This window comes from Enterobacter sp. 296B2, assembly GCF_034106185.1.
Lineage (GTDB): Bacteria > Pseudomonadota > Gammaproteobacteria > Enterobacterales > Enterobacteriaceae > Enterobacter > Enterobacter cloacae_N.
Genome location: NZ_JAWNCA010000010.1, coordinates 1 through 57671 on the forward strand (window position 1 = coordinate 1; position 57671 = coordinate 57671).

Annotated in this window: 52 protein-coding genes, 5 tRNA genes and 1 pseudogene (1 of these 58 running past the window's edge); 14 read left to right on the forward strand and 44 right to left on the reverse strand. The window is 55.7% G+C overall.

Annotated elements, in window-relative coordinates:
- Positions 1-104 precede the first annotated feature (104 nt).
- The 5 genes from hutH to hutI all read right to left on the reverse strand — a co-directional run bounded on the left by hutH (position 105) and on the right by hutI (position 6380).
- A complete protein-coding gene (hutH, locus tag URZ40_RS09565) occupies positions 105-1625 on the reverse strand; it encodes a histidine ammonia-lyase (protein WP_320720448.1) in 1521 nt (506 codons plus the stop codon).
- Complete coding sequence (gene hutU / locus URZ40_RS09570; RefSeq protein ID WP_320720450.1) at positions 1622-3310, reverse strand: urocanate hydratase; 1689 nt, start codon at positions 3308-3310, stop codon at positions 1622-1624. Before hutU ends, hutH begins: the two co-directional genes overlap by 4 nt.
- Before the next feature lie 127 nt (positions 3311-3437).
- Positions 3438-4172: a histidine utilization repressor gene (locus tag URZ40_RS09575; RefSeq protein WP_320720504.1), complete on the reverse strand. Its 735-nt coding sequence runs from the start codon at positions 4170-4172 to the stop codon at positions 3438-3440.
- 19 nt (positions 4173-4191) lie between these two features.
- Entirely contained in the window at positions 4192-5130 is a 939-nt protein-coding gene (gene hutG / locus URZ40_RS09580; protein WP_320720452.1) for a formimidoylglutamase, read from the reverse strand.
- Complete coding sequence (gene hutI, locus URZ40_RS09585; RefSeq protein ID WP_320720453.1) at positions 5127-6380, reverse strand: imidazolonepropionase; 1254 nt, start codon at positions 6378-6380, stop codon at positions 5127-5129. Before hutI ends, hutG begins: the two co-directional genes overlap by 4 nt.
- A 191-nt stretch (positions 6381-6571) precedes the next feature.
- Here hutI and URZ40_RS09590 point away from each other — a divergent pair, with 191 nt between their 5' ends.
- A complete protein-coding gene (locus URZ40_RS09590) occupies positions 6572-7855 on the forward strand; it encodes a putative acyl-CoA thioester hydrolase (protein WP_316380469.1) in 1284 nt (427 codons plus the stop codon).
- A 52-nt stretch (positions 7856-7907) separates the two neighbouring features.
- Here URZ40_RS09590 and tisB read toward each other — a convergent pair whose 3' ends face one another.
- A complete protein-coding gene (gene tisB, locus URZ40_RS23180; RefSeq protein ID WP_023332440.1) occupies positions 7908-7997 on the reverse strand; it encodes a type I toxin-antitoxin system toxin TisB in 90 nt (29 codons plus the stop codon).
- Positions 7998-8439: 442 nt separating this feature from the next.
- Positions 8440-9435 carry a 6-phosphogluconolactonase gene (gene pgl, locus URZ40_RS09595; RefSeq protein ID WP_116343354.1) on the reverse strand — a complete coding sequence of 332 codons (996 nt, stop codon included), beginning with the start codon at positions 9433-9435 and terminating at the stop codon, positions 8440-8442.
- A 140-nt stretch (positions 9436-9575) separates the two neighbouring features.
- On the opposite strand from pgl, the gene URZ40_RS09600 reads away from it, so the two are divergent.
- The gene (locus URZ40_RS09600) at positions 9576-10394 is read left to right on the forward strand and encodes a pyridoxal phosphatase (RefSeq protein WP_232935967.1); all 819 of its coding nucleotides are present in this window, start codon (positions 9576-9578) and stop codon (positions 10392-10394) included.
- Here URZ40_RS09600 and modC read toward each other — a convergent pair whose 3' ends face one another.
- From modC to URZ40_RS09620, 4 genes are all read right to left on the reverse strand, one after another.
- The gene (modC, locus tag URZ40_RS09605) at positions 10395-11453 is read right to left on the reverse strand and encodes a molybdenum ABC transporter ATP-binding protein ModC (RefSeq protein WP_116343352.1); all 1059 of its coding nucleotides are present in this window, start codon (positions 11451-11453) and stop codon (positions 10395-10397) included.
- 2 nt (positions 11454-11455) lie between these two features.
- On the reverse strand, positions 11456-12145 hold the full coding sequence (modB, locus tag URZ40_RS09610) for a molybdate ABC transporter permease subunit (protein ID WP_116343351.1): 690 nt from the start codon (positions 12143-12145) through the stop codon (positions 11456-11458).
- Positions 12145-12918, reverse strand: a complete 774-nt coding sequence (gene modA / locus URZ40_RS09615; protein WP_116343350.1) for a molybdate ABC transporter substrate-binding protein — start codon at positions 12916-12918, stop codon at positions 12145-12147. Before modA ends, modB begins: the two co-directional genes overlap by 1 nt.
- A 177-nt stretch (positions 12919-13095) precedes the next feature.
- Positions 13096-13245 carry an AcrZ family multidrug efflux pump-associated protein gene (locus URZ40_RS09620; RefSeq protein WP_013097516.1) on the reverse strand — a complete coding sequence of 50 codons (150 nt, stop codon included), beginning with the start codon at positions 13243-13245 and terminating at the stop codon, positions 13096-13098.
- A 127-nt stretch (positions 13246-13372) separates the two neighbouring features.
- Between URZ40_RS09620 and modE the strand changes: the two genes are divergently transcribed.
- From modE to gpmA, 7 genes are all read left to right on the forward strand, one after another.
- Positions 13373-14161, forward strand: a complete 789-nt coding sequence (gene modE, locus URZ40_RS09625; protein WP_320720459.1) for a molybdenum-dependent transcriptional regulator — start codon at positions 13373-13375, stop codon at positions 14159-14161.
- A gap of 67 nt (positions 14162-14228) precedes the next feature.
- On the forward strand, positions 14229-15701 hold the full coding sequence (modF, locus tag URZ40_RS09630) for a molybdate ABC transporter ATP-binding protein ModF (RefSeq protein ID WP_320720460.1): 1473 nt from the start codon (positions 14229-14231) through the stop codon (positions 15699-15701).
- 200 nt (positions 15702-15901) lie between these two features.
- Positions 15902-16918, forward strand: coding sequence for a UDP-glucose 4-epimerase GalE (gene galE / locus URZ40_RS09635; RefSeq protein WP_041910754.1), 1017 nt, complete (start codon positions 15902-15904; stop codon positions 16916-16918).
- 9 nt (positions 16919-16927) lie between these two features.
- Entirely contained in the window at positions 16928-17974 is a 1047-nt protein-coding gene (gene galT, locus URZ40_RS09640) for a galactose-1-phosphate uridylyltransferase (protein ID WP_320720462.1), read from the forward strand.
- A 3-nt stretch (positions 17975-17977) separates the two neighbouring features.
- A complete protein-coding gene (galK, locus tag URZ40_RS09645; protein WP_116343346.1) occupies positions 17978-19126 on the forward strand; it encodes a galactokinase in 1149 nt (382 codons plus the stop codon).
- Complete coding sequence (galM, locus tag URZ40_RS09650; protein WP_320720463.1) at positions 19120-20160, forward strand: galactose-1-epimerase; 1041 nt, start codon at positions 19120-19122, stop codon at positions 20158-20160. Before galK ends, galM begins: the two co-directional genes overlap by 7 nt.
- Positions 20161-20366: 206 nt before the next feature.
- The gene (gene gpmA / locus URZ40_RS09655; RefSeq protein ID WP_008501111.1) at positions 20367-21119 is read left to right on the forward strand and encodes a 2,3-diphosphoglycerate-dependent phosphoglycerate mutase; all 753 of its coding nucleotides are present in this window, start codon (positions 20367-20369) and stop codon (positions 21117-21119) included.
- Between the two features lie 61 nt (positions 21120-21180).
- Here gpmA and aroG read toward each other — a convergent pair whose 3' ends face one another.
- The gene (gene aroG, locus URZ40_RS09660) at positions 21181-22233 is read right to left on the reverse strand and encodes a 3-deoxy-7-phosphoheptulonate synthase AroG (protein ID WP_316380474.1); all 1053 of its coding nucleotides are present in this window, start codon (positions 22231-22233) and stop codon (positions 21181-21183) included.
- Positions 22234-22536: 303 nt separating this feature from the next.
- Here aroG and URZ40_RS09665 point away from each other — a divergent pair, with 303 nt between their 5' ends.
- Entirely contained in the window at positions 22537-22917 is a 381-nt protein-coding gene (locus URZ40_RS09665; protein ID WP_116343343.1) for a protein YbgS, read from the forward strand.
- A gap of 105 nt (positions 22918-23022) precedes the next feature.
- Positions 23023-23961 (forward strand): CDF family zinc transporter ZitB, encoded by a 939-nt coding sequence (gene zitB, locus URZ40_RS09670; RefSeq protein ID WP_320720465.1) that lies wholly within the window; start codon positions 23023-23025, stop codon positions 23959-23961.
- Here the strand turns inward: zitB and pnuC are convergent.
- The 18 genes from pnuC to cydA form a co-directional block, all read right to left on the reverse strand.
- A complete protein-coding gene (gene pnuC, locus URZ40_RS09675) occupies positions 23958-24677 on the reverse strand; it encodes a nicotinamide riboside transporter PnuC (RefSeq protein ID WP_163330749.1) in 720 nt (239 codons plus the stop codon). The genes zitB and pnuC overlap by 4 nt on opposite strands.
- Positions 24678-24700: 23 nt before the next feature.
- Entirely contained in the window at positions 24701-25744 is a 1044-nt protein-coding gene (nadA, locus tag URZ40_RS09680; protein ID WP_232935961.1) for a quinolinate synthase NadA, read from the reverse strand.
- A 191-nt stretch (positions 25745-25935) separates the two neighbouring features.
- A tRNA-Lys gene (locus URZ40_RS09685) sits at positions 25936-26011 on the reverse strand.
- 31 nt (positions 26012-26042) lie between these two features.
- Positions 26043-26118: transfer RNA gene (locus tag URZ40_RS09690), tRNA-Lys, on the reverse strand.
- A 41-nt stretch (positions 26119-26159) separates the two neighbouring features.
- Positions 26160-26235, reverse strand: a tRNA-Lys gene (locus tag URZ40_RS09695).
- 3 nt (positions 26236-26238) lie between these two features.
- A tRNA-Val gene (locus URZ40_RS09700) sits at positions 26239-26314 on the reverse strand.
- A gap of 27 nt (positions 26315-26341) precedes the next feature.
- Positions 26342-26417: transfer RNA gene (locus tag URZ40_RS09705), tRNA-Lys, on the reverse strand.
- Positions 26418-26578: 161 nt separating this feature from the next.
- On the reverse strand, positions 26579-27373 hold the full coding sequence (gene cpoB, locus URZ40_RS09710) for a cell division protein CpoB (RefSeq protein ID WP_116343917.1): 795 nt from the start codon (positions 27371-27373) through the stop codon (positions 26579-26581).
- A 9-nt stretch (positions 27374-27382) separates the two neighbouring features.
- The gene (gene pal, locus URZ40_RS09715; protein ID WP_003858578.1) at positions 27383-27904 is read right to left on the reverse strand and encodes a peptidoglycan-associated lipoprotein Pal; all 522 of its coding nucleotides are present in this window, start codon (positions 27902-27904) and stop codon (positions 27383-27385) included.
- Between the two features lie 35 nt (positions 27905-27939).
- Positions 27940-29232: a Tol-Pal system beta propeller repeat protein TolB gene (gene tolB / locus URZ40_RS09720; RefSeq protein ID WP_116343916.1), complete on the reverse strand. Its 1293-nt coding sequence runs from the start codon at positions 29230-29232 to the stop codon at positions 27940-27942.
- A 134-nt stretch (positions 29233-29366) separates the two neighbouring features.
- Positions 29367-30620, reverse strand: a complete 1254-nt coding sequence (tolA, locus tag URZ40_RS09725) for a cell envelope integrity protein TolA (protein ID WP_116343915.1) — start codon at positions 30618-30620, stop codon at positions 29367-29369.
- Positions 30621-30648: 28 nt separating this feature from the next.
- Positions 30649-31077: a colicin uptake protein TolR gene (gene tolR, locus URZ40_RS09730; RefSeq protein WP_003858589.1), complete on the reverse strand. Its 429-nt coding sequence runs from the start codon at positions 31075-31077 to the stop codon at positions 30649-30651.
- A 3-nt stretch (positions 31078-31080) separates the two neighbouring features.
- Entirely contained in the window at positions 31081-31773 is a 693-nt protein-coding gene (gene tolQ / locus URZ40_RS09735; RefSeq protein ID WP_008501101.1) for a Tol-Pal system protein TolQ, read from the reverse strand.
- A complete protein-coding gene (gene ybgC / locus URZ40_RS09740; RefSeq protein WP_003858593.1) occupies positions 31770-32174 on the reverse strand; it encodes a tol-pal system-associated acyl-CoA thioesterase in 405 nt (134 codons plus the stop codon). Before ybgC ends, tolQ begins: the two co-directional genes overlap by 4 nt.
- A 148-nt stretch (positions 32175-32322) precedes the next feature.
- A complete protein-coding gene (gene ybgE, locus URZ40_RS09745) occupies positions 32323-32613 on the reverse strand; it encodes a cyd operon protein YbgE (protein WP_008501100.1) in 291 nt (96 codons plus the stop codon).
- Positions 32613-32726 carry a cytochrome bd-I oxidase subunit CydX gene (cydX, locus tag URZ40_RS09750; RefSeq protein WP_003858598.1) on the reverse strand — a complete coding sequence of 38 codons (114 nt, stop codon included), beginning with the start codon at positions 32724-32726 and terminating at the stop codon, positions 32613-32615. The genes ybgE and cydX overlap by 1 nt, the downstream gene beginning before the upstream one ends.
- 14 nt (positions 32727-32740) lie before the next feature.
- Positions 32741-33880 carry a cytochrome d ubiquinol oxidase subunit II gene (cydB, locus tag URZ40_RS09755; RefSeq protein ID WP_028012386.1) on the reverse strand — a complete coding sequence of 380 codons (1140 nt, stop codon included), beginning with the start codon at positions 33878-33880 and terminating at the stop codon, positions 32741-32743.
- 15 nt (positions 33881-33895) lie between these two features.
- Positions 33896-35464 carry a cytochrome ubiquinol oxidase subunit I gene (cydA, locus tag URZ40_RS09760; protein WP_116343914.1) on the reverse strand — a complete coding sequence of 523 codons (1569 nt, stop codon included), beginning with the start codon at positions 35462-35464 and terminating at the stop codon, positions 33896-33898.
- 980 nt (positions 35465-36444) lie between these two features.
- Here cydA and URZ40_RS09765 point away from each other — a divergent pair.
- A complete protein-coding gene (locus URZ40_RS09765) occupies positions 36445-37461 on the forward strand; it encodes a phosphatidylinositol-specific phospholipase C (RefSeq protein WP_320720468.1) in 1017 nt (338 codons plus the stop codon).
- Between the two features lie 43 nt (positions 37462-37504).
- Here the strand turns inward: URZ40_RS09765 and URZ40_RS09770 are convergent.
- The 3 genes and pseudogenes from URZ40_RS09770 to mngA all read right to left on the reverse strand — a co-directional run.
- Positions 37505-37697, reverse strand: a pseudogene (locus URZ40_RS09770) (succinate--CoA ligase subunit alpha); the annotation flags it as partial.
- Positions 37698-37949: 252 nt separating this feature from the next.
- Positions 37950-40580 (reverse strand): mannosylglycerate hydrolase, encoded by a 2631-nt coding sequence (gene mngB / locus URZ40_RS09775; RefSeq protein WP_320720470.1) that lies wholly within the window; start codon positions 40578-40580, stop codon positions 37950-37952.
- 24 nt (positions 40581-40604) lie between these two features.
- Positions 40605-42521 carry a PTS 2-O-a-mannosyl-D-glycerate transporter subunit IIABC gene (mngA, locus tag URZ40_RS09780; RefSeq protein ID WP_320720472.1) on the reverse strand — a complete coding sequence of 639 codons (1917 nt, stop codon included), beginning with the start codon at positions 42519-42521 and terminating at the stop codon, positions 40605-40607.
- Between the two features lie 171 nt (positions 42522-42692).
- Between mngA and URZ40_RS09785 the strand changes: the two genes are divergently transcribed.
- Positions 42693-43409, forward strand: coding sequence for a GntR family transcriptional regulator (locus URZ40_RS09785; RefSeq protein WP_320720474.1), 717 nt, complete (start codon positions 42693-42695; stop codon positions 43407-43409).
- Positions 43410-43492: 83 nt separating this feature from the next.
- Here the strand turns inward: URZ40_RS09785 and sucD are convergent, their stop codons facing one another.
- From sucD to sdhC, 8 genes are all read right to left on the reverse strand, one after another.
- The gene (sucD, locus tag URZ40_RS09790; protein WP_008501094.1) at positions 43493-44362 is read right to left on the reverse strand and encodes a succinate--CoA ligase subunit alpha; all 870 of its coding nucleotides are present in this window, start codon (positions 44360-44362) and stop codon (positions 43493-43495) included.
- Positions 44362-45528 (reverse strand): ADP-forming succinate--CoA ligase subunit beta, encoded by a 1167-nt coding sequence (gene sucC / locus URZ40_RS09795; RefSeq protein WP_006809579.1) that lies wholly within the window; start codon positions 45526-45528, stop codon positions 44362-44364. Before sucC ends, sucD begins: the two co-directional genes overlap by 1 nt.
- An 83-nt stretch (positions 45529-45611) precedes the next feature.
- Positions 45612-46832, reverse strand: a complete 1221-nt coding sequence (gene odhB, locus URZ40_RS09800; protein ID WP_008501093.1) for a 2-oxoglutarate dehydrogenase complex dihydrolipoyllysine-residue succinyltransferase — start codon at positions 46830-46832, stop codon at positions 45612-45614.
- A gap of 14 nt (positions 46833-46846) precedes the next feature.
- Complete coding sequence (gene sucA, locus URZ40_RS09805) at positions 46847-49654, reverse strand: 2-oxoglutarate dehydrogenase E1 component (protein ID WP_116343910.1); 2808 nt, start codon at positions 49652-49654, stop codon at positions 46847-46849.
- A 344-nt stretch (positions 49655-49998) separates the two neighbouring features.
- Positions 49999-50715, reverse strand: coding sequence for a succinate dehydrogenase iron-sulfur subunit SdhB (gene sdhB / locus URZ40_RS09810; RefSeq protein WP_008501090.1), 717 nt, complete (start codon positions 50713-50715; stop codon positions 49999-50001).
- A 15-nt stretch (positions 50716-50730) separates the two neighbouring features.
- A complete protein-coding gene (sdhA, locus tag URZ40_RS09815; protein ID WP_320720476.1) occupies positions 50731-52497 on the reverse strand; it encodes a succinate dehydrogenase flavoprotein subunit in 1767 nt (588 codons plus the stop codon).
- Positions 52497-52844 (reverse strand): succinate dehydrogenase membrane anchor subunit, encoded by a 348-nt coding sequence (sdhD, locus tag URZ40_RS09820; protein WP_296269967.1) that lies wholly within the window; start codon positions 52842-52844, stop codon positions 52497-52499. The genes sdhA and sdhD overlap by 1 nt, the downstream gene beginning before the upstream one ends.
- Entirely contained in the window at positions 52838-53242 is a 405-nt protein-coding gene (gene sdhC / locus URZ40_RS09825; protein ID WP_020684965.1) for a succinate dehydrogenase cytochrome b556 subunit, read from the reverse strand. Before sdhC ends, sdhD begins: the two co-directional genes overlap by 7 nt.
- Positions 53243-53880: 638 nt before the next feature.
- On the opposite strand from sdhC, the gene URZ40_RS09830 reads away from it, so the two are divergent.
- Positions 53881-55164 (forward strand): citrate synthase, encoded by a 1284-nt coding sequence (locus tag URZ40_RS09830; RefSeq protein ID WP_047347070.1) that lies wholly within the window; start codon positions 53881-53883, stop codon positions 55162-55164.
- 84 nt (positions 55165-55248) lie between these two features.
- On the opposite strand, the gene nei is transcribed toward URZ40_RS09830, so the two are convergent.
- The 3 genes in view from nei to pxpC are tightly spaced (at most 19 nt apart) and all read right to left on the reverse strand, a layout consistent with a single transcriptional unit that may run on beyond the window.
- On the reverse strand, positions 55249-56040 hold the full coding sequence (gene nei / locus URZ40_RS09835) for an endonuclease VIII (RefSeq protein ID WP_320720478.1): 792 nt from the start codon (positions 56038-56040) through the stop codon (positions 55249-55251).
- Between the two features lie 19 nt (positions 56041-56059).
- Positions 56060-56800 carry a 5-oxoprolinase subunit PxpA gene (gene pxpA / locus URZ40_RS09840; RefSeq protein ID WP_116343908.1) on the reverse strand — a complete coding sequence of 247 codons (741 nt, stop codon included), beginning with the start codon at positions 56798-56800 and terminating at the stop codon, positions 56060-56062.
- Positions 56787-57671, reverse strand: the 3' portion of a protein-coding gene (gene pxpC, locus URZ40_RS09845; protein WP_316380481.1) for a 5-oxoprolinase subunit PxpC. Its footprint extends 48 nt past the window's final position; 885 of the gene's 933 nt are visible here — the last part of the coding sequence; the start codon falls outside the window, past its right edge; it ends in the stop codon at positions 56787-56789. The genes pxpA and pxpC overlap by 14 nt, the downstream gene beginning before the upstream one ends.

Here is a 57671-nt window from a genome sequence, read left to right on the forward strand (position 1 = left end):
CCCTTCTTTTTCATCGCCCCCCCCACCCCCCCCCCCCCTATTGGGGGTGTGCACAATACCCCCCCCCCCCCCTTTGGGGGGGGGGGCCGGGGTGAGGGGAAACATCACAGTACGGAAGGCAACAACCCCACCAGACGCCCTTCTTCCAGAAGCTGCATCGCCTTATCAATATCCGGCGCAAAGAAGCGATCATCATCGTAGTGCGTAACGTGCTCGCGCAGTTCCTGACGCGCCTGCTCCAGCAGCGGGCTGGATTTAAGCCCATCACGTAGATCGATACCCTGACACGCCGCCAGCCACTCCACCGCCAGCACGCCGCGGGTGTTGGAGGCCATTTCCCACAGACGACGTCCGGCAGCCGGCGCCATCGAAACGTGATCTTCCTGGTTTGCAGACGTCGGCAGGCTGTCCACGCTGTGCGGGTGCGACAGGGCTTTGTTCTCGCTTGCCAGCGCGGCTGCGGTCACCTGGGCAATCATAAATCCCGAGTTGACCCCGCCATTACGCACCAGGAACGGCGGCAACTGGGACATATGTTTATCCATCATCAGCGCAATGCGGCGCTCGGACAACGCGCCGACTTCGGCAATCGCCAGCGCGATGTTATCCGCCGCCATCGCCACCGGCTCGGCGTGGAAGTTGCCTCCGGAGACCACCTCGTTTTCCTGGGCGAACACCAGCGGGTTATCGGACACCGCGTTGGCCTCCACCAGCAGCACCTCTGCCGCCTGGCGCAGCTGCGTCAGGCACGCGCCCATCACCTGCGGCTGGCAGCGCAGGGAATACGGATCCTGAACCTTCTCGCAGTTATGGTGTGAATCGGCAATTTCGCTGGTGTCGGTAAGCACGTGGCGGTACATCGCGGCGGCATCAATCTGCCCGCGCTGGCCGCGCACCGCGTGGATGCGGGCGTCGAACGGACGACGCGAGCCCAGCACGGCTTCGGTGGTCAGCGCACCGCACACTACCGCCGAGGCAAACAGATCTTCCGCTTCAAACAGACCGCGCAGCGCGAAGGCCGTCGATGCCTGAGTGCCGTTCAGCAGTGCCAGCCCCTCTTTCGCCGCCAGCGTAATTGGCGTTAATCCGGCTTTTTTAAGTGCCTCCTTCGCAGGCAGCCACTCGCCCTGCCAGCGCGCTTTGCCTTCGCCCAGCAGCAGCAGCGACATGTGCGCCAGCGGCGCGAGGTCGCCGGATGCGCCTACGGAACCTTTGGCCGGGATCCACGGGTAGACCTCTGCATTCACCAGCGCCATCAGCGCCTGGATGACGCTCAGGCGAATGCCCGAGAAACCGCGCGCCAGGCTGTTGATTTTGAGCACCATCATCAGGCGGACAATCTCATCATCCAGCGGCTGACCCACGCCCGCCGCGTGCGACAGCACCAGCGAACGCTGTAAGTTTTCCAGATCGTGCGTGGCGATGCGGGTCTGCGCCAGCAGGCCAAAGCCGGTGTTAATCCCGTAGGCGGTGCGCCCCTCAGCCACGATGGCTTCAACGCAGGCGACGCTGTCATTAATGGCGGCGTGAGCGCTTTCATCCAGCGAAAGGGTGACCGGTTTACGCCAGACGTTACGCAGCTGTTTGAGCGTCAGCGAGCCGGGAGTGAGTGTTAAGGCGTTCATTCATGCTTTCCTTGTGTGGCAGGGATCATCGGCAGGTTCAGCCCCTGCTCTTTGGCACAGTCAATGGCAATTTCGTAACCCGCATCCGCGTGACGCATCACGCCGGTTGCCGGGTCGTTGTGCAGCACGCGAGCGATACGCGCGGCGGCTTCATCGGTACCGTCACAGACGATGACCATCCCGGAATGCTGGGAGAAGCCCATCCCCACGCCGCCGCCGTGGTGCAGCGAGACCCAGGTCGCGCCGCTGGCGGTGTTCAGAAGGGCGTTGAGCAGCGGCCAGTCGGAGACCGCATCCGAGCCGTCGCGCATGGCTTCGGTTTCGCGGTTCGGGCTGGCAACGGAGCCGGAGTCCAGGTGGTCGCGGCCAATGACGATCGGCGCGGAGACTTCACCGCTGCGCACCATTTCGTTGAAGGCGAGGCCCAGCTTTTGCCGCCACTCCAGCCCAACCCAGCAGATGCGCGCCGGCAGGCCCTGGAAGCTGACGCGCTCGCGGGCCATGTCCAGCCAGTGGTGCAGATGTTTGTCATCCGCAACGATCTCCTTCACTTTGGCATCAGTTTTGTAGATATCCTGCGGATCGCCGGACAGGGCAACCCAGCGGAACGGGCCGATGCCGCGGCAGAACAGCGGGCGAATATAGGCAGGCACGAAGCCGGGGAAGTCGAAAGCGTTATTCACGCCCATCTCTTTCGCCATCTGGCGGATGTTGTTGCCGTAGTCAAAGGTCGGAATCCCCATCTGGCTGAAGGCCAGCATGGCAGAAACGTGTTCGGCCATAGAGCGTTTCGCGGCAAGCACGGTGCCTTCCGGGTCGGTCTCCGCTTTTTGCTGGTATTCTTCCCACGCCCACCCTTTTGGCAGGTAGCCGTGCAGCGGATCGTGGGCGCTGGTCTGGTCGGTGACGAGATCCGGGCGCACGCCGCGGGCAACCAGCTCCGGCAGAATATCCGCCGCGTTGCCGCACAGGGCAATCGACACGGCTTTGCCTTCGGCGGTGTATTTTTTAATGCGCGCCAGCGCATCGTCCAAATCGTTTGCCTGTTCATCGACGTAGCGGGTGCGCAGACGGAAATCAATGCGGCTCTGCTGGCACTCAATGTTCAGCGAGCAGGCGCCGGCAAGCGTGGCGGCCAGCGGCTGTGCGCCGCCCATGCCGCCGAGACCCGCGGTCAATACCCAGCGGCCTTTGAGCGAGCCGTTATAGTGCTGGCGACCGGCCTCCACGAAGGTTTCGTAGGTTCCCTGAACAATCCCCTGGCTGCCGATGTAGATCCAGCTACCTGCGGTCATCTGGCCATACATCGCCAGCCCTTTCGCATCCAGCTCGTTGAAGTGTTCCCAGGTGGCCCAGTGCGGCACCAGGTTAGAGTTGGCGATCAGCACACGCGGCGCGTTTTTATGGGTTTTGAACACGCCAACCGGCTTGCCGGACTGCACCAGCAGGGTTTCGTCGTGTTCGAGTTCGGTCAGGGATTTTACAATGGCGTCATAGCATTCCCAGTTGCGCGCGGCGCGCCCTATGCCGCCGTAGACCACCAGCTCGTGGGGATTTTCCGCCACCTCGGGATCGAGGTTGTTCATCAACATGCGCAGCGGGGCTTCGGTGAGCCAGCTTTTGGCGGTAAGCGTGGTGCCGCGCGCGGCGCGGACGTCCTGCTGACGGTATTTACCTGACGACATTGTGTGCTCCTCATAAGGGACAGATGATGCATTTAGATATACTTGTATAGACAAGCACACACAAGGTCGTATTTAACAAAAAAGATACAATTTTGTTATATTGCGTTAGCGATCACGCTTATAAAACTTATGACATAAAGTGGCCCTGTAGCCGGTAACGGTTACCCGGGAAGAGCAGCCGGGCATGCGACACGATGTGCGATGACGACCAGGTACGACGGCGGATCAGCAGGCACGGATCGTACTCTTTAATGCGCAGCCGTTCGCACTCCTGCGGCGTGGCGCGCACGGCCTCCACAATGTGCTCCCCTTCCGTCAGCGGTGCGACGAGCGAGAGATAGGCATGTGGCGTAGTTTGGGTGTAATCCTGGTTGAGATAGTCCGGTATCCGCTCGGCGTTGACGCAGCGATCTTCAATCTGCACCGGAATGTCGTTTTCAAAATGCACCATCACGGAGTGGAAGATGCGGCTGCCCTCTTTGACGTTCAGCTCTGCGGCCTGCTCGACACTGGCCTGGGTCTCTTCCAGCACCAGCACTTCGCACCGGTGATGATGATTACGTGCGGCAATTTCGTCCGCGATGCTGCGGATTTCAAACAGGGCTGATTGCCCTTTCGGTTCCGCCACAAACGTCCCCACTCCCTGCAGGCGCACCAGAAGCCCTTCGTCGGTCAGCTCTCTCAGCGCCCGGTTGACAGTCATCCGGCTAAAACCGAACTGGGCCACCAGCTCGGCCTCCGACGGAATGCGGTCGTGCGGGCGCCAGACGCCGGTTGCGATTTTTTCGCTGATCGCCTGCTTCACCTTTTCATAGAAAGGCGCGGGAGGGCTCGGCTGTGGCAGGGGCGAGCGTGAAAACATCATGACTCCTTAAATAGTGTTATGCCCACCAGTGAGCAATTTGCCAGGCCAGACGGGCGGCGAGCTTTGCGCCCTGTCCGTCCCGATCGTACTGCGGGTTAAACTCTACCAGATCGGCGGCCTGCAGCTTACCGCTGCGGCAGATTTGTTCGATAACCGACAGCAGATCCAGCGCCGGGACTCCTAACGCGGCCGGGGCGGAAACGGCAGGCATTTCGCTTGCGGGCAGAACGTCCAGATCGATCGTCAGGTAGACGCGATCGGCCTGCGCCAGCACCTTTTCCAGCGCCGGTAGGGCCTCGCGCCTGAAATGGAGATCTTCCACCAGCGTGACGTTCAGGCGTTCGGCCTCATCCCACAGTGCCTGGGTGTTCGCCGCGCGGCTGACGCCAAAGCAGGCGTAGCGAAACTCGCGCCCGCGTTCATCGCAGTAGTTAGCCAACTGACGAAACGGCGTACCGGACGTCGCCCGGTCGGCCTTGCGCAGGTCAAGATGCGCATCCAGATTTATCACCGTCACACGCTCTCCAGGGAACGCATCCAGAATCCCCCGACCGTGCGCCCAGGCGGTTTCGTGCCCGCCGCCAAACACCAGCGTGCGCATCCCGGACTGCTGGCAGGCCGTGACGGCATCGCTTAACGCCTGCTGTGCCGCTTCCAGCTCATCGCCCTCAACGTACACCGAGCCCATATCCGCCAGCCGTTCGCGCCCCTGATGGCTTGCCATATTTGCCAGCGCTTTGCGCAGGATATCAGGAGCCTGAACGGCACCGGGCCTGCCCTGATTGCGTTTAACCCCTGCATCACATTCAAAGCCTATCAGCGCAATGCCGGATGAAAGCGGCGTAAACTGCGCCTGATGGTGTATCGTCTGGAAAATGCGCGTTGCATTGCTGGCCTCGGCGCTGTCGTCGCGCCCCTGCCAGACGGTTTCGGCTACGGGCCGCCATAACCTCATACTGCCTCCCCACGGAAAACGCGTTGATAAAGCGGGTTGCGCCCCGGCTCGTAGACCATCTCCACCGGGTGGCGAGCATCCCAGACGATAAAATCAGCGACAAACCCCGCCCGCAGCTGCCCGTGGGTAGCACCGCGCCCCAGCGCCTGCGCCGCATGCCGCGTGACGCCAGCCCAGGCCTCTTCCGGTGTGAGGCCAAACTGGACGCAGGCCATATTCATCGCCAGGTGCAGGCTGGCAAACGGGCTGGTGCCGGGGTTATAGTCGGTGGCGACGGCCATCGGGACCCCCTGTTTTCTGAGCCGTTCAACCGGCGGACGCTGGCGCTCCTGAAGAAAATAGAACGCGCCGGGAAGCAATACCGCAACCGTGCCGCTTTCCGCCATCGCCTGAACGCCTGCGTCATCGAGATATTCGATATGATCGGCCGACAGCCCGTTATATTGGCTCACCAGCGCCGCGCCGCCCTGATTCGACAGCTGCTCGACATGCCCTTTCACCGGGATACCGAGCGCAGTCGCCGCCTGGAAGAGGCGCTCGGTTTGCGACGGGGTGAAGCCGACGTTTTCACAAAACACGTCGACTGCTTCATATAACTCTTTTTGCCACAGCGTGGGCAGGATCTGCTCACAGACCAGCGTGAGGTACGCATCCGGATCCTGCCGGTATTCCGCTGGTATGGCGTGTGCGGCCAGCAGCGTTGCGCTGATATCGATCGGATTATTGAGGCTCAGCTGGCGGGCAACCTGCAGCATCTTCTCTTCGGCCTCGGCGTTGAGTCCGTATCCCGATTTGATTTCAACGGTCGTCACACCTTCATTCATCAGACGCTGGAGCCGTTGCTGCGCCAGTGTCAGCAGGGTTTCCGGGGAACTGCCGCGCGTTGCCGTCACGGTGGCGTTAATCCCGCCCCCCTGGGCGCTGATGGTTTGATAAGAGACGCCGTTCAGACGCTGCTCCCACTCCGCCGCGCGGTCGCCGCCGAACACCAGGTGGGTATGGCAGTCAATCAGGCCTGGCGTGACCAGACGTCCCTCAAGATCGACGACGTGACGGTGTCCGGCAGGAATGTCAGATTCAGGGATCACGGCAAGGATAGTTTGACCGCGCACGACCAGGGCGTGCTGCTCTTTCAGGCCATAGGGCGCGGATGTGTCGGGAACCATTGTTGCCAGTCGCGCATTTCGCCATATTACATCGTCAGGATGAAGCTGCATGGGCATTCCACTTGTCATGGGTTGTATAGACATTTATTTGCATCCATCGTCTGCTGTCAACCGCCTTGAGGGAAAATGTTATTTATTTGTGATGACTTTCCCGTCACCTCATGGCAAAAAATGCAACTTTTACCCTTTTTATCTTCCCGTTTCGCTCAACTTAGTATAAAAAAGCAGGCTATTTCGTCTATCCCGTAAAGACTTGCATACCCAGGAGCTTCACCTTGAACATTTCCAGGATTTCCCGTCTGGCGTTAGCGCTCGCCTTTGGCGTGACATTATCCGCATGCAGTTCAACACCACCGGATCAGCGACCTTCTGAGCAGGTAGCGCCCGGTACTGCTTCCCGCCCGATTTTGTCCGCAGATGAAGCGAAGAACTTCGACCGTGCCCACTACTTCTCGGCAATGGATCCTAACGCCGCGCCGTGGACACCGTCTTCAATTAACCTGCCCAAACAGCCTGACTTCGTGGTTGGCCCGGCGGGTGCGCAGGGCGTTACGCACACCTCCATTCAGGCTGCGGTTGACGCGGCCATTACTAAACACAGCGCGTCTCGCCAGTACATCGCGATCCTGCCGGGTGAATATGAAGGCACCGTGTATGTTCCGGCGGCCCCGGGCAGCATTACGATTTACGGTCTGGGCGAAAAAGCGATCGACGTAAAAATTGGCCTGGCGATTGATTCCGAAATTGACAACAACACCTGGCGTCACCTGGTGAACCCGGCCGGCAAATATATGCCGGGCAAACCGGCGTGGTATATGTTTGATAACTGCCAGAGCAAGCGTTCCGCCACCGTTGGCGTGATGTGCTCGGCGGTATTCTGGTCTCAAAATAACGGCCTGCAGCTGCAGAACCTGACCATCCAGAATACCCTGGGCGACAGCGTAGATGCCGGTAACCACCAGGCCGTTGCGCTGCGTAGCGATGGCGATAAGGTGCAGATTAACAACGTCAACATTCTGGGTCGTCAGAACACCTTCTTCGTGACCAACAGCGGCGTGCAGAACACCCTGCAGAATAACCGCCTGACCCGTACGCTGGTGACCAACAGCTACGTTGAAGGTGACGTGGATCTGGTGTCCGGTCGCGGCGCGGTAGTGTTTGATAACACTGATTTCCGCGTGGTGAATTCCCGTACCCAGCAGGAAGGCTACGTGTTTGCGCCAGCAACTCAGTCTAACCTGTTCTACGGCTTCCTGGCCGTGAACAGCCGCTTCAACGCGGCCGGTGACGGCGTGGCGCAGCTGGGCCGCTCTCTGGACGTGGACTCTGCCACTAACGGCCAGGTCGTTATCCGCGACAGCGTGATCAACGAAGGCTTTAACGTGGCGAAGCCGTGGGCTGATGGCGCTGTCTCCAAACGTCCGTTCTCCGGCAATACCGGTACGATGGATGATAAAGGGAACGTGCAGCGCAACCTGAACGACGCGAACTTCAACCGCATGTGGGAATACAACAACCGCGGTCTGGGCAGTAACGTGGTCGCTGAGCCGAAGCAGTAAGATAAGAGTAAAAGGGGGATGTTAATCCCCCTTTTTACTGCGACTGGATACGTCAGGCACCAAACTTAAGATACGCATCCAATAGTTGCATAATCGCAACCATGAGTTGCAGGAACAGAATTGCCCATTCCACACCGCTCATACGCCACTCCTTTGGTATAGAGCACTTCTCCTCTGATTTACCTTTCCGCTGCCTGTCACCAGAGGTGTGTTGGTTATGTTTTGACGTGCTCCGCAGTTTAGGCACTGTCGGCACCACCCGACAGCCAGGACTTGAAACGGATCCTGAATTGCGGAACTGCAACACATCAAACCAACGAACAGAATGATATCAGACCATTACTGTACATAAAAACAGTTAAATGGAGTTTAGGAATTTATAAAGAGAAAACAAATAAGTAACTGTTTATACTGAATATTAATATCCACCATCCTCTCATAATCTCTTTTTTTCGTTGATGATGAATTTACATCACCTTAAGCCAATATTATGATGGACGTGTTGGTTACGTTTTGATGTGCTCACCCGGCAACCACCGGGCATAAAAAACCTCGCATTCGCGAGGTTTTTTGTTTTTAGCGGCTTAGTGAGCGTTTACCACTACCCACATTGGCCCCTGGCCGACGGCGTACCGTCCTTTCTCTTCCAGCAGCCCCTGCTCGCCTTTGATTTCATACAGCGCGATGTGGTGGGATTTCTGCCCCGCCGCAATCAGGTATTTACCGCTGTGATCGATATTAAAGCCGCGCGGCTGGGTTTCCGTTGGCTGGAAACCTTCAATCGCCAGCACGCTGCCGTCTTCAGAGACGCTAAACACGGTAATCAGGCTGGAGGTACGGTCGCAGGCGTAAAGGTGGCGGCCATCCGGCGTGATGTGAATATCCGCCGCCCAGCGGGTATCGGAGAAGTCAGACGGCATCATATCCAGCGTCTGCACGCACTCAATCTGACCGTTTGGATCTTTCAGTTCCCATACGTCCACAGAGCTGTTCAGTTCATTGACGACGTAGGCATATTGCTGGTTCGGGTGGAAGACCATATGGCGAGGACCTGCGCCCTCAACGGTGGTGACCTCAGCCGGATTCTGCGCCACCAGGTGACCATCGTCGCTCAGGGTGAACAGGCAGATACGATCCTGCTTCAGCGCAGGCACCCACAGCGTGCGGTTGTCCGGAGAGATATTCGCCGAGTGACAGCCTTCCAGCCCTTCCACCACATCCACGGTATCCGTCGGAATACCATCTTCAAGTCGCGTCACGCTGACGCAGCCCGCATTATAGGAGCCGCTGAAAACGAAGTTGCCTTTACGATCGGTCGAGATGTGGGTTGGGCTGCCCGGCAAGGGCGCTTCAGCGGTGTAGGTCAGCGCGCCGTCGTCAGGAGAGATACGGTAGGCCAGCACGCGAAACTCCGGGCGCACACCCACGTACAAGAAACGTTTATCCGGGCTGATGACCATCGGTTGCACCTGGCCCGGCACATCAACAACCTGAACCAGCGTGAGCGAACCTTCTGCATTCAAGCGCCAGACGTGGATCTGCTGACTTTCAGGACTGGCGGTATAAACGGTTTGTTTCATGAATACTCCTTTCCTCACTGCACGTGAAAGTGATTATTTTTAACGGTGAATGCTGAATTTTAGCCAGGAATTTTGCAGCGATTTACTCTCGGTGTAACATCCCCTGAGACCTAAAATTCAACATTAACCCGGAAGAACAAATGACCTCGCGTGTGATTGCACTGGATTTAGACGGAACATTACTTACCCCTCAGAAAACCCTGCTCCCCTCCTCCCTTGAAGCGCTTAAACGCGCGCAGGAAGTGGGATATCAACTCCTTATCGTAACGGGTCGACATCACGTTGCCATTCACCCTTTTTATCAGGCACTGGCGCTAGATACACCTGCAATTTGTTGTAATGGCACTTATTTGTATGATTATCAGGCAAAAAAGGTTTTAGCCGCCGACCCGCTGCCGGTTCCGCAGGCGCTGCAACTGATTGATCTGCTGGATGAGCATGACGTACACGGTCTCATGTACGTAGATAACGCGATGGTGTACGAGCGCCCTACCGGCCACGTGGTGCGCACCAGCAACTGGGCATTGTCCCTGCCTGAAGCGCAGCGCCCGGTCTTTACCCAGGTTTCCTCCCTGCGCCAGGCGGCCCGGGATGTTGAGGCTATCTGGAAATTCGCCCTGACGGATGAAGACACCACCAAACTGAATACCTTCGCGAAGCACGTCGAGGAAACGCTGGGGCTGGAGTGCGAATGGTCCTGGCACGATCAGGTGGATATTGCCCGCAAGGGTAACAGCAAAGGCAAGCGCCTGACGCAGTATGTGGAATCAAAAGGCGGGTCGATGCAGGACGTGATCGCCTTCGGCGATAACTACAACGACATCAGCATGCTGGAAGCCGCCGGTACGGGCGTGGCGATGGGCAATGCCGACGACGCGGTGAAAGCGCGCGCCAACGTGGTGATTGGCGACAACACCACCGACAGCATCGCGCAGTACATTTATACCCACCTGCTGTAATCAAGCGGTGATTGAGACGCTCTTAATTTGCGCGTAAAGCCACAGGCCGGGCTTGATTGCTAACTCATCCCTGGCCCACGGGCTGATGCGCGCCCAGAGCGTCCTGCTGCCGACTTCAAGCTTCACCTCCACCTGCCCGTTATCATCAAAACACTCCGCCACTTTGGCGCGCAGAATATTGCGAATACTGGTTTGCAGCGGCGGCTGCAGCACCAGCGAGACGTCCGACGCCTGGATGCGAATTCGCAGCGCGGACTGTAACGGTTTATCGATCTTATTGACCCACAGATGCTGGTCACCCAGCGCCAGCGCGGTCATCGCGTAGTGCGGATGATGTTCCAGAACGCTGACCTTCAGGATGCTGCTCTGCTGCTCTCTCGGTAACCAGGGGTGCATTACGCTGCTGCCCCACACCTCTTCCAGGTTGCCGAAGGCCTTCACGCTGCCCTCTTCCAGCACGAGCACTTTGTCGGCCAGATGAAGGATCTCATCCAGCGAATGGCTGACGTAGAGCATCGGAATATTAATTTCACGCGTCAGTCGCTGCAGATAAGGCAGAAGTTCGCGCTTGCGCGGTATATCGAGCGAGGCCAGCGGCTCGTCGAGCAGCAGCAGTTCGGGGGCGGTCAGCAACGCGCGGCCAATGGCCACCCGCTGTTTTTCTCCGCCGGAGAGTGAGGACGGCAGCCTGTCGAGCAGAGGCTCAATGCCTAAAAGCGTGACCAGCTTGTCAAACTGCCCGGCCATGCTTTTCGCCATGCCGTAGCGCAGGTTGCCGCGCACGCTGTAGTGCGGGAACAAGCGCGCGTCCTGGAAAACGTAGCCGATGCGGCGCTTGTCCGGTGAGAGGTAAACTTTGTTCTCCACGTCATTCAGAACGCGGTTATTCAGGACAATACGTCCTGACTGCGGGCGCGTCAGGCCGCTGATGGCGTTAATCAGAGACGTTTTTCCCGCCCCCGACACGCCGAAGACGGCGGTGATGCCGCTTGCAGGCAGCGTCTCGTTAAGCGTCAGGGTATGGTTTCCCAGCGTCTGGGTGAAATTCAGTTCCAGCATCGTTATTTCCCCATCCGCTCGCGGCTCAGCCGGGCCAGCCATTCAGAAACCAGCAGCGAAACCAGGGCTAGTACGATTGAGATGATGCACAGCCGCGCTGCGGCACTCTCCCCCCCCGGCGTCTGAATCAGGGTGTACATGGCCGACGGAATGGTTCGCGTCTCACCGGGAATGTTCGACACAAACGTGATGGTCGCGCCGAACTCGCCCAGCGAGCGGGCGAAGGCCAGCACCGTCCCGACAATAATGCCCGGCAGCGTAAGCGGGAGCGTGATGGTGAAAAAGACGCGCCAGCGTCCGGCGCCCAGCGTGCGGGCCGCCTGTTCGAGCTTCATGTCCACGCCTTCCAGCGCGAGGCGGATTGCCCTCACCATCAGCGGGAATGACATCACCGCCGCCGCCAGCACCGCACCGCGCCAGCTAAAAGCGAATGTGAGTCCGAACCAGTCGTAGAGCCTTTCGCCGATAAAACCGCGTCGCCCCATCGAAATCAGCAGCAGGTAACCGACCACCACAGGCGGTAAAACCAGGGGGAGATGAAGTACACTGTCGAGTAGCGCTTTGCCGGGAAACCGACAGCGAACCAGTAACCAGGCAAAGAAGATCCCAAAGGGCAAACTCAGCGCAACCGCCAGGGAAGAGACTTTAAGGCTCAGCAAAACAGCCTGCCATTCAGGATCGGTCAGTATCATCAGTGAGTCGTAAATCCATAACGTTTAAAGATTGCGGACGCCTCCGGCCCCTTCAGATAATCGCGGAAGGCCGTTACGGTCGCATTTTTATGTCCATCAACAATCGCGACAGGATATTCCACTTTCTTGTGGGAATCTTCCGGGAATGTTGCCACCACCTTCACGCCTTTGCTGGCAACGGCATCGGAGCCATACACTATGCCCAGCGGAGCTTCGTTGCGTTCCACCAGCGCCAGCGCGCCGCGCACGTCTTCCGCCGGGGCCAGCTTCGGCGACAATGTCTCCCATGCCCCCAGCGTTTGCAGCGCTTCTTTGGCATAGATCCCGGCCGGAACGTGCTCCGGATCGCCCACCGCCAGACGCCCACCGTTCAGCAGATTTATCCAGTTGGTCTCTTTATTGATGGTGATGTCCGCCTGCGCGCTGGCTTTTGGTGCCACGACAACCAGGCTATTCCCCAGCAGCGTTTCGCGGGTTGTCGCATCAATCGCTCTCTTCTCTGCCGCGTAATCCATCCACTTCTGGTCAGCCGAGATGAACAGATCCGCCGGTGCGCCCGCTTCTATCTGGCGCGCCAGCGTCGAAGAAGAGGCAAAAGAGGAGACCACCTCGACGTTTTTCTCTTTTTTATACGCCGCCGCGATATCCTGCAGCGCGTTGGTCAGTGACGCCGCCGCAAAGACCGTGATTTTACCCTCGTCCGCCAGCGCGTGTCCGGTAAGTGAAAGCGTCAGCGTTGCCCCTGCGAAAAGGCGTACCCATGAACGTGCCATCTGTAACTCCTGTGAGTAGCGTTATATACAAATTAATATAACGATATCTTCAGGGAGATCCCAGCGGTAAATCGTACCGCTCAAGGGGTAAGGCGGACGGATATCTTAATAATATCGGCGAAAATGAAAAAATCTTGAGAGCAAAACGCCCGGGCAAGCCGGGCGTTTTGTGGGAAATTAATGCTGCTTTTTCGCACGGTCTCTGTGACCGATATTCGAAAAAACGTTGAACACTTCACCCAGGCCGTAGATGGCACCGAGGATGATGGCCATCACTACTGGTACCATGATCACGGCGAATACCAGACTTTTCAACAACTCTAACATGGTTTTCTCCAGATTTTGTGAATGGGCTATTCTACCCTGAAAAGTAAGAAAAACATCCCCTTTTGTGCGGTGCCCTTTGCGCCCTGCACCATTTGGGTCACAATATTCTTTTTGCCAGGACACTGTTATGCAGGCCGAAATTCTTCTTACTCTCCGACTTCAGCAAAAGCATTTCGCCGACCCCCGGCGTATTGCCCTGCTTAAACAGATAGAACAGACCGGCTCAATTAGCCAGGGAGCCAGGAATGCCGGGATTAGCTATAAAAGCGCCTGGGATGCCATCAATGAAATGAACACCCTGAGCGAACAACCGCTGGTGGACAGAGCCACAGGGGGCAAAGGCGGTGGCGGGGCTGTCGTCACGCGTTATGGCCAGCGTCTGATTCAGCTCTACGATCTCATGGGACAAATCCAGCAAAAAGCGTTCGATGTATTGAGTGACGACGATAACGTTCCGCTGGACAGCTTGCTGGCCGCCATTTCCCGCTTCTCGTTACAGACCAGCGCCCGCAACCAGTGGTTTGGTACGGTGACGGCGCGCGATAATCTCCAGGTACAGCAGCATATTGAGATCCTGCTTGCCGATGGCGTCACCCGTCTGAAAGCGGCGATAACGGCGCAGAGCGCAGAGCGCCTCGATCTGGACGAAGGTAAAGAGGTGCTGGTGTTGCTGAAAGCGCCCTGGGTCAACATCACGCGTGACCCGGACAAGGCAAAGGCCGCAGATAACCAGCTGCGCGGCGCCATCAGCCATATCGAACGCGGCAAAGAGCAGTGCGAGGTGCTGATGCCCCTGGCAGACGGACAAACCCTTTGCGCGACGGTCCCGCTCAGCGAGGCGGACGGTTTAGAAGAAGGTGCTATCGTCACCGCATATTTCAACGCAGACCGGGTGATTATCGCCACATTGTGCTGAGTGCATTGACAATCGCGCCGACAGTGCGTATCCCTGACAGCAGTTGCTGCAAAAAATGGGATACATCATGTCATCATTGCATATTTCGCAAGGTACGTTTCGTCTTAGCGATACCCGAACGCTGACAATTGCCGATCTGACAATACGCGCGGGTGAAAGCTGGGCGTTTGTCGGCACCAACGGCAGCGGTAAATCCGCGCTGGCCCGCGCGCTGGCCGGAGAGCTTCCCCTTCTCAAAGGCGAATACCAGAGCCATTTCAAGCGCGTGACGCGCCTGTCCTTTGAACAGCTGCAAAAGCTGGTAAGCGACGAGTGGCAGCGCAATAACACCGATTTACTCAGTCCTGGTGAAGAAGACACCGGCCGCACGGCGGCGGAGATTATTCAGGATGAGGTGAAAGATCCCGCTCGCTGCCAGCATCTGGCGGAACAATTTGGCATCTCCGCTCTGCTGAACCGGCGGTTTAAATACCTCTCTACCGGCGAGACGCGGAAAACGCTTCTGTGTCAGGCGCTCATGGGCCAGCCGGAGCTGCTGATTCTGGATGAGCCCTTTGACGGGCTGGATGTTCACTCCCGCGGCCAGCTTGCCGCCCTGCTGGGCTCTCTGAATCAGGAAGGTTATACGATCGTACTGGTGCTGAACCGCTTTGATGAAATTCCTGATTTCGTGCAGAACGCGGGCGTGCTGGCAGACTGCAGCCTGATCGAAACCGGGGAAAAATCTGCGCTGCTCAAGCAGGCGCTCATTGCCCAGCTTGCGCACAGCGAAAAGCTGGCGGGTATTGCGCTGCCGGAGCCCGACGCGCCGGCGGCGCGCCACGGTCTCGATCCCCGGCAGCCGCTTATCATTCTGCGTGACGGGGTGGTTTCCTATGATGACCGTCCGATCCTTAACCACCTCAGCTGGACGGTCAATCCTGGCGAGCACTGGCAGATTATCGGCCCTAACGGCGCGGGAAAATCAACGCTGCTGAGCCTGATCGTCGGCGATCACCCGCAGGGCTATAGCAACGATCTGACGCTTTTCGGGCGGCGTCGCGGCAGCGGCGAAACCATCTGGGATATCAAAAAGCACATCGGCTACGTCAGCAGCAGCCTGCATCTTGATTACCGGGTCAGTACCACGGTACGCAACGTGATCCTTTCCGGCTATTTTGATTCCATCGGCATTTATCAGGCGGTGTCGGACAAACAGCGCAAGCTGGCCCAGCAGTGGCTGGATATTCTGGGCATGGACAGCCGGGTCGCTGACGCGCCGTTTCATAGCCTGTCGTGGGGGCAGCAGCGCCTGGCACTGATCGTTCGCGCGCTGGTAAAACACCCTACGCTTCTGATCCTCGACGAACCGCTGCAGGGGCTGGATCCGCTCAACCGGCAGCTGATCCGCCGCTTTGTAGACGTGCTGATTAGCGAAGGTGAAACGCAGCTGCTGTTCGTTTCACACCATGCCGAAGATGCCCCTTCCTGCATTACCCACCGCCTGGAGTTTGTCGCGGACGGCGAGGGTTATCGCTATCTTCTCAGCAGCATCGATTAACCGTGGAGGGCACCGCCCTCCTCTTTTCAGATAACTTGCATCAATACATCGCTATCTCTTTGATCTAGAATGCTCTGACTCATCGAAAAAACGAGTGTGAAAACGAGTGTAAACGATTCCACTATTTTATCCCATGTCACACTTTTCGCGTCTCTGTTATGCTATGGTTATTACATACCATAAGCCCAATGGAGCGAATTATGCGAGTTCTGGTAACAGGTGGTAGCGGTTACATCGGAAGTCATACCTGTGTGCAGCTGCTGCAAAATGGTCACGATGTGATCATCCTCGACAACCTGTGCAATAGTAAGCGCAGCGTGCTGCCGGTAATTGAACGTCTTGGCGGTAAACAGCCAACTTTCGTGGAAGGCGACATCCGCAACGAAGCGCTGATGACCGAGATCCTTCACGACCACGCCATCGAAGCGGTGATCCACTTCGCGGGCCTGAAAGCAGTTGGTGAATCCGTTGCGAAACCGCTTGAGTATTACGACAACAACGTCAACGGTACCCTGCGTCTGATCTCCGCCATGCGCGCGGCGAACGTCAAAAACTTTATCTTTAGCTCCTCCGCCACCGTCTACGGCGATCAGCCCAAAATCCCTTACGTGGAAAGCTTCCCGACCGGTACGCCGCAAAGCCCGTACGGCAAAAGCAAGCTGATGGTGGAGCAGATCCTGACCGACCTGCAAAAAGCGCAGCCGGAGTGGAGCATCGCGCTGCTGCGCTACTTCAACCCGGTCGGTGCCCATCCGTCCGGCGATATGGGTGAAGATCCGCAGGGTATTCCGAACAACTTAATGCCGTACATCGCCCAGGTGGCGGTAGGCCGTCGCGAGTCGCTGGCCATTTTTGGTAATGACTATCCCACCGAAGACGGCACCGGCGTGCGCGACTATATCCACGTGATGGATCTGGCAGACGGCCATGTTGCAGCCATGCAGCAGCTGGCTGACAAACCGGGCGTGCATATTTATAACCTCGGCGCCGGGGTCGGCAGCAGCGTGCTGGACGTGGTTAACGCCTTCAGCAAAGCCTGCGGTAAGCCGGTGAACTACCACTTCGCTCCGCGTCGTGATGGCGACCTGCCTGCTTACTGGGCCGATGCCACCAAAGCCGATAAAGAGCTGAACTGGCGTGTCACCCGCACGCTTGATGAAATGGCACAGGATACCTGGCACTGGCAGTCACGCCACCCGCAAGGCTATCCGGACTAAGGATCCGTCATGACTTCGTTTAATCCCGTCGATCATCCGCATCGTCGTTTTAACCCGTTAAGCGGGCAATGGATTTTGGTTTCCCCGCATCGCGCCAAGCGCCCCTGGCAGGGGGCGCAGGAGACGCCTGCAAAACAGACGCTGCCACAGCATGACCCGGACTGCTTCCTGTGTCCGGGCAATACGCGCGTCACCGGGGATAAAAACCCGGACTACAAGAGCACCTTCGTCTTCACCAACGATTTTGCCGCCCTGATGACCGACACGCCGGACGCCCCCGCAAGCCACGACCCGCTGATGCGCTGCGAAAGCGCGCGCGGTACCAGCCGCGTGATCTGCTTCTCGCCCGATCACAGCAAAACGCTGCCAGAGCTGAGCGTAGACGCGCTGAAAGAGGTGGTCAGCACCTGGCAGGCGCAAACCGCTGAGCTGGGGCAGAGCTATCCGTGGGTGCAGGTGTTCGAAAACAAAGGCGCGGCGATGGGCTGCTCTAACCCGCATCCACACGGCCAGATCTGGGCGAACAGCTTCCTGCCCAACGAAGCCGAGCGTGAAGATCGTCTGCAGAAAGCCTATTTCGCAGAAAACGGCTCACCCATGCTGGTGGACTACACTCAGCGTGAGCTGGCCGACGGCAGCCGTACCGTGGTGGAAACCGAGCACTGGCTGGCCGTCGTGCCCTACTGGGCCGCCTGGCCGTTTGAAACGCTGCTGCTGCCGAAAGCGCACGTTCAGCGCATTACCGATCTCAGCGACGCGCAGCGCGACGACCTGGCGCTGGCGCTGAAAAAACTGACAAGCCGTTACGACAACCTGTTCCAGTGCTCCTTCCCGTACTCCATGGGCTGGCACGGCGCACCGTTTAACGGGGAAGAGAATCAGCACTGGCAGTTGCACGCCCATTTCTACCCGCCGCTGCTGCGCTCTGCGACGGTGCGTAAATTTATGGTGGGCTATGAAATGCTGGCGGAAACCCAGCGTGACCTGACGGCGGAACAGGCGGCAGAACGCCTGCGCGCCGTTAGCGACGTCCACTATCGCGAATCAGGAGTCTAAAAAATGAGTCTGAAAGATAAAACACAATCCCTGTTTGCTGAGAAATTTGGCTACCCTGCCACCCACGTTATCCAGGCGCCCGGCCGCGTTAACCTGATCGGTGAACACACCGACTATAACGACGGCTTCGTGCTGCCGTGCGCCATCGATTACCAGACGGTCATCAGCTGTGCGAAGCGCGACGACCGCAAAGTCCGCGTCATTGCGGCAGATTACGGTAATGAGACGGACGAGTTTTCCCTCGATGCCCCGATTGTGACGCACGACAGCCAGCAGTGGTCTAACTACGTACGCGGCGTGGTGAAGCATCTGCAGAAGCGCAACAAGAACTTCGGCGGTGCCGATTTAGTCATCAGCGGCAACGTGCCTCAGGGTGCGGGCTTAAGTTCGTCGGCCTCGCTCGAAGTGGCCGTGGGAACCGTCTTCCAGCAGCTGTATCATCTGCCGCTGGACGGCGCGCAAATTGCGCTGAACGGCCAGGAAGCGGAAAACCAGTTCGTGGGCTGCAACTGCGGCATTATGGACCAGCTGATCTCTGCGCTGGGCAAAAAAGAGCACGCGCTGCTGATCGACTGCCGCTCGCTGGGCACCAAAGCCGTTCCGCTGCCAAAAGGCGCGGCCGTCGTGATTATCAACAGCAACTTTAAACGCACGCTGGTGGGCAGCGAATACAACACCCGCCGCGAACAGTGCGAAACCGGTGCGCGCTTCTTCCAGCAGCCTGCCCTGCGCGACGTGACGCTCAATGAATTTAACAAAGTGGCGCACGAACTGGATCCGGTTGTCGCCAGGCGCGTACGTCACGTGCTGACGGAGAACGCCCGTACCGTTGAAGCCGCGTCCGCACTGGCGAAAGGTGACCTGAAACGCATGGGTGAACTGATGGCAGAATCTCACGCCTCCATGCGCGATGATTTTGAAATCACCGTGCCGCAGATCGACACCCTGGTGGACATTGTGAAAGCGGTCATTGGCGACAAAGGCGGCGTACGTATGACGGGCGGCGGTTTTGGCGGCTGCATCGTTGCGCTGGTTCCGGAAGAGCTGGTCCCTGCCGTCCAGGACGCCGTGGCGAAGCAGTACGAAGCGCAAACGGGCATCAAAGAAACGTTCTATGTATGTAAAGCATCACAAGGAGCCGGACAGTGCTAAACGAAACACCTACCCTCGCACCGGATGGTCTGCCGTATCGCCTGTTAACCCTGCGCAACAGCGCGGGGATGGTGGTTACGCTTATGGACTGGGGTGCGACCCTGCTATCAGCCCGCGTACCAATGCCGGACGGCAGCGTGCGCGAAACCCTGCTCGGCTGCGCCTCGCCTGAGCAGTATGTCAATCAATCCGCCTATCTGGGCGCGTCCGTAGGGCGCTATGCCAACCGTATCGCGAAGAGCCGCTTTGAGCTCGACGGCGTCCAGTACGCCCTGCTTCCAAGCCAGGGTGAGAACCAGCTGCACGGCGGGCCGGACGGCTTTGACAAACGCCGCTGGAAGATTGTTCGTCAAAACGACGGGGAAGTGCTGTTCTCACTGGATTCGCTTGATGGCGATCAGGGCTTCCCGGGGAATCTTATCGCATCCGCGCGCTTCACGCTGACCGACGACAACCGAATCGCCATTGAATACCGTGCGACGGTCGATAAGCCGTGTCCGGTCAACCTGACTAACCATGCCTACTTCAATCTGGACGGCAACCAGTGCGACGTGCTTAACCACAAGCTGCAGATCCTGGCTGACGCTTATCTGCCGGTTGACGAGATGGGCATTCCGTATCAGGGCCTTAAAGACGTGAGCGGGACCAGCTTTGATTTCCGCAGCGCTAAAGTTATCGCCCAGGATTTCCTGAGCGATGACGATCAGCGCAAGGTGAAAGGCTACGATCACGCGTTCCTGCTGCACGCCAAAGGTGATGTAAAACAGCCTGCCGCGCAGGTCTGGTCTGCGGATGAGAAGCTGCAGATGATGGTGTATACCACCGCCCCTGCCCTGCAGTTCTACTCAGGCAACTATCTTGGCGGCACGACGGCGCGCGAACACGATGAGTACAGCGACTGGCAAGGGCTGGCGCTGGAGAGCGAATTCCTGCCGGACAGCCCCAATCATCCTGAATGGCCGCAGCCGGACTGCGTGCTGCGCCCGGGCGAAGAGTACGTGAGCGTCACAGAGTATCATTTCATTCCGCATTGATTTCCAGCCCTCCCATCGGAGGGCTTTTTTCTGCGCGTCTTGCTGAAAATAGCGCCGATCGCAGACAAAATCATAACCCTGGATTCACAAGCATCTTACACTCAGAGACTATTTTCGCTATGGTTAGGGTTAAGCGTTGCTGGTGGCACCGCCACGGCAATATAATGAGAATTGTTATCATTCTAAAAATGCTTGAGGAGTAAGAGATGGCTATTACTAAGCTGGTTCTGGTGCGTCACGGCGAAAGCCAGTGGAACAACGAAAACCGCTTTACCGGTTGGTACGACGTTGATCTGTCTGAGAAAGGCGTAAGCGAAGCAAAAGCAGCAGGTAAACTGCTGAAGGAAGAAGGCTTCAGCTTTGATTTTGCTTACACCTCTGTGCTGAAACGTGCCATCCATACCCTGTGGAACGTGCTGGACGAACTGGACCAGGCCTGGCTGCCGGTTGAGAAATCCTGGAAACTGAACGAGCGTCACTACGGTGCGCTGCAGGGCCTGAACAAAGCGGAAACCGCTGAGAAATACGGTGACGAGCAGGTTAAACAGTGGCGTCGCGGCTTCGCGGTCACCCCACCAGAGCTGACCAAAGATGACGAGCGCTACCCGGGCCACGACCCGCGTTACGCGAAACTGACCGACGCTGAGCTGCCAACCACCGAGAGCCTGGCGCTGACCATCGACCGCGTTGTGCCTTACTGGAACGAAACCATTCTGCCACGTCTGAAAAGCGGCGAGCGCGTGATCATTGCCGCTCACGGTAACTCCCTGCGCGCGCTGGTGAAATACCTGGACAACATGGGTGAAGACGAGATCCTCGAACTGAACATCCCAACTGGCGTACCGCTGGTGTATGAGTTCGACGAAAACTTCAAGCCAATCAAACACTACTACCTGGGTAACGCGGACGAAATCGCAGCGAAAGCAGCGGCTGTCGCGAATCAGGGTAAAGCGAAGTAATTTTCGCCGGACGTAAAAAAAGCGCGGAGCCTTCCGCGCTTTTTTATTTGTGCCTGAGAATTCAGCCGCGACGCGCTTTTACCGCATTCGCCAGCTGACGCAGGATGGCATCGGTATCTTCCCAGCCGATGCAGGCATCAGTCACGCTTTTGCCATACACCAGCGGCTCGCTACCTTCCAGGTTCTGGTTCCCTTCGACCAGATGACTTTCAATCATCACCCCAATTACCGCCTTCTCACCGTTGGCGATCTGCTGGCAGACATCTGCCCCCACTTCCATCTGCTTTTTGAACTGCTTGCTGGAGTTGGCGTGGCTGAAGTCGATCATCACCTGCGCCGGCAGCCCGGCTTTTTCCAGCCCGGCCTTCACCTCTGCCACATGTTTTGCACTGTAGTTTGGCTCTTTGCCACCGCGCAGAATGATATGGCAGTCGCCGTTACCGCTGGTGTTAACGATGGCAGAGTGACCCCATTTGGTCACAGACAGGAAGCAGTGCGGCGCCCCCGCTGCGTTGATGGCGTCGATAGCCACCTTAATGGTACCGTCAGTGCCGTTTTTGAAACCCACCGGGCAAGAGAGACCAGAAGCCAGCTCGCGGTGGACCTGAGATTCAGTGGTGCGGGCACCAATCGCGCCCCAGCTCATCAGATCTGCCAGGTATTGTGGCGTGATCATATCCAGGAACTCACCGGCAGCTGGCAGGCCGCTGTCGTTGATCTCCAGCAGCAGCTTGCGCGCAATGCGCAGGCCGTCGTTGATCTGGAAGCTGTTATCCATGTGCGGATCGTTAATCAGCCCTTTCCAGCCCACTGTCGTGCGCGGTTTTTCAAAATAGACGCGCATCACGATTTCAAGCTCGTCCTTCAGCTCTTCACGCAGGGCGAGCAGACGGGCCGCATACTCTTTCGCAGCGGCAGGATCGTGAATGGAGCACGGGCCAATCACCACCAGAAGACGATCGTCATTACCTTTCAGGATCTTGTGGATCGCTTTACGAGCATGAGAAACCGTGTTTGCGGCATTTTCAGTGGCGGGGAATTTCTCAAGGAGCGCTACAGGAGGTAATAACTCATTGATCTCTTTAATGCGTAAATCGTCGTTCTGATAATTCATCTTCTTTCCAGCTCTGCCATATCTTTAGTAATGAAAGCAATCCTTTCAATCTATCTTGTCGACCAGGAAGTGTAAACACGGTTTTACACTTCACGCAGATAATTCCTGGAATTCGCCTAAAAATCGCCACAAAATAGCGAAAAATGAGATCTAACCTAAGCTTTTTAACTGTAACAACCATTTTTACACGCTTAAACGCGATTCCATACTGACGTAAGTCCGTAAGGCGGAATATTTCGCCTCTAAAAAGATGCACTGTTGGAGAATGTTATCCAGCGTAACGACAAGAACAGGAGCACCATGATGAAAATGACAAAACTGACAACCCTCTTCCTGACTGCCACACTCACCCTTGCCAGCGGCAGCGCCCTGGCCGCAGAAACGGGTACTTCAGACAGCAACGGTGATGCCAATGCGGCAGCAGCAGCAGGCCAGGTTGCGCCTGATGCGAAACAGAATATCGCCCCGAACAATGTCGATAACAGCCAGATCAATACCGGGAACACCAATACCGGCGGCACCATGCTGCATCCGAACGGTGGTGCTTCCGACACCATGAATCATGACAATATGAGCTCGGATGAGGTTCATAAGAACTCGATGTGTAAGGACGGCAAATGTCCCGATCCGAACGACAAAGTGGGTAACGACGCCAATACCAAAACTGATGGCACAACCCAGTAATTCTTGATGCTTTAAATGCGAAAGGAGAGCCCTGGCTCTCCTTTCTTTTTGGAGTAACCTGTTAAAAACGCTACACTAAAATAATAACGAATCAGGAAAGCAGACATGGCGCACACCCACTCACACGCATCTTCTCCCGGAAATGACAACGCAAAACGACTCATGCTGGCCTTTGGCGTCACGGCCACGTTTATGGTTATTGAGGTCATTGGCGGCCTGGTTTCCGGCTCTCTGGCGCTGCTGGCTGATGCCGGACATATGCTGACCGATGCCGCCGCGCTGCTTTTCGCCCTGCTGGCGGTGCAGTTTGCTCGCCGCCCGCCCAACGCACGCCATACCTTCGGCTGGCTGAGGCTGACGACCCTCGCCGCGTTTGTTAATGCCATCGCGCTGGTGGCGATCACCCTTCTTATCGTCTGGGAGGCCGTACAGCGCTTCAGGCACCCTCAGCCGATCGCCGGGACAACGATGATGGTCATTGCCGTGGCGGGACTATTGGCGAATATCCTCGCGTTCTGGATTTTGCACCGCGGCAGCGGGGAAAAGAACCTCAACGTGCGCGCTGCGGCCCTGCACGTTCTGGGAGATTTACTCGGCTCGGTCGGAGCGATTGTCGCCGCGCTGGTGATCCTCAATACCGGCTGGACGCCCGTCGACCCGATTCTCTCCGTGCTGGTGTCGTGTCTGGTCTTGCGAAGCGCCTGGCGGCTGCTGAAGGAGAGCGTCAATGAACTTCTTGAAGGTGCACCGACATCCATAGACATTGACGAGCTGAAACGTAACCTGCGCCGCTCAGTTCCGGAAGTACGCAACGTGCATCACGTGCACGTTTGGCTGGTGGGGGAGAAACCGGTCATGACGCTGCACGCCCAGGTGATCCCGCCTCATGACCACGACGTGCTGCTTGAACGCATCCAGCATTTTCTTGAACATCACTACGAGATTGGCCACGCCACCATCCAGATGGAGTATCAGCCCTGTAACGGGCCGGACTGCCACCTTAACGAGGCGCAGCCCGACCATTCACATCATCACCACCATTAGCGGGAAAGCGCGTGAGAGCCTCGCTCACGCGCGCTGTTAATCCACATTCGGCTACCGTTCAGGGCAATGAAGGTCAGCAGCAGATACTCCAGCGACATCGCATAGACGCCCTGCAGAGCAAAAATTACCACGCTGATGACGTTGATGATGACCCACAGCAGCCAGTTCTCAACGTATTTGCGCGTCATCAGGACCATCGCCGCAATCGACAGCACCATCATGCAAGAGTCCCAGAACGGGAAGGCATCCGGCTGGAGCTCCGGCATCGTCACGTCCAGGCCAATAGCGGACATGACCGAAACGGCAACGCGGGTCAGGAACGCAAACACCGGGTTGATATAGACGGTCATTAAACCAATGGCAACCACGCAGGCAACGAACCAGGCGATGGCTTTTGGCAGGGGCAGCCAGCGGATCTGCAGCTCAGCCTCCTGCTGGCTGTTTTGCCGGGACCAGGCGTACCAGCCGTAAATATTGGCGGCGAAGAAAAACAACTGCAAAAGCAGACTGGCATACAGCTGGATCTGGAAGAAGATAATCGCAAACAGCGTGACGTTAATCAGGCCGAACGCGTAGTTACCGATCTTCTCAAGGCTTGCCAGCCAGATACACAGCAAACCCGCCAGCGTGCCTACGGCTTCAATCCATGACAGGTCATAGCCACCTGCACCAATCGGTATATGAACCAGAATGTTCTGCGTGCTAAAAAAATCCATCTTTTCCCCAGGGCGTTTTTAAATTAAGTACGTAGTGTAGCCGCAAAATCCAGCATGCGGTTAAGCGGAATTAACGCACCTTCACGCAGGGCGGCGTCGACGTGGATTTCATGCGCCGCACCGCCCGTCTCGAGCCCTTCGGCAATCGCTTTCAGGCCGTTCATCGCCATCCACGGGCAATGCGCGCAGCTGCGGCACGTCGCGCCCTCCCCCGCCGTTGGCGCTTCCAGGAGCTCTTTCTCCGGCACGGCCTGCTGCATCTTATAGAAGATACCGCGATCGGTCGCCACAATGAGCTGCTTGTGCGGCAGCGTCCTGGCCGCGTTGATAAGCTGGCTGGTTGAGCCAACGGCATCGGCCATATCAACAATCGACTGCGGTGATTCTGGGTGAACAAGAATGGCGGCATCAGGATAAAGCGCCTTCATGCGCGCCAGCGCCTGGGTTTTGAACTCGTCGTGAACGATACAGGCACCTTGCCAGCAGAGAACGTCAGCGCCCGTCTGCTTCTGGACATACTTTCCAAGATGGCGGTCAGGGGCCCAGATAATTTTCTCACCCAGGCTGTCCAGATGCTCAATAAGCTCAACGGCGATGCTCGACGTGACCACCCAGTCTGCGCGCGCTTTTACCGCCGCGGAGGTGTTGGCGTAAACCACCACGGTTCGGTCAGGATGGGCATCGCAGAATGCGGTGAACTCATCAATCGGGCAGCCGAGATCGAGTGAACACTCCGCGTTAAGCGTCGGCATCAGAATGGTTTTTTCCGGGCTCAGGATCTTTGCCGTTTCGCCCATAAAACGCACGCCTGCAACCAGCAGCGTGGAAGCGGGATGTTTTGCCCCGAAGCGGGCCATCTCCAGTGAATCAGAAATACAGCCCCCGGTCTCTTCCGCCAGCTGCTGAATTTCCGGGTCGGTGTAGTAATGGGCCACCATCACCGCATCGCGCTCTTTGAGAAGCCGTTTGATCTTCTCGCGATAGAATTGTTTTTCATCCTGACTCAGCGGAACAGGCTTTGGCGGAAACGGATAGATGGCGGCTTCAGGATCGAACATCACACTCATTATGGCTTCTCGTTTTACTGGCTTAACAATATTGCCTTTCTTTTGCATGACAAAGCAAAACGCGCGGCAATTGTGTTTTATATACTAAACAAGATAGCGAATCCGGAGTGAAAAGTCACCGGGAATAGATGAGCAGAGCATTTGTTGTCGCGCAGATAGCAAAAAGGCGCCTTTAGGGCGCCTTTCTACACTGGTGGGTCGTGCAGGATTCGAACCTGCGACCAATTGATTAAAAGTCAACTGCTCTACCAACTGAGCTAACGACCCCTTGCGGGATGTACTTCAAATTTATTCAGGCTGGTGGGTCGTGCAGGATTCGAACCTGCGACCAATTGATTAAAAGTCAACTGCTCTACCAACTGAGCTAACGACCCATTTGGGTGTTGCCTGAATTATCACTCGGAACCAATAAAATTGGTGGGTCGTGCAGGATTCGAACCTGCGACCAATTGATTAAAAGTCAACTGCTCTACCAACTGAGCTAACGACCCGAGTGGTGGGTGATGACGGGCTCGAACCGCCGACCCCCTCCGTGTAAAGGAGATGCTCTACCAACTGAGCTAATCACCCACTCTGTACTGCCGGTAATGCGTTAAGTGGTGGGTCGTGCAGGATTCGAACCTGCGACCAATTGATTAAAAGTCAACTGCTCTACCAACTGAGCTAACGACCCACTTTTACGCTGTTTTCACGTTGTTTGATATCCCGTGGCAACGGCGGCATATATTACTGATTTAAGAATTCTGCGCAACAAAAATTTCGATGAAGATCACTTAACTGCTTACGAATCATGCTGCACGACCAGAAATAACGCGATTTCTGGTCATGCGATAATCATCCCATCGAATTCAGGCGTTTTTGCGCCTGCTTAGCACCTTCGGTGCCAGGGAATTTTGCGACCACCTGCTGATAAACCGCTTTGGCTTTCGCCGTGTCGCCTTTGTCCTGCATGATCACGCCAACTTTATACATCGCGTCTGGCGCTTTCGGCGATTTCGGGTAATTTTTCACCACTGAGGCAAAATAAAACGCCGCATCGTCCTTTTTACCCTTGTTGTAATTCAGCTGACCGAGCCAGTAATTGGCATTTGGCTGGTAGGTTGAATCAGGGTATTTCTTAACAAAGTTCTGAAACGCAGCAATCGCGTCGTCCTGACGAGACTGATCCTGCACCAGGGCAATGGCCGCATTGTAATCCGTATTTGCGTCACCGCTCTGTACAGGCGCCCCTGTTGAGGCTGAAGCATCAGCAGACGGTGCGGGTGCGGAGGTCGCTGCACCGCTCTGATCGCCTGCCGCTGGCTGTGCTGCTGCACCACCGCTGCTCAGGCTATCTATCTGCAACAAGATTTGCTTCTGACGTTCCACAACCTGGTTAAGCTGATACTGGCTTTCCTGAATCTGACCGCGGAGAGAGTCAATATCATTTTGGTTATCGGAAAGTTGCTGCTGGAGTTGGGTTAAAAGCTGACTGTGAGCGTTAGAAATACGCTCGAGCTGAGTGACCCGGTCTTCTACCGAGCCTGAGCCGACACTACTGATTGGTGCCTGAGCAAAAGCGGCCCAGGGGGCCGCTATTCCAACCAGTAACGACAGACTCAACAGATGATGTCTGAAGTTACTGCTCATGCAATTCTCTTAGTAAACCAGTACGGCACGACGGTTTTTGGAGTAAGCCGCTTCGTCGTGACCCAGTACTGCAGGTTTTTCTTTACCGTAAGAAACGATGGAGATCTGGTCAGCAGAAACGCCTTTACCCTGCAGGTACATCTTAACGGCGTTAGCACGACGTTCACCCAGGGAGATGTTGTACTCTGGAGTACCACGTTCGTCCGCGTGACCTTCTACGGTGACTTTGTAAGATGGGTTGCTACGCAGGAAGTTAGCGTGAGCATCCAGCATCGCAGCGAAGTCAGAACGGATGTCGTATTTATCCAGATCGAAGTAAACGATGTTGTTCTGCTGCAGCTGCTGCATCTGAAGACGCGCTTGCTCTTCAGAAGACATGTTGCCATTGCCGTTCGCGTCCATACCGGTACCGGCACCCATCATGCCTTCGCCGCTCTGGTCATTGCTGGCGTTCTTGTTAGAAGAACACGCTGCGATTGCCATTACAGGCAGAGCGATCATCAGCCCCTTCAGCACTTTGTTCAGTTGCATTTCTATGATTCCTTTAGTAATCAATTAATTATTATTTACAGATACGGCGACCAGGCAGGTGATTTTACCTGTCCATCAGTAGCCGGAATACGCGCTTTGAAACGCCCATCTGTAGAAACCAGATTCAGCACAGATCCCATCCCCTGAGAAGAGCTGTAGATTACCATAGTGCCGTTAGGTGCCAGACTTGGCGTTTCATCCAGGAACGTTGACGACAGAACTTGAACGCCACCCGCTACCAGATCTTGTTTGGCAATGTGCTGCTGCCCACCATTGGAGCTGACCATTACCATGAATTTACCGTCGCTGCTCACGTCTGCGTTCTGGTTCTGAGAACCTTCCCAGGTAATACGCTGCGGAGCGCCGCCGTTGATGTTCACTTTATAGATTTGTGGACGGCCGGCCTGGTCAGAGGTAAACGCCAGGTTTTGACTGTCCGGGAACCATGATGGTTCGGTGTTGTTGCTGCGACCATCGGTCACCTGACGGATCTGGCCGGAGCCAATGTCCATCACGTACAGGTTAAGGCTACCGGTTTTAGACAGCGCAAACGCCAGTTTAGACCCATCCGGAGAGAAGGAAGGCGCACCGTTGTGACGTGGGAACGACGCAACCTGACGAACCGCACCGTTAGCCAGCGTCTGGATAACCAGCGCAGAACGACCGCTCTCAAAGGTAACATACGCCAGTTTAGACCCGTCCGGAGACCAGGCTGGAGACATCAGCGGCTGTGAAGAGCGTTTTACCAGGAACTGGTTGTAACCGTCGTAGTCAGAGACGCGCAGCTCGTACGGGAACTGACCACCATTGGTCTGCACCACATAAGCAATACGGGTACGGAACGCACCTTTAATGCCGGTCAGTTTTTCGAATACCGCATCGCTGGCCGCGTGTGCCGCGTAGCGCAGGTACTGTTTCGTGACCTTGTAAGAGTTCTGTGCCAGAACGGTACCCGGTGCACCGCCGGTATCCACCAGCTGCCAGGCCACGTTGTATGAGCCGTCCGGGTTAGGGGTAACCTGACCCACAACCACCGCATCAATACCCAGCGCAGACCATGCAGCAGGCTGTACTTCCTGCGCACTACCCGGCTGCTGAGGCAGACGAGAACGATCTAACGGGTTGAATTTACCGCTGTTACGCAGGTCAGCCGCCACGATGCCGCCAGCATCTTCAGGTGCAGCGCCAGGACCGGCCCACTGGAACGGAACAACACCGATTGGGCGTGCCGAGTCCACCCCCTGGGTGATCTCGATACGTACTTCTGCGTGCAGGACTGCTGCCCACAGCATTAAAAAACCAAATGCTACACGTAATGCCTGCTTCATCATATCTCCCTTATCCGGGTAACCTTACCCACGATAATTTAGCAGAATGTTAACAAACTCAAATAGACAAAACTACCAGAACCCTGTGACTAAACCTGGTCTATTTTTCCCCGTTTGCACGGGGAAAATGTAACTTAAGGTTTGAAGTCCAGCGGTGCATTTTTGAAGACTTCGTAGACTGCCTGCGAAGGCGGTTTAGGCATCTTCGCCTGACGCGCTGCAGCCAGAGCCGCAGTACATAAAGCCGGGTCGCCACCTTCAGACTTAATGTCAAGCAGCATGCCGTCCGGAGCCAGTTTTATACGCAGCGTACACGTTTTACCGGTATAGGAAGACGCGTCATAGAACCGGCTTTCAATCGCCGATTTAATCTGCGCGGCATAGCCGTTGATTTCGGCCCCTGTCGCACCGTTACTCTTAGTGTTACCACTTCCGGTCGGCGCTGCGTTGTTTCCTTTCGCCCCACCGCCCGTTTTCGGTGCATTCTTACCGGAGCTTAAATCCCCCAGCAGATCGTCAACCCCTGCGGCAGCAGCGGCTTTTTCAGCGGCAGCAGCCTTTTTCGCAGCCGCTTTTTCAGCAGCAGCTTTCTTATCGGCAGCGGCCTTCTCAGCTGCAGCTTTTTTATCTGCAGCGGCTTTTTCCGCGGCGGCAGCTTTTTCTGCAGCAGCCTTTTCGGCAGCAGCAGCTTTCTTCGCAGCCTCGGCAGCCGCTTTCTTCTCTGCTTCCTGAGCGGCTTTTTTCGCGGCTTCGGCTTCAGCTTTCTTCTGAGCATCAGCTGCGGCTTTCTTCGCAGCTTCCGCTTCGGCTTTTTTCTGAGCATCCGCAGCGGCTTTCTTCGCCGCTTCCGCTTCAGCTTTTTTCTGAGCATCCGCAGCCGCTTTCTTCGCCGCTTCTGCCGCTAATTTCGCCTGGGCATCAGCCTGCGCTTTAGCATCTGCTGCGGCTTTGGCAGCCGCCTCTTCCGCCTGCTTTTGCTGTTCCTGCGCTTTCTTCGCGGCCTCTTCGGCTTGCTTCTGCTGTTCCGCCTGCGCTTTCGCTGCTTCCTGCGCCTGCAAACGTTCTTTCTCAAGCTGCTTCAAACGCTCCTGCTCGGCGGCCTGCTTTTCACGCAGCTCTTCCGCCTGCTGTTGCGCCTGTTTTTCACGCTGCTCTTCAGCCCGTTTGGCACTCGCCTTCTGCTGTTGTTCGCGATTATAGTTCTGCACTACCGCACCGGGATCCACCATTACGGCGTCAATGGAAGATCCTCCACCGCCGCCTGCTGATGCATCAATATGCTCGTCGAACGAACTCCAGATCAGCGCTGCAAAAAGAATAACGTGCAGCACTGCGGAGACGATTATCGCTCGCTTAAGCTTGTCGTTCTGTTCGGTTGCCTTTGACACTATCGGTTCCCAAAAACTACGCGGATGATCAAATAGGTTGAGTCATTAAGCCAACTGACTTAACACCCGCACTATGTAGCAAGTTCAGCGCTTTAATAATTTCATCGTAGGGTACGTCTTTCGCGCCACCGATTAAGAAGACCGTTTTCGGATTTGACTCGAGGCGACGCTGCGCCTCAGCAATCACCTGCTCGGGTGGAAGCTGATCCATGCGATCTTTTTCTACCACCACGCTGTACTGCCCTACGCCGGAAACTTCAATGATGACCGGAGGATCGTCATTGGTGCTCACCGCCTGTGATTCTGTCGCATCCGGAAGATCCACCTCCACGCTCTGGGTAATGATTGGCGCTGTTGCCATGAAGATCAGCAGCAGTACCAACAGGACGTCCAGCAGTGGAACGATATTGATTTCGGACTTGAGCTCGCGACGACCTCGTCCACGCGATCTGGCCATGGTTTACCCCTTGTTGCTCTCGGTGCTGGTAAACGCCTGACGGTGCAGAATCGCGGTGAACTCTTCCATAAAGTTGTCGTAGTTCAGTTCCAGTTTGTTCACGCGCTGGTTCAGACGGTTGTAAGCCATAACCGCCGGGATAGCCGCAAACAGACCGATAGCGGTCGCAATCAGTGCTTCAGCGATACCCGGTGCAACCATCTGCAACGTCGCCTGCTTCACCGCACCAAGCGCGATAAAGGCGTGCATGATCCCCCACACGGTACCAAACAGACCGATATACGGGCTGATGGAGCCGACAGTGCCGAGGAAAGGAATGTGCGTTTCAAGATTTTCCAGCTCACGGTTCATAGAGATACGCATCGCACGTGAGGCGCCTTCCACGACCGCTTCCGGCGCATGATTGTTTGCACGATGCAGACGAGCAAACTCTTTGAATCCGCTATAGAAAATTTGTTCGGAGCCGGTCAGGTTTTCACGGCGTCCCTGGCTCTCCTGATACAGACGAGAAAGCTCAATACCCGACCAGAACTTATCTTCAAACGCTTCCGCTTCACGGCCAGCAGCATTGAGGATACGCGTTCTCTGGATGATGATGGCCCAGGATGCGATTGAAAAACCAATCAAAATCAACATGATAAGTTTAACCAGAAGGCTTGCCTTCAGGAACAAATCAAGGATATTCATGTCAGTCACTGCTTAAACTCCGCGACAATAGACTTAGGAAGCGCACGAGGCTTCATTATGGTTGGATCAACACAAACAATCAGTACTTCAGCTGAGTTCAGTACGGTGTTCTCTGCGTTGACTATCCGCTGCGTGAATACCAGTGAGGTCCCGCGCATTGATGTAATTTCAGTTTGGACTTCGAGCATATCGTCGAGTCTGGCAGGCGCAAAATACTCAAGCGTCATCTTGCGTACCACGAAGGCAACTCGCTCAGCCAACAGCACCTGTTGACTAAAGTGATGATGGCGCAGCATCTCTGTGCGTGCCCGTTCATAAAAAGCAACGTAGCTGGCGTGGTAAACCACACCACCGGCATCGGTATCTTCGTAATAGACACGAACCGGCCATCGAAACAGCGTTGTATTCACTTTACATCCCGGTAATGCAATAAAAGTTAATGCTTTTAAACTTCGCTACTATACGCGCGGCAAAGATGGTTTGGAATGGGAGAAAGTAAACGGAGAGTAAATTTTTATGGGCTCGGGTAAGCCCATAACGTTATAGGACGTTTCTTATTCAGAAGAAGAAGAAAATCAATCCGGCGAGAAGGACCAGATCGGCAATGAGCGGGCAGAAAATGCCCTGCCAGTGAACCGCTTTTGGACGAAAGCCCACGCCGTGGATGACCCCGGCACACACCGCCCACATGATGAGGAAGCCGTGCCAGATCTCAAGCTCGCTGGTCTTTGCCGCAAAGCGCGACGGGTCCCAGAAGATACAGCCTGCCAGCAGTAATGCCATCACTAAAGAAAGCGCCCGTAACGGGCGCTTATCCATTACCGCGTAAAGTTTCGCGATAATATTCATCAGTGTTTTTCTTCACCCGCTTTGGTCGCTTCTACGTGCTCAAGCGCCAGGGCAGTAATGACACCAAAAGCACAGGCAAGAAGCGTCCCTAAAATCCATGCGAAATACCACATATTCAGCTCCTTACTTAGTACATAGAGTGGGTGTTGCTTTCGATATGTTCTTTAGTGATACGACCGAACATTTTCCAGTAACACCAGATGGTGTAAGCCAGAACAATCGGAACGAACACGCAAGCAACGTAAGTCATTAAGTTCAGCGTCATATGGCTGGAGGTTGCATCCCACATGGTCAGGCTAGCATTCAGCATGGTGCTGGACGGCATGACGAATGGGAACATGGCAATACCCGCCGTCAGGATGATGCACGCCAGCGTCAGTGAAGAGAACACGAACGCCAGAGCACCTTTCTCCAGACGAGACGTCAGCACGGTCAGCAGGGGCAGCAGTACACCCAGAGCCGGGATCGCCCACAGCGCAGGGGTATTGTTGAAGTTCACCAGCCAGGCACCAGCCTGACGCGCCACTTCTTTGGTCAGCGGGTTAGACGGTGCCGAGTGGTTAATCGCGGACGTCACCACGTAACCATCAATACCGTACACCACCCACACGCCTGCCAGAGCAAAGCAAACCAGCGTCACCAGTGCCGCAACCTGAGCAGTAGCACGAGAGCGCAGGTGCAGTTCACCGACGGTACGCATCTGCAGGTAGGTTGCGCCCTGAGTGATGATCATCGCCACGCTCACCACACCGGCCAGCAGACCAAATGGATTCAGCAGCTGGAAGAAGTTACCGGTGTAGTAAAGACGCATGTATTCGTCGAGGTGGAACGGTACGCCCTGCAGCAGGTTACCGAACGCCACGCCAATCACCAGCGGTGGAACGAAGCTACCGATGAAGATGCCCCAGTCCCACATGTTGCGCCAGCGGGTGTCTTCAATCTTGGAACGGTAGTCGAAACCGACCGGACGGAAGAATAAAGAGGCCAGCACCAGAATCATCGCCACGTAGAAGCCGGAGAACGCAGCCGCGTAGACCATCGGCCAGGCAGCAAACAGCGCGCCGCCTGCGGTGATCAGCCACACCTGGTTACCGTCCCAGTGAGGGGCGATAGAGTTAATCATGATTCGACGCTCGGTGTCATTGCGACCGAGGAAACGGGTGAGCATCCCCACCCCCATGTCGAAACCATCCGTGACGGCGAAACCGATCAGCAGAACGCCAACCAGCAGCCACCAGATAAAACGCAATACTTCATAATCGATCATTTGATGACTCCTGTCTTAGCGTGCCGGCTGAGTAGTCACAGTGGACTGCTCGTAGTGATAGCGACCGGTTTTCAGGCTGCTTGGGCCAAGGCGCGCGAACTTGAACATCAGGAACAGTTCAGCCACCAGGAACAGGGTGTACAGACCGCAGATCAGCAGCATAGAGAAGATCAGATCGCCTGCCGTCAGGGAGGAGTTCGCTACCGCCGTTGGCAGCACCTCACCAATCGCCCATGGCTGACGGCCGTATTCTGCGACAAACCAGCCGGACTCAATCGCGATCCATGGCAGTGGAATACCGTACAGCGCGGTACGCAGCAGCCATTTTTTCTCGCCGATGCGGTTGCGAATCACGGACCAGAAGGACGCCGCAATGATCAGCAGCATGATGATGCCGCAGCCCACCATGATACGGAATGCGAAGTACAGTGGCGCAACGCGTGGAATCGAGTCTTTGGTCGCCATCTGAATCTGTGCTTCCGTCGCATCTGAAACGTTCGGGGTATAGCGTTTCAGCAGCAGACCGTAACCCAGATCTTTCTTCACGTTGTTGAACTGGTCGCGAACAGCCTGGTCGGTAGAACCGGCACGCAGCTGTTCCAGCAGCGAGTAGGCCTTCATACCGTTACGGATACGCTCTTCGTGCTGAACCATCAGCTCTTTCAGACCCGTTACCTGCTTATCGACAGAACGGGTTGCAATGATACCCAGCGCGTAAGGGATCTGAATGGCGAAGCGGTTTTCCTGCGCGTCCTGATCGGGAATACCGAACAGCGTAAAGGCAGCAGGCGCCGGCTGGGTTTCCCATTCGGCTTCGATAGCGGCCAGTTTGGTTTTCTGCACGTCACCCATTTCGTAACCGGATTCATCACCCAGAACGATAACGGAGAGGATTGCAGCCATACCGAAGCTTGCAGCGATAGCAAAAGAGCGCTTGGCAAACGCGAAGTCACGACCGCGCAGCATATAGTAGGAGCTGATACCCAGCACGAACATCGCGCCGCACACGTAGCCAGATGCCACAGTGTGAACGAATTTAACCTGAGCAACCGGGTTCAGGACCAGCTCGGCAAAGCTGACCATCTCCATGCGCATGGTTTCGAAGTTGAAGTCAGACGCGATCGGGTTCTGCATCCAGCCGTTCGCCACCAGGATCCACAGCGCGGACAGGTTAGAACCTAATGCCACCAGCCAGGTTACGGCCATGTGCTGGACTTTACCCAGACGGTCCCAACCGAAGAAGAACAGACCTACAAAGGTGGATTCGAGGAAGAAGGCCATCAGACCTTCAATGGCCAGCGGCGCACCGAAGATATCCCCTACATAGTGGGAATAGTAAGACCAGTTAGTCCCGAACTGGAACTCCATGGTCAAACCGGTTGCCACGCCCAGCGCAAAGTTGATACCAAACAACTTGCCCCAGAACTTGGTCATATCTTTATAAATCTGTTTGCCGGAGAGGACGTAAACCGTTTCCATGATGGCCAGCAGGAACGCCATACCGAGCGTCAGTGGCACAAACAGAAAGTGGTACATCGCGGTCAAGGCAAACTGTAAGCGCGACAGTTCGACTACGTCTAACATTATGACTCCTTGCTCATCGCATGAAGACTCCGAGAGTGAACCCCGTCAGAGAGAGATCCACACGCATGCCCCAATACAAATTATTCGCATCCTGGTCGTCGTTATTACCCTGGAGAAGGATAAAAACGATAACGATAGGTTACAAATAGGTTAATAAAAAACTCAAATTGATCCCGCAAATATAATACGCTGCAAAACCCTTACAATAAACAGGTTTTTATTGAATCACATTTACGTTTTTCGACGACGATCAACTTATAGCAAAATCACCACATTTCGGCCATTTTGATCGGGAACAATTTAGCGCTTTTCTACTCATTTTTCCAAGAATTAAACATTGATTTAAATCAAAAAAGACCGGTAATGTTAACAAAGTTTAAGTGTGGTGATTTTGGTGAAATCCATGTTAAATACATGTATATACAAAAGTTGTGCAGGTTATCAAAGATGATGCAAATTTAGTTAAAAGTGATTTACCTTAACTACGCGCTCAATATCACCTCATCGCACCCTCTACATTAAAAAACCATCCTGTCGCCCCTCGCACAGATCTCCCTCCCCTCGCGGCCCCCCCTGTTCACGAGCTGTAAGCCAGCCAAAGAGGAACATTTTTTCCGTGTTTCACTACCCTTACTGCGAATCGTCTGCTTCCTTCAAGCAATGGGGCAGAAAGGGGCTGATGCTATTATTAGCTTCAAAAAAAAATTGCAGCAAAAAAGCGTGCCGGGCAGGTGAGTGAATTATTTACCCTTCGAATGATTGCGGTGTAATTAGCAGCTTGAGAATAAAAATAACACTATATCAATTAATTTAAATTATATATTTGCACAAATTAACCACAAAACCACGCTTTCCTGCGATTAATAAAAAAACAAAATCATATATTAAGAATTTATTTAGGCCAGCTTATCTTGTGAGAGCATTTCATTACTGAAATAATTATTTTTTAAATTTTTACCCACTCAAAGAGTTATTACCATATGAAATACCTACCTCTGCTCGGTGCTTTATTAATAAGCACGACCGCATTTGCGCATAATGACGATGCCTATAGTCACGATGCGGCAATTATGGATTATACCCAGACCGACTGGATGGCCCGCCTCCCTGGCAACCTTACCCTTTCACGATTGAGTATCCCAGGCACGCATGATTCAGGCTCACGCTACGGTGGAGATGCCATCGCCAACCAGGTCATGACCATTCCTCAGCAGCTTAACGCGGGGATCCGCTATCTGGATATTCGGGTGCGGCACATCGATGATGCTTTTGCTATTCATCACGGCGTGAAATATCAAAATCTTAACTTTGATGACGTAATGAAGTCGGTGACGGCCTTCCTGCAACAGCATCGCGGCGAAACCATGGTGATGCGACTTCGCGAAGAGTATTCCCCGTCGAATAACACCCGAAGCATCAGCGAAACCATGGATAGCTATATTTCGACGTATCAAAATACGTTCCTGTCGGATTATGGTTACCTTCACGACCCTACGCTTAATCAGGTTCGCGGAAAAGTCTTTATTATTTGGGACAATTTTGAAAGCACCGGCAGTACCCCCGTTGCATCCCGCCGTTTAAATAGTATCGAAATGCAGGATGCCTGGTCCGTAAGTTCAAACTGGGATCTCTACGGTAAATGGGAAAAGGTTAAAAAGTTTATTAATGATAATCAAAATTACGGTGATATCTCGATTAACTATCTGAGCGCGGCGGGGGGATCTTTTCCCTATTTTGTTGCCAGCGGCCACTCCAGCGCAGGCACATCGGCACCGCGCCTCTCAACGGGCCTGACCACGCCGGGATGGAAATATAAGTACCCTGATTTCCCACGGGTTAGCTGTTTTATCCGCATCTGTACGATCGCGTTTGAAGGCACCAACACGCTGACCCGCAACTATCTGAACAATAATTATGTTGAGCGCACAGGGATCATCGCCGCCGATTTCCCGGGCAAAGGGTTAATTCGCGCCATCATCAATAAAAACAACTTCTAAAAAAAGGCCGCTTTTCAGCGGCCAACCATGTCGAAACGACATATTTTATGATGTCGATGAAGTTAGAGCCAGGGATCGGGTCACAGCCGATGCCCACACAGGTGGATTGGCCGATGAATGTGGTCCGGCATGATGCCGATTTTGCATTCGCCAGGGGTGATAACGCCTGGGCAGTTCGGGCCGATCATGTGCACGCCTGCTTCATCCAGCTTCACCTTCACGGTCAGCATATCCAGGATGCGATTGGTTATCGAAGACGAAAAAAATATAAACAGAAGTGATTTTAATTAACGCGAGAGAAAAACGCCCTGCCGAAGCGAGACAAGCAATAAGCGTAGTCGGGCCAGTTTATTTTTCCATTCTGTTTTTGCAACCCTTAGAAATTACATTTGATTTACTTTTATTATCCCGGAAGTTAACACCGAAGCATGACTATTTAATGATAAAAGGCCGCAAACTCTGCGGCCTTTTGATCGTGTCAGCGTTTTTCAGGCAAGAAGAATGCTGAAGGTTCGTGACTGTCCCGGTCTGAATGCCCCGACGATGCCCTCTTCTTCACGATTGTCTATTATCCGTTCATTCATGTCCGTTTCGCAGCACCGTTTCACGGTCGGATCCACGGATAACGTCGCGTCACATGCGCTGGACTCAGAAGGGTTGAACAGACGAAGAATGAGCTCGTCTCGATCTTCAGCCTTTTTGAGCGTACTGAGCACGCATCCCGTTGGCGAAAGCGCCAGCAGACTGTAACTTTCCGGCGTGGTAAACGACGAGCGATTGAGCTTCATCGCGTCCCAGGGAATTTTGTTATAGCACTGCACCGGTGTTAACCACGATTTAGCCTGCTGCGCGACGCCCGCGTTTTCCGGCGTTCCACTGAAGCTGAAGAGGCTAAAGCGACAGCTTAACGAACCGCGCACCTGGGAGTCAGGAACAGGCATTTTGATTCCTGAAGGTCTACCGGGGCGCAACAGCAAATCTTCTTTGCCGAGTAACCCCACGCCGCGAAGCAGGGTCAGGGCAAAGGCTTTTTTATCCTCGCCTACTACTTCAAACTCGCGTAGTCCTTCGGTGAACAGCGCAAGCCCGTTTCGTTTTTCCTGCAGGACGGCATAGTTGAGTAAGTTCCAGACCGGAACCGGCGCTTCTTTCCACCCCTCCTCCTGCCAGTTTTCCATCGCCGCGTCCTGCACCGGACGAGTGAGAGTGCCAAACTGCGTATCCGCTAACACGCCCTGGGTTGTAAACGGCGTTGGGATCAGCACGCGAACGCGGTGGTCGTCAGCCTGATTATCCAGACGCACTGCCACATCAATACGTCTGCTGTGGTGGCTAAGCGTGATTTCAAACTCAGCGCCGAGAGACCCGTTTCGCTGACCCGCCGCGCGTTCGGCCAGATTAGATGGTACCGCGATCTGATGGCGAATCACCGCCCTGCTCTGCCAGCCTTCGTGTATAACCTCGACCTGATGCTCGCCCTGTGCAGAAGTGAGTCTCCACTCTTCCCGCGAAGGCGAGTAGTCGTACTCATCGCCATCATCCGAACTCTCTTCGATTTCCAGCACGCGGTCATAAATCAGCCCGGTTTCTTTGTCGCGCAGGCGCAGCGTACCGTCGTTATTTATATCAATCTGCCAGAAGGCGTTTTCGAGCAAGGATTCGGTGTTTTTCACCGGCGAGAGCACCTTCCCGGCCACGTTTGGTTCGATAAACAGCGTACGGTAGCCCATCGACGGCAGTATCTGGCTGAGCTGAATATCAAACTCCATAAACGGTTCGTAATTACCGTAATGGACAATCTGCCGGTCAATGAGACCAGGGTCGAGCTCGCGCGCGCTGCGAATGAAATACGGGATCTCGTTGCCTTTATCATCCCGCAGACGGAACTGGCTGGCGCGCAGTCGAATCGTGGTGTTCATCACCTCTTCACGCGGCCAGGGCATCAGATTGAACATCACCAGCTTGTCGGCGTCGCTTTGCGGCATGTTGTCGACAATCTTGCGCATATAGAAACGCACCAGGTTGTCCGCCATGTCCTCAGCCAGCTCAAAGCGGGAGACAATCTCGCGGTGCACCTTGTCGCTGCAGCAGCAGCCGATGCTGTCGTGAGCGTGGTTTTTGAGGATCTCTTTCCACATCTTCTCCAGCAGGCCGTGGTGGTAATCGAAGCCCAGCGTCCAGGCAAGCGTCGCCAGCGGTTCGAGAATATTGACAATTTTGTTCTCGATACGCGCATGGGCGATTTTAATATCCATGCGCGTGGAGCCGATTGTCCGGTGAACGCGCATATATTTCCCGTCGATAAACTCCCCTTTCAGGGTCGCCAGCTCATCGCGGCGCGCCTCGATATGGTCAAACACCTCCTCAAAACGGCTCATCACAAATTGACGCTGGGGATAGATTTCACGCAGCTTATCCATCACCGTAAAAATGTTCTGCTGCAGCGGCATTTGATCGTGGCCGTTGGGCAGCAAAATCTCTTTGGTGACGGAGGCCCTTTCCAGAACGTCGAAATAGCTATCGAGCCGTTTTCGCAGCCCGGCTTCGTCCTCCGGTAAGTACTTACCAATCGCGTAGCCCAGCGGCAGCACCTGAGCCGTAACTTCGCTGCCGTCCTGGCTCTGCCAGAGAAACTCGGTTTTATCGGTCCCGTGTCGTTCAGAACAGCCGCGCCAGAACATGGTGCGGGTAATGCCAAATCCGTTATAGATATGCGGAAGCTGGCCGGACATACCAAACGAATCCGGCAGATAACCTATCTTCATCGGCTCGCCGAACGCCATACAGTCCCGGATACCGTACATCAGGTTGCGGACAATCGACTCGCCGCTGACAATAGTGGTATCGGTCTGGGTATACCAGGGGCCAATAATGAGCTTTCCGCGCTCGACTAGCGCCTTCACGCGTGCCCGGTTTTCGGGCACGACGGCAAAATAATCCTCCAGCACCGCCGTCTGACCATCGAGGACGTAATATTTATATTCATCGTCCTGCTCCAGACGGGTCAGGATCTCTTCCATATTATTGACCAGAAGAATACGTGACTCTTCAGTGGTGAAGTACCACTCACGGTCCCAGTGCATATGCGGCGTGATATGAACGCGAGATACAGCTTTCATCTTCGTTTCCTGTTTTGTGAGTTTTTACGGTATGGCGTCTTCAATGACGTATTTGCCCTTTTTTACCGCCTGGCGTCGCCAGAGCAGCAGAATAAAGGTGGAGATAGCGGTACCCACCAGCGCCGCGCCAAACCAGCCCGCCGCCGCAACCACACCGCTCAGCCCTGCATCGTGAAGTAAAAAGAGAGAGAAAATACCGGCCCCCGGCGTGGACAGCCCGATCCCCATCGCGCCGACAATCGCGCCTGTTACCATGGAGCCGAGCACAAAAGAACCAATGACGCGAAGCGGATCTTCAATCGCCATCGGAATCGCCCCTTCGGTGATGCCCGCGAGGCCGAGCAGCCAGGTGGATTTACCGGTTTCAATTTCAAACGGTTTGAACAGTTTCGGTGCCAGTAACGTTGACGCCGTGACGGTGAAGGCCGACACCATTTTGACGGAGGCAAAGATCGCATAGGGACCGTATACCCCGTTAGCCATCGCTCCCAGACAGAACGCGTAAGAGGCCTTGTTGACCGGGCCACCCAAATCGAATGAGCACATAAAGCCGAGGATCGCCCCCAGAAGCAGCGCATTCGCGCCGGATAAACCGTTAAGCCAGGCGGTGAGCGTAGTATTAAGCCAGGCCACCGGCTCACCGATCACAAACAGCATCAGGCTGCCCGCACCCAGTACGCCAATAACCGGATAGAGATAAAAGGTTAAAAAACCGTTGAAGCGGCTACTCAGGCGAATGTGATTTTTCACCCAGCGCATCAGGTAACCCGCGATCAGCCCTCCGACGATAGCGCCCAGAAAACCGGAACCGATCATATTGGCTGCAAGCCCGGCCGCAAAGCCCGGCGTCAGCGCGGGTTTATCCGCCAGCGAGTAAGCTGTATAGGCCGCCAGAACGGGTACCATCAGAATGCCGAGCATGCCGCCGCCAAGCTTGCGGTACATCCACAGCCACGAGTTTTCCTGGTCGAACAGGTGCTGCAGGCCCAGAATTTGTGCCAGCAGTACCGACACGGCCAGCACCGTCCCGCCGGCGACGATCAGCGGCACCGCAAAGGAGATACCGCTAAGAAGCGCCTGCTTGAGTTCAGTTTTAACGCTCTTTTTCGTTTCGGGATCGCCATGCACTTGACGTGCATCGGTTGAGGGCTGGAGTGCCAGCGCGCGTTCAATGAGAGCTTCAGCATGGCGCAGAGGTTCCGCAACGGGCACTGAAATGGCGGGGATCCCCTGAAAACGTTCGCTCTCCTTGATCGCCACCTCCGCCGCAAAGATGCAGGCTTTGGCCTCCTGCAGCTGCTGCGCGGTGATGCGTCCCTCAATGCCGTTCGCCCCCTGCTTTTCGACCACTACGTTGACGCCCAGTTTGCGTCCCGCTTTTTCCAGATACTCCGCAGCCATGTAGGTATGGGCGATTCCAGCCGGACAGGCGGTAACGCAGACGATTGTCGGGGCATTTACCGCGACATCGTCCTCTTCCGCATCAGGAGCAGCTTCCAGCGCAGCAAGAACTTCTTCCGCCGTGGAGGCCGCCATCACCCGTGCCCTGAGATCGTCATCCGCCAGGCGAGACGTTAGCTCCGTTAGCACCTGAATATGCGTCGAACCGGCTTGTGCAGGCGGAATAGCGAGCAGAAAAATCAGCTCAACCTTTTCCGGCCCATCAACGCCTTCCCACTCCAGCGGTTCGCTCAGGGTTGCCACGGCAAAAGCCGCTTCCTTCACGGCTGCTGATTTACCGTGAGGCACGGCCAGTCCTTCTCCCAGCGCCGTCGGGCCAAGCGATTCACGCTGGAAAACTTCCGCCAGAAAGGCATCGGCGTCCGCTATTTTGCCCAGCGTAACCAGCCGCGCTGCAAGCTGACGGATTGCCTCATCACGGCCAGTAAACTGCGCCTGAACGCAGACAGCACGCGGATCGGTCAGAGTCGTCAGGTTCATAAAGATCCTCACCTATAAAAAGTTATTGTCTGGGAAGGATTCTGGCAGACTTAATAATACATTTATGTGATCATTTTCACTAACCATCAAATTTGTATTTGAGTTGTATTATTTACAAATTATTAGTTGAATGCATAATGCCCTAAAAAGGTATTAAGCAGGCGCGATGAAATGGGCAATAAACCAATGTACCGGCAGATAGCCGATACGTTCCGCGAGAAAATTAATACCGGGGAATTAAAACCCGGGGACGCACTCCCGACGGAGTCCAGCCTGCAGGAGGCTTTTAGCGTCAGCCGTGTCACCGTACGGCAGGCTCTTAAACTGCTCGCCGATGAGCAGATCGTCGAAAGCATTCAGGGCAGCGGCTCGTATGTAAAAGAGGAGCGGGTTAACTACGATATTTACCAGCTCACCGGATTTTACGAAAAGCTGGCGGACCGAAACGTCGATACGCACAGCGACGTCAGGGTCTTCGAAGTGGTGAAAGCCGATGAGATGCTCGCGGCACGGCTGGCGATCAACCCGGACGATAAAGTCTGGCACGTCAAACGAGTCCGCTTTATCAAGCAAAAACCGGTGAATCTGGAAGAAACATGGATGCCGCTGGCGATGTTCCCCGACCTCACCTGGGAAGTGATGGAGAATTCGAAATACCACTACGTTGAGCAGATCAAAAAGCTGGTTATCGATCGCAGCGAGCAGGAACTGGTGCCGATCATGCCGTCAGAAGAGGCAATTGCCGCGCTGGCGCTCGATCCGGCGAAGCCGATCCTGGAAAAAGTCTCCCGCGGGTTTCTGAAGGACGGACGGGTATTTGAATACAGCCGCAACGTGTTCAATACCGACGATTACAAGTTCACGCTTGTCGCCAAACGCAGGCAATAAAAAAGGCCGCTTTACAGCGGCCAACCATGTCGAAACGGACATTTTTATACTTCAACGCCCCCCTTTCGGGGAGCAGAGAGGAGTTACTTAATGATGGATTTCAGTGCTTCGCCGATATCCGCCAGGCTGCGAACGGTCTTCACGCCTGCGGCTTCCAGCGCTGCGAATTTCTCATCAGCCGTACCTTTACCACCGGCGATGATCGCACCTGCGTGACCCATACGCTTGCCTTTCGGCGCGGTCACACCCGCGATGTAGCCCACAACTGGCTTGGTCACGTGTTCTTTGATGTAAGCAGCCGCTTCTTCTTCCGCGCTTCCGCCGATCTCACCGATCATCACGATCGCTTCGGTCTGCGGATCTTCCTGGAACAGCTTCAGGATATCGATGAAGTTAGAGCCCGGGATCGGGTCACCGCCGATGCCCACGCAGGTGGACTGGCCGAAGCCGTAATCGGTGGTCTGCTTAACTGCTTCATAGGTCAGGGTACCGGAACGGGACACGATGCCCACTTTGCCCGGTTTGTGAATGTGGCCCGGCATGATGCCGATTTTGCATTCGCCCGGGGTGATAACGCCAGGGCAGTTCGGGCCGATCATGCGCACGCCTGCTTCGTCCAGCTTCACCTTCACGGTCAGCATATCCAGCGTCGGGATGCCTTCGGTGATGGTGATGATCAGTTTAATGCCTGCGTCGATCGCTTCCAGAATGGAGTCTTTGCAGAACGGAGCCGGAACGTAGATCACGGTCGCGGTTGCGCCCGTCGCTTCTACCGCTTCACGCACGGTGTTGAACACAGGCAGGCCCAGGTGGGTGGTACCGCCTTTACCTGGCGTTACGCCGCCAACCATCTGCGTACCATAGGCAATCGCCTGTTCGGAGTGGAAAGTCCCCTGGCTACCGGTGAAGCCCTGGCAGATAACCTTGGTATCTTTATTAATTAAAACGGACATTATTTCCCCTCCACTGCGGCAACAACCTGCTGAGCTGCATCCGTCAGACTTTTCGCTGCAATAATATTCAGGCCGCTGTCAGCCAGTTTTTTCGCGCCGAGTTCAGCGTTGTTACCTTCCAGACGCACAACAACCGGAACGTTAACGCCCACTTCTTCTACCGCACCGATGATACCGTCTGCGATCAGGTCGCAACGGACGATACCGCCGAAGATGTTCACCAGAACAGCCTTCACGTTGTCGTCGGAGAGAATGATTTTAAACGCTTCGGTTACGCGCTCTTTGGTTGCGCCACCGCCCACGTCGAGGAAGTTTGCTGGCTCACCGCCGTGCAGCTTAACGATGTCCATGGTGCCCATTGCCAGGCCCGCACCGTTAACCATGCAGCCGATGTTACCATCCAGCGCTACGTAGTTCAGTTCCCACTGTGCCGCCTGCGCTTCACGTGGATCTTCCTGAGACTGATCGCGCATTTCGCGCAGATCCGGCTGGCGGAACAGCGCGTTGCCGTCAGCGCCCAGCTTGCCGTCGAGGCAGATCAGATCGCCCTGGGTGGTGATCACCAGCGGGTTGATCTCGATCAGCGCCAGGTCGCGCTCCAGGAAGATGGTCGCCAGACCCATGAAGATCTTGGTGAACTGCTGAACCAGCTTGCCTTCCAGGCCCAGTTTGAACGCCAGCTCGCGACCCTGGTAAGGCATTGGGCCCGCCAGTGGATCGATTGCCACTTTGTGGATCAGATGCGGCGTTTCTTCCGCCACTTTTTCGATTTCCACGCCACCTTCGGTAGACGCCATGAACACCACGCGACGGGAGCTACGGTCAACAACCGCGCCCAGGTACAGTTCTTTCGCGATATCGGTCGCCGCTTCCACCAGGATCTGGTTGACCGGCTGGCCGTTCGCATCTGTCTGGTAGGTCACCAGACGCTTGCCGAGCCAATGTTCAGCAAACGCACGAATCTCTTCTTTGCTCTTAACAACCTTCACACCGCCCGCTTTACCACGGCCACCAGCGTGAACCTGACATTTAACTACCCACGGGCCGGAACCGATTTTAGATGCGGCTTCTTCTGCTTCACGCGGGGTAGTACAGGCATAACCCACCGGAGCCGGTAAGCCATACCGGGCAAACAGCTGTTTGGCCTGATATTCATGTAAGTTCATGTGTTCTATCCATCCTTCAGGTAATCGTTAGGTCGTGCTTTTATTGGCCCGGCAGCCATACGCCGCCGGGCAAGACTGCAAAACTAGACGTCCAGCAGCAGGCGCGTTGGATCTTCCAGCAGCTCTTTAATCGCCACCAGGAAGCCTACGGACTCGCGGCCGTCGATCAGGCGGTGATCGTAAGAGAGCGCCAGGTACATCATCGGCAGGATCTCAACCTTACCGTCTACCGCCATAGGACGATCTTTAATAGCGTGCATACCCAGGATCGCGCTCTGCGGCGGGTTAATGATCGGGGTAGACATCAGCGAGCCGAATACGCCGCCGTTGGTAATGGTGAAGTTACCGCCGGTCAGGTCGTCTACGGTCAGCTTGCCGTCGCGGCCTTTAACAGCCAGCTCTTTAATGTTTTTCTCGATATCAGCCATACCCAGGGTATCCACATCACGCAGAACCGGCGTTACCAGGCCACGTGGAGTAGAAACCGCCATGCTGACGTCGAAATAGTTGTGGTAAACCACGTCATCGCCATCGATAGACGCGTTCACTTCCGGGTAGCGTTTCAGCGCTTCAACCACCGCCTTCACGTAGAAGGACATAAAGCCCAGACGGATACCGTGACGTTTTTCAAAGGCGTCACCGTACTGCTTACGTAGGTCCATGATTGGCTTCATGTTCACTTCGTTGAAGGTGGTCAACATCGCGGTGGAGTTTTTCGCTTCCAGCAGACGCTCGGCCACGCGCTTGCGCAGGCGGGTCATTGGCACGCGTTTTTCGCTACGTGCGCCCAGAGCAGGCTGTGCTGCTGGTGCTGCCGCAGGGGCTTTCGCTTCTGCCTGAGCAGGCGCTTTCGCCAGGTGCTTGTCGATATCTTCGCGCGTCAGACGACCGCCCACACCGGTGCCTTTAATAGCTGCCGGGTCAAGGCTGTGTTCCGCCAGCAGGCGACGGATCGCCGGGCTAAGGGCATCGTTAGACTGTTCTTCCAGAGAAGCCTGCTGGCGCTGAGCCGGCGTAGAGGCTTTCTCTTCAGATTTGGCGCTGGACTCTTTGCCCGCGCTGTTGCCTTCACGCAGGCGACCCAGGATCTGACGAGAGGTGACCGTGGTACCTTCATCTTCCAGCACCGCGTCCAGAACGCCATCCGCCGAAGCCGGTACTTCCAGTACCACTTTGTCAGTTTCGATTTCTACCAGCACTTCATCGCGCTTAACGGCATCGCCTGGTTTTTTGTGCCAGGTAGCGACGGTCGCATCTGCTACGGATTCAGGCAGGTCGGGAACAAGAATATCTACGCTACTCATTATGTATCCTTTAATTAATCGACGTTCAGCGCGTCATTGACCAGATCTTGTTGCTGCTTCTGGTGAACGGACATATACCCTACCGCCGGAGAGGCGGAGGCCGGGCGACCTGCATAGCGCAGGGCTGACCCAAATGGAATCACTTCACGGAAATGATGCTGGCTGCAATACCATGCGCCCTGGTTGAGCGGCTCTTCCTGGCACCAGACAAAATCATGTACGTGAGCGTACTGTTTCAGCACTTCCTGCATCGCCTGATGCGGGAACGGATAAAGCTGTTCGATACGCACGATGGCGACATCTTTCTGATCGTTCTTACGGCGCTGTTCCAGCAGGTCGTAATAAACCTTACCAGAACACATCACCACGCGCTTCACGGCCTGCGGATCCAGCTCGTCAATTTCACCGATGGCCGGCAGGAAGGTGCCGTTCGCCAGCTCATCCAGGCTGGACACCGCCAGCGGATGACGCAGCAGGGATTTCGGCGACATCACCACCAGCGGACGACGCATACCGCGCAGCGCCTGACGACGCAGCATGTGGTAGACCTGAGCCGGGGTGGACGGCACGCAGACCTGCATGTTCTGCTCGGCGCAGAGCTGCAGATAACGTTCCAGACGCGCGGAGGAGTGTTCCGGACCCTGACCTTCATAGCCGTGCGGCAGCAGCATCACCAGGCCACACATGCGGCCCCACTTCTGCTCGCCGGAGGAGATGAACTGGTCGATAACCACCTGCGCACCGTTGGCGAAGTCACCGAACTGCGCTTCCCAGATGGTCAGGGTGCGCGGTTCTGCCGTGGCGTAACCGTACTCGAAAGCCAGTACCGCTTCTTCAGACAGCACGGAGTCCCAGACCTTGAACTGGCCCTGACCGTTGTGCACGTGCTGCAGCGGGGTGTAGGTTGAACCGTTAGACTGGTTGTGAACCACCGCATGACGGTGGAAGAAGGTGCCGCGGCCCGCATCTTCACCGGACAGACGAACAGGAATGCCTTCGTCAACCAGCGTCGCGTAAGCCAGCGTTTCCGCGCCGCCCCAGTCAAACAGCTTCTCGCCTGCCGCCATGGACTGACGGTCAGCGTAAATTTTCGCTACGCGAGACTGCATCTCGATAGCGTCCGGCACGGTGCTGATGCGTTTAGCCAGCTCCTGCAGGCGCTTCATCTCCACCTTGTTCGGGTAGCTCTCATCCCACTCGTGGTTGAGGTACGGAGACCAGGTAAAGGAGTGCATGTTCATCGGGCGCAGCTCTTTCACTACGCATTCACCCGCGTCCAGCGCGTCGCGGTAGAGGTTAACCATTTCGGTCGCATCTTCCAGCGTCGCCACTTTGTCGCTTTCCAGCTTGTCAGCATAGATTTTGCGTGGGGTCGGGTGTTTTTTGATTTTCTGGTACATCAGCGGCTGGGTTGCACTTGGCTCATCCGCTTCGTTGTGGCCGTGACGGCGGTAGCAGAAGAGGTCAATGAACACATCGCGTTTGAAGGTATTACGGAAGTCCAGCGCCAGGCGGGTAACGAAAGCAACGGCTTCCGGGTCATCCGCGTTAACGTGGAAGATGGGTGCCTGTACCATCTTACCGATGTCGGTGCAGTACGGGGTAGAACGCGCATCCAGCGGGTTAGAAGTAGTAAAGCCCACCTGGTTATTGATCACGATGCGAACGGTACCGCCCACTTCGTAACCACGCGCTTTCGACATGTTCAGGGTTTCCTGAACCACGCCCTGCCCTGTTACCGCCGCATCGCCGTGGATGGTGATTGGCAGCACTTTATTGCTGCTCGGCTCGTCCAGACGATCCAGACGCGCGCGTACGGAACCGATAACCACCGGGCTGACGATTTCCAGGTGCGACGGGTTAAACGCCAGCGCCAGGTGAACCAGACCGCCTTCGGTTTCGATATCCGACGAGAAGCCCATGTGGTACTTCACGTCGCCGGTGCCGAGGTGTTCTTTATGTTTGCCCGCGAATTCGTCGAACAGGTCCTGCGGTTTTTTACCCAGCACGTTGACCAGCACGTTCAGACGACCGCGGTGCGCCATGCCGAGCACCACTTCACGGGTGCCGCTCTTGCCTGCGTGGCGAATCAGCTCTTTCAGCATCGGCACCAGCGCGTCTCCGCCTTCCAGCGAGAAGCGTTTTGCGCCCGGGAACTTCGCACCCAGATAGCGCTCAAGCCCTTCCGCTGCGGTCAGTTCACTCAGGAAGCGTTTTTTCTCGTCAGCCGAGAAGGTCGCGTGGCCCGCTACGGATTCGATGCGCTGCTGGATCCAGCGTTTCTCTTCGGTAGAGGTAATGTGCATATATTCCGCGCCGATGGAGCCGCAGTAGGTTTGCTTGAGCGCGTCAATCAGATCGCCCAGCTTCATCGTGTCTTTGCCGATGGCAAAGGAACCTACGTTAAAGCTTTCCTGGAAATCGGCCTCGGTCAGATCGTGATACGCCGGATCGAGATCGGCCACACGGTCTTGTTTCCACAGTCCCAGCGGATCGAGATTCGCATGCTGGTGACCGCGGAAGCGATAAGCGTTGATAAGCTGCAGGACTTTAACCTGCTTCGCATTGGTGTCAGGGTCGGAAATCGCAGAAGAGTAACGTGAGGCATCCTTCGCCAGACGACGGAAATAATCACGTGTTTTGGAATGGAATTGATCCGGTTTGACCCCTGTACCAGGCAACTGCTGGAACATGGAACGCCAGTTTGCGTCCACTGAGTCAGGATCGGTTAAGAAGTCTTCATAGAGCTGTTCTATCCAGCTCTGGTTCGCACCAGAGAGGTAAGAAGAGTCCAGCCAGGCTTTCATTGCGCCGTTCTGCATCGTGATCCCTTAAGCATTTTTATGCTTACTTTCGCCGTAGAAACTACCACGCACACCACGTGTACGTGCCGGGGTTCACCTGCGAGCTCTTATTGGCCCGCGAAGGAACCTTTAGAAACTGTCTAAATAATCTTCGTCGTTCCGGCTGCAACTGCGTTGCGGCTTTCACTCACCCCAGTCACATAGTTAACTATGCTCCAGGGGATTCGTTCAGCCGCGCCTTGTCTCGCGCTGAACGTCTCGATTATTTACTTAACTGGCAGTTTTTAAAGGTTTCTGCAATCTGTTCCCTCTCCCTTAGGGAGAGGGTTAGGGTGAGGGGAACAGCGCTCCCCTCTCACTACTTACGCACTGCGCTGCAGCAGCATCGACTTAATATGGCCGATGGCGCGCGTCGGGTTCAGCCCCTTCGGACACACACTGACGCAGTTCATGATGCTATGGCAGCGGAATACGCTGAAAGCGTCACTCAGTCCTTCCAGACGGCTATCGGTTTCGGTGTCGCGGCTATCGATCAGGAAGCGATAGGCAGCCAGCAGACCGGCCGGGCCGATAAACTTGTCCGGGTTCCACCAGAACGACGGACAGGACGTTGAACAACATGCACAGAGAATACACTCGTACAACCCATCGAGTTTTTCACGCTGCTCGGGAGACTGTAAGTGCTCGCGAGCGGGTGGATTTTGCCCATTATTCAATAAGTAAGGCTTAATCTTCTCATATTGTGCATAGAATTGCCCCATGTCTACCACCAAATCACGCACGACCGGCAGGCCTGGCAGAGGACGGATAACAATTTTCTGACCAGGACGCTGCAACGCTGAAATTGGCGTGATGCAGGCCAGGCCATTTTTGCCGTTCATGTTCACCCCGTCAGAGCCACAAACCCCTTCACGGCAGGAGCGGCGGAACGACAGCGTAGGATCTTTTTCTTTCAGCTGGATTAACGCATCCAGCAGCATCATGTCACGGCCTTCTTCCGCTTCCAGGGTGTAATCCTGCATGCGCGGAGCATCATCAACATCCGGGTTATAACGATAAACTGAGAATTCGAGTTTCATTATCCTGTCTCCGCATTAGTAAGTACGAATCTTCGGCGGGAACGCCGGACGCAGTTTCGGTTCCATGTTGACGCTACGACGCGTCATGGTTTCCGACTCTGGCAGATACAGGGAATGGCACAGCCAGTTTTCGTCATCACGATCCGGGAAGTCGAAGCGGCTATGCGCGCCACGGCTTTCGGTACGGAAGTTTGCCGACATCGCCGTCGCGAACGCGGTTTCCATCAGGTTATCCAGCTCCAGGCACTCAACGCGCTGGGTGTTGAACTCGCTGGAGGTGTCGTCCAGACGGGCATTTTTCAGACGCTCGCGGATCGCTTTCAGCTGCTCAAGACCTTTGGCCATCGCGTCGCCTTCGCGGAATACCGAGAAATTGTGCTGCATGCACTCCTGCAGCGCTTTACGGATTTCAACCGGATCTTCGCCGTTACGGTTACCGTTCCAGCGGTTGAGGCGCTCAAGAGAGGCATCGATTTCTTCGTCAGTTGCGTCACGCAGCGCGCCCTGCTCGGCAATGGATTCCTGCAGATGCAGACCCACCGCACGACCAAACACTACCAGGTCCAGCAGCGAGTTGCCGCCCAGACGGTTTGCGCCGTGTACGGACACGCAGGCAATTTCGCCTACGGCGAACAGGCCAGGGATAACCACGTCTTCGCCCTGCTCGTTCACGGTAAGCGCCTGACCGGTCACTTTGGTCGGAATACCGCCCATCATGTAGTGGCAGGTTGGGATAACCGGAATCGGCTCTTTCACCGGGTCGACGTGGGCGAAGGTGCGGGACAGTTCCAGGATGCCCGGCAGACGGGATTCCAGCACCTCTTTACCCAGATGGTCGAGCTTCAGCTTCGCGTGTGGACCCCATGGGCCGTCACAGCCGCGGCCTTCACGGATTTCGATCATGATGGAACGCGCCACCACGTCACGACCCGCCAGGTCTTTCGCATTCGGGGCATAACGCTCCATGAAGCGCTCGCCGTGTTTGTTCAGCAGGTAGCCACCTTCACCACGGCAGCCTTCTGTTACCAGCACGCCCGCACCGGCGATACCGGTTGGGTGGAACTGCCACATCTCCATATCCTGCACCGGCACGCCCGCGCGGATAGCCATACCGACACCGTCACCGGTGTTGATGTGGGCGTTGGTGGTGGACTGGTAAATACGGCCTGCGCCGCCAGTCGCCAGCACGGTAGCGCGGGCTTTGAAGTAAACCACTTCACCGGTTTCGATGCACAGCGCGGTACAGCCGACGATCGCGCCATCGGCGTTTTTCACCAGATCCAGCGCGTACCACTCGGAGAAGATGGTGGTGTGGTTTTTCAGGTTCTGCTGATACAGGGTGTGCAGCAGCGCGTGGCCGGTACGGTCAGCCGCCGCCGCGGTACGTGCCGCCTGCTCGCCGCCGAAGTTTTTCGACTGGCCACCAAACGGACGCTGATAGATGGTGCCATTTTCCAGACGGGAGAACGGCAGCCCCATGTGATCCAGCTCCAGAATCGCTTCCGGGCCGGTTTTACACATATATTCGATGGCATCCTGGTCGCCGATATAGTCGGAACCTTTAACCGTGTCGTACATGTGCCATTCCCAGTTATCTTCGTGGGAGTTACCCAGCGCAACGGTGATACCGCCCTGCGCAGACACAGTGTGGGAACGGGTCGGGAACACTTTAGAGAGCAGCGCACAGGTCTGGCCGCTCTGGGAAATTTGCAGTGCGGCACGCATACCTGCGCCACCGGCACCAATTACAACAGCATCAAATTCTCTGACTGGCAGTTTCATTACACACCCCACACCACAACGAATCCATAAATAACGTAAACCACCAGTGCAACAACAATGGCCAGCTGCAGCGGGAGGCGAACGCCTAACGGTTTTACGTAATCGGTCAACACCTGCCACATGCCAATCCAGGCATGAATAAGGATGGAGAACAGGGCCAGCAGGGTGAACACTTTGGTGAAGGCGGATCCGAAGAACCCACTCCAGATTTCCCACGTCAGCGTGCCGCTGGTCGCGAAGAAACCGATCATATAGATGATGTAAAGGGTGAGAACGATAGCGGTAGCACGGACCAGAATGAAGTCATGTACGCCGTTGCGTCCTAATGCGGAGGCGTTGCTTACCATACGAGAACTCCTGCGAGAAGTGAAAGCACGACAGTAATCACAAATGAAATGTTTGCGGAGCGTTTCCCGGCTTCGAAGGTCTCTTCGAGATAACCAAAGTCCATCAGCATATGGCGAACACCCACGACGACGTGGTATGCCAGCGCGGTCAGAATGCCCCACATGATGAATTTCACGAAGAAGCTGTTCATGATGGCCGAAGCCTGGAGGAATCCTTCAGGGGAAGAGAGGCTGGTGCCCAGTAACCACAGCAAAATACCGACCGCCACAAACGTAATCACACCAGAAACACGGTGCAGAATGGACGCTATTGCTGTTACGGGGAACCGGATCGTTTTCAGATCCAGATTGACAGGTCTTTGTTTTTTCACATTTCTTATCATGAATAACGCCCACATGCTGTTCTTATTGTTTCCTTCCTCCGGACTGCGATGCGGGTCAAGCAGCGTTCCTTTTCTATAACTGCGCGTCATGCAAAACATTGCTTCCAGATGCTAAAACGACACGTTACAACGCTGGGTGGCTCGGGATTGCAGGGTGTTCCGGAGACCTGGCGGCAGTATAGGCCGTTCACAAAATCATTACAATTAACCTACATACAGTTTGTTGGGTTTTCTCTGGAACAGTGATCAGGGTCACGATAACAACATCTTTTTAATTTTTAATCATCTGATTTGACAAATGTTAAACAATATTGTTACAAACGTCATCAGAAAAGGCATATAATGCGCAAAAGTTATGAGGTCTCTCTTTCACCTGACAAATAGTTATGTAACAGTGTGATGGTATTGACCGAAGTTATCAGGACAGTTATTAGTGATATACAGGTTTGAATAATTCGGACTGCAAAAACGCTGATTTGCTGTTGTTTCACTGATATTTCATTCGTTTACCTGCAAGGCGCCATAGCTCTGTACCCTGGTTACTCCTCGTGAGCTGAGCGGTAAGCCAAATAACAATCTGGTAACGGTGATTAACAGCTGAATGCAAATCCGGTAAAAGCAGTCTTAAGCATAAGGCGCTAAGGAGACCGTAAATGGCTGATACAAAGGCAAAACTCACCCTAAATGGTGATGATGCTATTGAACTGGATGTGCTAAAAGGCACGCTCGGTCAGGATGTTATTGATATCCGTACGCTGGGTTCCAAAGGAGTATTTACCTTTGACCCTGGATTTACCTCTACCGCATCTTGCGAATCCAAAATCACCTACATTGACGGTGACGAAGGTATCCTGCTCCATCGCGGCTTCCCCATCGATCAGTTAGCCACCGAATCCAACTACCTGGAAGTGTGCTACATCCTGCTGAACGGCGAAAAGCCGACGCAGGCGCAATACGATGAATTCAAAACCACCGTAACCCGTCACACCATGATCCATGAGCAGATTACCCGTCTGTTCCATGCGTTCCGTCGTGACTCTCACCCGATGGCGGTGATGTGCGGTATTACCGGTGCGCTGGCGGCGTTCTACCACGATTCTCTTGACGTGAATAACCCGCGTCACCGTGATATCGCGGCGTTCCGTCTGCTGTCCAAAATGCCTACCATGGCGGCGATGTGTTACAAATACTCCATCGGCCAGCCGTTTGTGTACCCACGTAACGACCTCTCCTACGCCGGTAACTTCCTGCGCATGATGTTCTCCACGCCGTGCGAAGAGTACGAAGTGAACCCGGTGCTGGAACGCGCAATGGACCGTATTCTGATCCTGCACGCTGACCACGAACAGAACGCCTCTACCTCTACCGTCCGTACCGCAGGCTCTTCAGGCGCGAACCCGTTCGCCTGTATCGCTGCGGGCATCGCCTCCCTGTGGGGACCGGCGCACGGCGGCGCCAACGAAGCGGCGCTGAAGATGCTGGAAGAGATCAGCACCGTTGAGCATATTCCTGAGTTCGTGCGTCGTGCGAAAGACAAGAATGACTCCTTCCGCCTGATGGGCTTCGGTCACCGTGTTTACAAAAACTACGACCCGCGCGCCACCGTCATGCGTGAGACCTGCCACGAAGTGCTGAAAGAGCTGGGTACGAAAGATGATCTGCTGGAAGTGGCGATGGAGCTGGAACACATCGCGCTGAACGACCCGTACTTCATCGAGAAGAAACTCTACCCGAACGTCGATTTCTACTCTGGCATTATTCTGAAAGCGATGGGCATTCCGTCTTCCATGTTCACCGTGATCTTCGCCATGGCGCGTACCGTGGGCTGGATTGCGCACTGGAACGAAATGCACAGCGAAGGCATGAAAATTGCTCGTCCTCGTCAGCTGTATACCGGCTACGAGCAGCGTGATTTTAAGTCTGATATTAAGCGCTAATAAACACGCCCGGCGGCGCTTCGCTTGCCGGGCCTACAAGTGCGAAATGTAAGCCGGGTAAGGCGTAGCCGCCACCCGGCTTTTTTACGTCTGGCACCGAGGACACCAGTAAAACGGTCGTGAAGAGAGCGTGGTCTTCTCAATTATCCCGCCGCACCGCTCGCACTTCTTACCCGCCCGATGAAACACCTTGAACCGGAACAGCGCCCCGTGATGCTTGTTCTCATCCACCACGCCGCGCGTGTTGTAAGACAGCCGCGGAATATCCAGCAGCGCCTGCGACAGCGCCTCCAGCTGTTCATCGCTCAGCTGTGAGGCCTTGTGCTGCGGCGCCAGCCCCACTTCCCAGAGGATCTCCACCCGCAGGTAGTTACCTAATCCGGCCAGGAATGCCTGATCGAGCAACAGCCCGGAAAACTGACGGTTGCGGAATTTTGGTGATAACAGACGTGCCTTCACGTCGCTCGCCGTCAGGCGCATGTCCAGCACGTCCGGCCCGACGCGCTGAAGAAATGGATGCGTGAGCAGCTGCTCCGGCGTTAACATTTCGATATCTGACGCGCTGTACAGCAGGATCGCCTTATCCGCCGTTTGCAGCCTGACGCGCAGCACGCGGGTGGTTTGCGGCTGTTCACCCGACTCCACCACGCGCCAGACGCCGTAAAGCTGGTTATGGCTATATAACGTCAGGTTATGGGAAAAATGCGTGAGCAACGCTTTGCCGCGCGTTTCAATGTGGGTCACCGTCTGCCCCACCAGCTCTGATTCAAACGGTTTTAGCTGAGGAAAAGCAAACCAGACATCGGTCAGGGGTTTGCCCTTGATCGCCGCCTCCAGGCTATCCGCCGCGCGGCGGATCTCCGGACCTTCTGGCATTTTTGTATCCTTATCGTCATTATTCGGCGCTGACGAGGATGCCCTCTTCAGAGAACGCTGCCCGCAGGCGGCGCGCGAACTGGAGCGCATGCTCACCGTCGCCGTGTAAACACACCGTATCGGCCTGAACAATTGCCGAAGTTCCATCCACGGCGGTAACCCGCCCGGCGCGCACCATCTCCAGCGTCTGCGCCAGCGCTTTGCCTTCATCAGTAATCAGCGCACCGGCCTGCGTGCGCGGAACCAGACTGCCGTCCGGCATGTATCCCCGATCGGCAAAGACTTCCTGCCGCGTCGTCAGCCCCAGCCGCTCTCCGGCGCGAATAAGCTCGCTGCCCGCCAGGCCCACCAAAATCAGCTGCGGATTGCAGTCCCGCACCGCGCGGGCAATGGCGTCCGCCAGAGCAGCATCTTTCGCCGCCTGATTGTAGAGCATACCGTGCGGCTTCACGTGGCGCAGCACGCCGTGCTCAGCGCGCACCATCACCTCCAGCGCACCGATCTGGTAGAGCATTTGCGCGTAGATCGTCTCAGGGGGCAGATCCATCGCCGTGCGGCCAAAGTTCTCCCGGTCAGGGAAGCTCGGGTGAGCGCCAATCGCCACGCCGTTTTTAATGGCATTACGCACGCTCTCCAGCATGGTTTGCGCATCCCCCGCGTGAAAGCCGCAGGCGATATTGACCGAGGAGACCAGGGTCATCAGTTCCGCATCGGCGCTGCTGCCCTCCCCAAGATCGGCGTTTAAATCAATTTTTACCATCAAGCCTCCACGCCAGCTGTTCGAGATAACGCTGCTGATCCTGCCGCGCTTTCAGCGCCTCCTCCAGCGAACACTGTACGAAATGAATCGGCTGGCCGAGAGGAATTTGCGCCAGATGGTAGCGATCCGCGTCGATAATACAGGCAATGCGCGGGTAACCGCCGGTGGTTTGCGCATCGTTCATCAGCACGATGGGCTGCCCGTTGCCCGGCACCTGAATCACGCCCGGCAGCAAGCCGTGGGAAAGCAGCTCCCGGTCCGTCGTGCGGGTCAGCGGCTGCCCCTGCAGACGGTAGCCCATGCGGTTACTCTGCGGGCTGATCTTCCACGGCGCGCGCCAGAACGACTCTTTAGAAGCCTCATCAAACTCCTGATATTCCGGTCCCGGCAAGGCACGGATCACGTTCCCCCACAGCAGTTGTTTTACGCCCTGCGTGGTGGAGAAATGGCGCGCTGACGGCTTAATCGCCAGGCGATCCCCGTCGCGCAGCAGTCGCCCTTCATGTCCGCCGATGCCCGCTTTTTGATCGGTACTGGATGAACCCAATACCTCCGGCACGTCAATGCCCCCCGCCACCGCAAGATAGCTACGCACGCCGTGGAGCGGACGTTTAAGCGTCAAGCGCTGCCCGGCCTTCGCCCGCAGGCGCCAGCCGGTCCACACCGCTTTGCCGTCCAGCGTCGCGTCGCAGCCCGCGCCGGTTAAGGCGAACCAGGTCTCCTGACCAAACTCAATCACACACTGACCCAAGGTAATTTCTAGCGCCGCCGTACTGCCCGGGTTGCCGACCAGCAGGTTGGCAATCTCCAGCGATGGGCGGTCAAGCGCGCCGCAGTAGCTCACACCGGACTGGCGCATGCCAAAGCGCCC

Excerpts from the sequence above, each read along its gene's own strand:
- hutH (WP_320720448.1), bottom strand. The coding sequence starts at position 1,625 with ATGAACGCCTTAACACTCACTCCCGGCTCGCTGACGCTCAAACAGCTG.
- hutU (WP_320720450.1), bottom strand. The coding sequence starts at position 3,310 with ATGTCGTCAGGTAAATACCGTCAGCAGGACGTCCGCGCCGCGCGCGGC.
- URZ40_RS09575 (WP_320720504.1), bottom strand. The coding sequence starts at position 4,172 with ATGTTTTCACGCTCGCCCCTGCCACAGCCGAGCCCTCCCGCGCCTTTC.
- hutG (WP_320720452.1), bottom strand. The coding sequence starts at position 5,130 with ATGAGGTTATGGCGGCCCGTAGCCGAAACCGTCTGGCAGGGGCGCGAC.
- hutI (WP_320720453.1), bottom strand. The coding sequence starts at position 6,380 with ATGTCTATACAACCCATGACAAGTGGAATGCCCATGCAGCTTCATCCT.
- tisB (WP_023332440.1), bottom strand. The coding sequence starts at position 7,997 with ATGAGCGGTGTGGAATGGGCAATTCTGTTCCTGCAACTCATGGTTGCG.
- pgl (WP_116343354.1), bottom strand. The coding sequence starts at position 9,435 with ATGAAACAAACCGTTTATACCGCCAGTCCTGAAAGTCAGCAGATCCAC.
- URZ40_RS09600 (WP_232935967.1), top strand. The coding sequence starts at position 9,576 with ATGACCTCGCGTGTGATTGCACTGGATTTAGACGGAACATTACTTACC.
- modC (WP_116343352.1), bottom strand. The coding sequence starts at position 11,453 with ATGCTGGAACTGAATTTCACCCAGACGCTGGGAAACCATACCCTGACG.
- modB (WP_116343351.1), bottom strand. The coding sequence starts at position 12,145 with ATGATACTGACCGATCCTGAATGGCAGGCTGTTTTGCTGAGCCTTAAA.
- modA (WP_116343350.1), bottom strand. The coding sequence starts at position 12,918 with ATGGCACGTTCATGGGTACGCCTTTTCGCAGGGGCAACGCTGACGCTT.
- URZ40_RS09620 (WP_013097516.1), bottom strand. The coding sequence starts at position 13,245 with ATGTTAGAGTTGTTGAAAAGTCTGGTATTCGCCGTGATCATGGTACCA.
- modE (WP_320720459.1), top strand. The coding sequence starts at position 13,373 with ATGCAGGCCGAAATTCTTCTTACTCTCCGACTTCAGCAAAAGCATTTC.
- modF (WP_320720460.1), top strand. The coding sequence starts at position 14,229 with ATGTCATCATTGCATATTTCGCAAGGTACGTTTCGTCTTAGCGATACC.
- galE (WP_041910754.1), top strand. The coding sequence starts at position 15,902 with ATGCGAGTTCTGGTAACAGGTGGTAGCGGTTACATCGGAAGTCATACC.
- galT (WP_320720462.1), top strand. The coding sequence starts at position 16,928 with ATGACTTCGTTTAATCCCGTCGATCATCCGCATCGTCGTTTTAACCCG.
- galK (WP_116343346.1), top strand. The coding sequence starts at position 17,978 with ATGAGTCTGAAAGATAAAACACAATCCCTGTTTGCTGAGAAATTTGGC.
- gpmA (WP_008501111.1), top strand. The coding sequence starts at position 20,367 with ATGGCTATTACTAAGCTGGTTCTGGTGCGTCACGGCGAAAGCCAGTGG.
- aroG (WP_316380474.1), bottom strand. The coding sequence starts at position 22,233 with ATGAATTATCAGAACGACGATTTACGCATTAAAGAGATCAATGAGTTA.
- URZ40_RS09665 (WP_116343343.1), top strand. The coding sequence starts at position 22,537 with ATGAAAATGACAAAACTGACAACCCTCTTCCTGACTGCCACACTCACC.
- zitB (WP_320720465.1), top strand. The coding sequence starts at position 23,023 with ATGGCGCACACCCACTCACACGCATCTTCTCCCGGAAATGACAACGCA.
- pnuC (WP_163330749.1), bottom strand. The coding sequence starts at position 24,677 with ATGGATTTTTTTAGCACGCAGAACATTCTGGTTCATATACCGATTGGT.
- nadA (WP_232935961.1), bottom strand. The coding sequence starts at position 25,744 with ATGAGTGTGATGTTCGATCCTGAAGCCGCCATCTATCCGTTTCCGCCA.
- cpoB (WP_116343917.1), bottom strand. The coding sequence starts at position 27,373 with ATGAGCAGTAACTTCAGACATCATCTGTTGAGTCTGTCGTTACTGGTT.
- pal (WP_003858578.1), bottom strand. The coding sequence starts at position 27,904 with ATGCAACTGAACAAAGTGCTGAAGGGGCTGATGATCGCTCTGCCTGTA.
- tolB (WP_116343916.1), bottom strand. The coding sequence starts at position 29,232 with ATGAAGCAGGCATTACGTGTAGCATTTGGTTTTTTAATGCTGTGGGCA.
- tolR (WP_003858589.1), bottom strand. The coding sequence starts at position 31,077 with ATGGCCAGATCGCGTGGACGAGGTCGTCGCGAGCTCAAGTCCGAAATC.
- ybgE (WP_008501100.1), bottom strand. The coding sequence starts at position 32,613 with ATGAATATTATCGCGAAACTTTACGCGGTAATGGATAAGCGCCCGTTA.
- cydX (WP_003858598.1), bottom strand. The coding sequence starts at position 32,726 with ATGTGGTATTTCGCATGGATTTTAGGGACGCTTCTTGCCTGTGCTTTT.
- cydB (WP_028012386.1), bottom strand. The coding sequence starts at position 33,880 with ATGATCGATTATGAAGTATTGCGTTTTATCTGGTGGCTGCTGGTTGGC.
- cydA (WP_116343914.1), bottom strand. The coding sequence starts at position 35,464 with ATGTTAGACGTAGTCGAACTGTCGCGCTTACAGTTTGCCTTGACCGCG.
- URZ40_RS09765 (WP_320720468.1), top strand. The coding sequence starts at position 36,445 with ATGAAATACCTACCTCTGCTCGGTGCTTTATTAATAAGCACGACCGCA.
- mngB (WP_320720470.1), bottom strand. The coding sequence starts at position 40,580 with ATGAAAGCTGTATCTCGCGTTCATATCACGCCGCATATGCACTGGGAC.
- mngA (WP_320720472.1), bottom strand. The coding sequence starts at position 42,521 with ATGAACCTGACGACTCTGACCGATCCGCGTGCTGTCTGCGTTCAGGCG.
- URZ40_RS09785 (WP_320720474.1), top strand. The coding sequence starts at position 42,693 with ATGGGCAATAAACCAATGTACCGGCAGATAGCCGATACGTTCCGCGAG.
- sucD (WP_008501094.1), bottom strand. The coding sequence starts at position 44,362 with ATGTCCGTTTTAATTAATAAAGATACCAAGGTTATCTGCCAGGGCTTC.
- sucC (WP_006809579.1), bottom strand. The coding sequence starts at position 45,528 with ATGAACTTACATGAATATCAGGCCAAACAGCTGTTTGCCCGGTATGGC.
- odhB (WP_008501093.1), bottom strand. The coding sequence starts at position 46,832 with ATGAGTAGCGTAGATATTCTTGTTCCCGACCTGCCTGAATCCGTAGCA.
- sucA (WP_116343910.1), bottom strand. The coding sequence starts at position 49,654 with ATGCAGAACGGCGCAATGAAAGCCTGGCTGGACTCTTCTTACCTCTCT.
- sdhB (WP_008501090.1), bottom strand. The coding sequence starts at position 50,715 with ATGAAACTCGAATTCTCAGTTTATCGTTATAACCCGGATGTTGATGAT.
- sdhA (WP_320720476.1), bottom strand. The coding sequence starts at position 52,497 with ATGAAACTGCCAGTCAGAGAATTTGATGCTGTTGTAATTGGTGCCGGT.
- sdhD (WP_296269967.1), bottom strand. The coding sequence starts at position 52,844 with ATGGTAAGCAACGCCTCCGCATTAGGACGCAACGGCGTACATGACTTC.
- sdhC (WP_020684965.1), bottom strand. The coding sequence starts at position 53,242 with ATGTGGGCGTTATTCATGATAAGAAATGTGAAAAAACAAAGACCTGTC.
- URZ40_RS09830 (WP_047347070.1), top strand. The coding sequence starts at position 53,881 with ATGGCTGATACAAAGGCAAAACTCACCCTAAATGGTGATGATGCTATT.
- nei (WP_320720478.1), bottom strand. The coding sequence starts at position 56,040 with ATGCCAGAAGGTCCGGAGATCCGCCGCGCGGCGGATAGCCTGGAGGCG.
- pxpA (WP_116343908.1), bottom strand. The coding sequence starts at position 56,800 with ATGGTAAAAATTGATTTAAACGCCGATCTTGGGGAGGGCAGCAGCGCC.